At 62.3% G+C, this 57671-nt stretch carries 52 protein-coding genes, 3 tRNA genes and 1 pseudogene (2 of these 56 only partly in view); 28 read left to right on the forward strand and 28 right to left on the reverse strand.

The annotated features are described in order from the left end of the window. From HNQ71_RS08765 to HNQ71_RS08785, 5 genes are all read right to left on the reverse strand, one after another. A protein-coding gene (locus tag HNQ71_RS08765) for an aldo/keto reductase (RefSeq protein WP_184872121.1) crosses the window boundary here: on the reverse strand, positions 1-1884 show its 5' portion. It extends 144 nt beyond the left edge of the window; only the first 1884 of its 2028 coding nucleotides appear in the window; its start codon is at positions 1882-1884; its stop codon lies beyond the left edge, outside the window. A 43-nt stretch (positions 1885-1927) separates the two neighbouring features. Continuing rightward, positions 1928-3022: an ABC transporter ATP-binding protein gene (locus tag HNQ71_RS08770; RefSeq protein ID WP_184872122.1), complete on the reverse strand. Its 1095-nt coding sequence runs from the start codon at positions 3020-3022 to the stop codon at positions 1928-1930. An 8-nt stretch (positions 3023-3030) separates the two neighbouring features. Then, positions 3031-3867, reverse strand: a complete 837-nt coding sequence (locus tag HNQ71_RS08775; RefSeq protein WP_184872123.1) for a carbohydrate ABC transporter permease — start codon at positions 3865-3867, stop codon at positions 3031-3033. Further along, entirely contained in the window at positions 3864-4724 is an 861-nt protein-coding gene (locus HNQ71_RS08780) for a carbohydrate ABC transporter permease (protein ID WP_184872124.1), read from the reverse strand. Before HNQ71_RS08780 ends, HNQ71_RS08775 begins: the two co-directional genes overlap by 4 nt. A 106-nt stretch (positions 4725-4830) precedes the next feature. After that, the gene (locus HNQ71_RS08785; protein ID WP_184872125.1) at positions 4831-6102 is read right to left on the reverse strand and encodes an extracellular solute-binding protein; all 1272 of its coding nucleotides are present in this window, start codon (positions 6100-6102) and stop codon (positions 4831-4833) included. An 85-nt stretch (positions 6103-6187) separates the two neighbouring features. On the opposite strand from HNQ71_RS08785, the gene HNQ71_RS08790 reads away from it, so the two are divergent. Together HNQ71_RS08790 and HNQ71_RS08795 are read left to right on the forward strand one after the other, a co-directional pair. Next, positions 6188-7081 carry a helix-turn-helix domain-containing protein gene (locus HNQ71_RS08790; RefSeq protein ID WP_184872126.1) on the forward strand — a complete coding sequence of 298 codons (894 nt, stop codon included), beginning with the start codon at positions 6188-6190 and terminating at the stop codon, positions 7079-7081. 322 nt (positions 7082-7403) lie between these two features. Further along, positions 7404-7479 (forward strand) — tRNA-Phe (locus HNQ71_RS08795). Between the two features lie 292 nt (positions 7480-7771). Here the strand turns inward: HNQ71_RS08795 and HNQ71_RS08800 are convergent. Together HNQ71_RS08800 and HNQ71_RS08805 are read right to left on the reverse strand one after the other, a co-directional pair. Then, positions 7772-8413 (reverse strand): hypothetical protein, encoded by a 642-nt coding sequence (locus HNQ71_RS08800; protein WP_184872127.1) that lies wholly within the window; start codon positions 8411-8413, stop codon positions 7772-7774. 80 nt (positions 8414-8493) lie between these two features. Then, positions 8494-8820: a hypothetical protein gene (locus HNQ71_RS08805; RefSeq protein WP_184872128.1), complete on the reverse strand. Its 327-nt coding sequence runs from the start codon at positions 8818-8820 to the stop codon at positions 8494-8496. Between the two features lie 523 nt (positions 8821-9343). Between HNQ71_RS08805 and HNQ71_RS08810 the strand changes: the two genes are divergently transcribed. Further along, positions 9344-9568, forward strand: coding sequence for a hypothetical protein (locus HNQ71_RS08810; protein WP_184872129.1), 225 nt, complete (start codon positions 9344-9346; stop codon positions 9566-9568). Between the two features lie 26 nt (positions 9569-9594). Here the strand turns inward: HNQ71_RS08810 and HNQ71_RS08815 are convergent, their stop codons facing one another. Both HNQ71_RS08815 and HNQ71_RS35805 read right to left on the reverse strand, forming a co-directional pair. Then, positions 9595-9777, reverse strand: a complete 183-nt coding sequence (locus HNQ71_RS08815) for a hypothetical protein (RefSeq protein ID WP_246461284.1) — start codon at positions 9775-9777, stop codon at positions 9595-9597. 515 nt (positions 9778-10292) lie between these two features. Then, positions 10293-10376: a phage upper tail fiber protein gene (locus tag HNQ71_RS35805; RefSeq protein WP_425492192.1), complete on the reverse strand. Its 84-nt coding sequence runs from the start codon at positions 10374-10376 to the stop codon at positions 10293-10295. Between HNQ71_RS35805 and HNQ71_RS08820 the strand changes: the two genes are divergently transcribed. Both HNQ71_RS08820 and HNQ71_RS08825 read left to right on the forward strand, forming a co-directional pair. Beyond that, positions 10346-10420 (forward strand) — tRNA-Ile (locus tag HNQ71_RS08820). The genes HNQ71_RS35805 and HNQ71_RS08820 overlap by 31 nt on opposite strands. An 878-nt stretch (positions 10421-11298) precedes the next feature. Next, positions 11299-11736 (forward strand): hypothetical protein, encoded by a 438-nt coding sequence (locus tag HNQ71_RS08825; protein WP_095082202.1) that lies wholly within the window; start codon positions 11299-11301, stop codon positions 11734-11736. 46 nt (positions 11737-11782) lie between these two features. Here the strand turns inward: HNQ71_RS08825 and HNQ71_RS08830 are convergent, their stop codons facing one another. Next, positions 11783-12073, reverse strand: a complete 291-nt coding sequence (locus HNQ71_RS08830) for a hypothetical protein (protein WP_184872130.1) — start codon at positions 12071-12073, stop codon at positions 11783-11785. A 277-nt stretch (positions 12074-12350) separates the two neighbouring features. On the opposite strand from HNQ71_RS08830, the gene HNQ71_RS35640 reads away from it, so the two are divergent. Beyond that, the gene (locus HNQ71_RS35640) at positions 12351-12605 is read left to right on the forward strand and encodes a hypothetical protein (RefSeq protein WP_184872292.1); all 255 of its coding nucleotides are present in this window, start codon (positions 12351-12353) and stop codon (positions 12603-12605) included. 23 nt (positions 12606-12628) lie between these two features. Here the strand turns inward: HNQ71_RS35640 and ggt are convergent, their stop codons facing one another. The 3 genes from ggt to HNQ71_RS08850 all read right to left on the reverse strand — a co-directional run bounded on the left by ggt (position 12629) and on the right by HNQ71_RS08850 (position 17969). Continuing rightward, on the reverse strand, positions 12629-14368 hold the full coding sequence (ggt, locus tag HNQ71_RS08840; RefSeq protein WP_184872131.1) for a gamma-glutamyltransferase: 1740 nt from the start codon (positions 14366-14368) through the stop codon (positions 12629-12631). 92 nt (positions 14369-14460) lie between these two features. Next, positions 14461-15753, reverse strand: coding sequence for an L-rhamnose catabolism isomerase (gene rhaI, locus HNQ71_RS08845; RefSeq protein ID WP_343068100.1), 1293 nt, complete (start codon positions 15751-15753; stop codon positions 14461-14463). 113 nt (positions 15754-15866) lie between these two features. Beyond that, entirely contained in the window at positions 15867-17969 is a 2103-nt protein-coding gene (locus tag HNQ71_RS08850) for a bifunctional rhamnulose-1-phosphate aldolase/short-chain dehydrogenase (protein ID WP_184872133.1), read from the reverse strand. Positions 17970-18154: 185 nt separating this feature from the next. Here HNQ71_RS08850 and HNQ71_RS08855 point away from each other — a divergent pair, with 185 nt between their 5' ends. From HNQ71_RS08855 to HNQ71_RS08885, 7 genes are all read left to right on the forward strand, one after another. After that, positions 18155-18964: a DeoR/GlpR family DNA-binding transcription regulator gene (locus HNQ71_RS08855; RefSeq protein ID WP_184872134.1), complete on the forward strand. Its 810-nt coding sequence runs from the start codon at positions 18155-18157 to the stop codon at positions 18962-18964. Between the two features lie 55 nt (positions 18965-19019). Further along, complete coding sequence (rhaS, locus tag HNQ71_RS08860; protein ID WP_184872135.1) at positions 19020-20015, forward strand: rhamnose ABC transporter substrate-binding protein; 996 nt, start codon at positions 19020-19022, stop codon at positions 20013-20015. Positions 20016-20128: 113 nt separating this feature from the next. Beyond that, complete coding sequence (locus HNQ71_RS08865) at positions 20129-21685, forward strand: sugar ABC transporter ATP-binding protein (RefSeq protein ID WP_184872136.1); 1557 nt, start codon at positions 20129-20131, stop codon at positions 21683-21685. Further along, on the forward strand, positions 21682-22662 hold the full coding sequence (locus HNQ71_RS08870) for an ABC transporter permease (protein ID WP_184872137.1): 981 nt from the start codon (positions 21682-21684) through the stop codon (positions 22660-22662). Before HNQ71_RS08865 ends, HNQ71_RS08870 begins: the two co-directional genes overlap by 4 nt. Then, positions 22659-23654, forward strand: a complete 996-nt coding sequence (locus HNQ71_RS08875; RefSeq protein WP_184872138.1) for an ABC transporter permease — start codon at positions 22659-22661, stop codon at positions 23652-23654. The genes HNQ71_RS08870 and HNQ71_RS08875 overlap by 4 nt, the downstream gene beginning before the upstream one ends. Next, positions 23654-23971: an L-rhamnose mutarotase gene (gene rhaM, locus HNQ71_RS08880; protein WP_184872139.1), complete on the forward strand. Its 318-nt coding sequence runs from the start codon at positions 23654-23656 to the stop codon at positions 23969-23971. Before HNQ71_RS08875 ends, rhaM begins: the two co-directional genes overlap by 1 nt. Continuing rightward, complete coding sequence (locus HNQ71_RS08885) at positions 23968-25344, forward strand: FGGY-family carbohydrate kinase (RefSeq protein WP_184872140.1); 1377 nt, start codon at positions 23968-23970, stop codon at positions 25342-25344. The genes rhaM and HNQ71_RS08885 overlap by 4 nt, the downstream gene beginning before the upstream one ends. Here the strand turns inward: HNQ71_RS08885 and HNQ71_RS08890 are convergent, their stop codons facing one another. The 3 genes from HNQ71_RS08890 to galE form a co-directional block, all read right to left on the reverse strand. Further along, the gene (locus HNQ71_RS08890) at positions 25345-27171 is read right to left on the reverse strand and encodes an alanine racemase (protein WP_184872141.1); all 1827 of its coding nucleotides are present in this window, start codon (positions 27169-27171) and stop codon (positions 25345-25347) included. It lies immediately after the preceding gene. A gap of 2 nt (positions 27172-27173) precedes the next feature. After that, the gene (locus HNQ71_RS08895; RefSeq protein WP_184872142.1) at positions 27174-28424 is read right to left on the reverse strand and encodes a D-amino acid dehydrogenase; all 1251 of its coding nucleotides are present in this window, start codon (positions 28422-28424) and stop codon (positions 27174-27176) included. Between the two features lie 96 nt (positions 28425-28520). Beyond that, the gene (galE, locus tag HNQ71_RS08900) at positions 28521-29516 is read right to left on the reverse strand and encodes a UDP-glucose 4-epimerase GalE (RefSeq protein ID WP_184872143.1); all 996 of its coding nucleotides are present in this window, start codon (positions 29514-29516) and stop codon (positions 28521-28523) included. Positions 29517-29792: 276 nt separating this feature from the next. On the opposite strand from galE, the gene hemA reads away from it, so the two are divergent. Then, positions 29793-31070: a 5-aminolevulinate synthase gene (gene hemA, locus HNQ71_RS08905; protein WP_184872144.1), complete on the forward strand. Its 1278-nt coding sequence runs from the start codon at positions 29793-29795 to the stop codon at positions 31068-31070. A 154-nt stretch (positions 31071-31224) separates the two neighbouring features. Here hemA and HNQ71_RS08910 read toward each other — a convergent pair whose 3' ends face one another. Then, positions 31225-32391 carry a pyridoxal phosphate-dependent aminotransferase gene (locus tag HNQ71_RS08910; protein WP_184872145.1) on the reverse strand — a complete coding sequence of 389 codons (1167 nt, stop codon included), beginning with the start codon at positions 32389-32391 and terminating at the stop codon, positions 31225-31227. Between the two features lie 111 nt (positions 32392-32502). Further along, complete coding sequence (gene mscL, locus HNQ71_RS08915) at positions 32503-32925, reverse strand: large conductance mechanosensitive channel protein MscL (RefSeq protein ID WP_184872146.1); 423 nt, start codon at positions 32923-32925, stop codon at positions 32503-32505. Positions 32926-33192: 267 nt separating this feature from the next. Here mscL and HNQ71_RS08920 point away from each other — a divergent pair, with 267 nt between their 5' ends. Then, a complete protein-coding gene (locus HNQ71_RS08920; protein ID WP_184872147.1) occupies positions 33193-36681 on the forward strand; it encodes a NahK/ErcS family hybrid sensor histidine kinase/response regulator in 3489 nt (1162 codons plus the stop codon). A 22-nt stretch (positions 36682-36703) separates the two neighbouring features. Here the strand turns inward: HNQ71_RS08920 and HNQ71_RS08925 are convergent, their stop codons facing one another. Further along, positions 36704-37363, reverse strand: a complete 660-nt coding sequence (locus tag HNQ71_RS08925) for a response regulator transcription factor (RefSeq protein WP_184872148.1) — start codon at positions 37361-37363, stop codon at positions 36704-36706. Between the two features lie 124 nt (positions 37364-37487). Continuing rightward, the gene (locus tag HNQ71_RS08930) at positions 37488-37916 is read right to left on the reverse strand and encodes a hypothetical protein (RefSeq protein ID WP_184872149.1); all 429 of its coding nucleotides are present in this window, start codon (positions 37914-37916) and stop codon (positions 37488-37490) included. A 107-nt stretch (positions 37917-38023) separates the two neighbouring features. On the opposite strand from HNQ71_RS08930, the gene HNQ71_RS08935 reads away from it, so the two are divergent. Then, entirely contained in the window at positions 38024-38374 is a 351-nt protein-coding gene (locus HNQ71_RS08935) for a DUF952 domain-containing protein (RefSeq protein ID WP_184872150.1), read from the forward strand. After that, positions 38371-39450, forward strand: coding sequence for a quinone-dependent dihydroorotate dehydrogenase (locus HNQ71_RS08940; RefSeq protein ID WP_184872151.1), 1080 nt, complete (start codon positions 38371-38373; stop codon positions 39448-39450). The genes HNQ71_RS08935 and HNQ71_RS08940 overlap by 4 nt, the downstream gene beginning before the upstream one ends. Here HNQ71_RS08940 and HNQ71_RS08945 read toward each other — a convergent pair. Continuing rightward, a complete protein-coding gene (locus HNQ71_RS08945) occupies positions 39443-40783 on the reverse strand; it encodes an MATE family efflux transporter (protein WP_184872152.1) in 1341 nt (446 codons plus the stop codon). The two genes, HNQ71_RS08940 and HNQ71_RS08945, sit on opposite strands and share 8 nt — an antisense overlap. 132 nt (positions 40784-40915) lie before the next feature. On the opposite strand from HNQ71_RS08945, the gene HNQ71_RS08950 reads away from it, so the two are divergent. Next, complete coding sequence (locus HNQ71_RS08950; RefSeq protein ID WP_184872153.1) at positions 40916-41821, forward strand: histone deacetylase family protein; 906 nt, start codon at positions 40916-40918, stop codon at positions 41819-41821. Positions 41822-41876: 55 nt separating this feature from the next. Here the strand turns inward: HNQ71_RS08950 and HNQ71_RS08955 are convergent, their stop codons facing one another. Beyond that, the gene (locus HNQ71_RS08955; protein WP_184872154.1) at positions 41877-42140 is read right to left on the reverse strand and encodes a DUF6460 domain-containing protein; all 264 of its coding nucleotides are present in this window, start codon (positions 42138-42140) and stop codon (positions 41877-41879) included. Positions 42141-42617: 477 nt separating this feature from the next. On the opposite strand from HNQ71_RS08955, the gene HNQ71_RS08960 reads away from it, so the two are divergent. The 10 genes and pseudogenes from HNQ71_RS08960 (at position 42618) to HNQ71_RS09000 (ending at position 52009) form a co-directional block, all read left to right on the forward strand. Beyond that, positions 42618-43220, forward strand: a complete 603-nt coding sequence (locus HNQ71_RS08960) for an outer membrane protein (protein ID WP_184872155.1) — start codon at positions 42618-42620, stop codon at positions 43218-43220. 221 nt (positions 43221-43441) lie between these two features. Further along, positions 43442-43829 (forward strand): annotated as a pseudogene (locus HNQ71_RS34795) (hypothetical protein). A gap of 22 nt (positions 43830-43851) precedes the next feature. Then, complete coding sequence (locus HNQ71_RS08965) at positions 43852-44520, forward strand: response regulator (RefSeq protein ID WP_184872156.1); 669 nt, start codon at positions 43852-43854, stop codon at positions 44518-44520. Further along, positions 44517-45932, forward strand: coding sequence for a sensor histidine kinase (locus HNQ71_RS35645; protein ID WP_343068103.1), 1416 nt, complete (start codon positions 44517-44519; stop codon positions 45930-45932). Before HNQ71_RS08965 ends, HNQ71_RS35645 begins: the two co-directional genes overlap by 4 nt. Before the next feature lie 121 nt (positions 45933-46053). Next, entirely contained in the window at positions 46054-47073 is a 1020-nt protein-coding gene (locus tag HNQ71_RS08975) for a glycosyltransferase family 2 protein (RefSeq protein ID WP_184872157.1), read from the forward strand. Continuing rightward, positions 47066-47767 carry a methyltransferase domain-containing protein gene (locus HNQ71_RS08980; protein WP_184872158.1) on the forward strand — a complete coding sequence of 234 codons (702 nt, stop codon included), beginning with the start codon at positions 47066-47068 and terminating at the stop codon, positions 47765-47767. Before HNQ71_RS08975 ends, HNQ71_RS08980 begins: the two co-directional genes overlap by 8 nt. A 10-nt stretch (positions 47768-47777) precedes the next feature. Continuing rightward, positions 47778-48221, forward strand: a complete 444-nt coding sequence (locus HNQ71_RS08985; protein ID WP_281391362.1) for a GtrA family protein — start codon at positions 47778-47780, stop codon at positions 48219-48221. A gap of 38 nt (positions 48222-48259) precedes the next feature. Further along, on the forward strand, positions 48260-49741 hold the full coding sequence (locus tag HNQ71_RS08990) for a hypothetical protein (protein WP_184872159.1): 1482 nt from the start codon (positions 48260-48262) through the stop codon (positions 49739-49741). Between the two features lie 212 nt (positions 49742-49953). Further along, on the forward strand, positions 49954-51843 hold the full coding sequence (locus tag HNQ71_RS08995) for an acyltransferase family protein (protein ID WP_184872160.1): 1890 nt from the start codon (positions 49954-49956) through the stop codon (positions 51841-51843). Between the two features lie 92 nt (positions 51844-51935). Beyond that, positions 51936-52009, forward strand: a tRNA-Gly gene (locus tag HNQ71_RS09000). A 73-nt stretch (positions 52010-52082) separates the two neighbouring features. On the opposite strand, the gene HNQ71_RS09005 is transcribed toward HNQ71_RS09000, so the two are convergent. From HNQ71_RS09005 to HNQ71_RS09030, 6 genes are all read right to left on the reverse strand, one after another. Then, positions 52083-53108, reverse strand: a complete 1026-nt coding sequence (locus HNQ71_RS09005) for a tyrosine-type recombinase/integrase (RefSeq protein WP_184872161.1) — start codon at positions 53106-53108, stop codon at positions 52083-52085. Next, the gene (locus HNQ71_RS09010; RefSeq protein WP_184872162.1) at positions 53095-53403 is read right to left on the reverse strand and encodes a helix-turn-helix transcriptional regulator; all 309 of its coding nucleotides are present in this window, start codon (positions 53401-53403) and stop codon (positions 53095-53097) included. Before HNQ71_RS09010 ends, HNQ71_RS09005 begins: the two co-directional genes overlap by 14 nt. A gap of 257 nt (positions 53404-53660) precedes the next feature. Further along, complete coding sequence (locus tag HNQ71_RS09015; protein WP_184872163.1) at positions 53661-55541, reverse strand: D-apionate lactonase family protein; 1881 nt, start codon at positions 55539-55541, stop codon at positions 53661-53663. After that, a complete protein-coding gene (locus tag HNQ71_RS09020) occupies positions 55538-55909 on the reverse strand; it encodes a putative quinol monooxygenase (RefSeq protein WP_184872164.1) in 372 nt (123 codons plus the stop codon). Before HNQ71_RS09020 ends, HNQ71_RS09015 begins: the two co-directional genes overlap by 4 nt. Then, complete coding sequence (locus tag HNQ71_RS09025) at positions 55906-56985, reverse strand: Gfo/Idh/MocA family protein (protein ID WP_184872165.1); 1080 nt, start codon at positions 56983-56985, stop codon at positions 55906-55908. The genes HNQ71_RS09020 and HNQ71_RS09025 overlap by 4 nt, the downstream gene beginning before the upstream one ends. Positions 56986-56988: 3 nt before the next feature. Further along, positions 56989-57671, reverse strand: partial view of a fumarylacetoacetate hydrolase family protein gene (locus HNQ71_RS09030; protein WP_184872166.1) — the 3' portion only. Its footprint extends 172 nt past the window's final position; the window shows 683 of its 855 coding nt (coding positions 173-855); its start codon lies beyond the right edge, outside the window — the gene reads right to left on this strand; it ends in the stop codon at positions 56989-56991.

The following is a 57671-nucleotide window of genomic DNA, read 5'->3' on the forward strand; positions in this document are numbered from 1 at the left end:
ATAGGCCAGGGCAATATGGATCGGGCTCTTGCCCAGCCGCGCGGCAAGTTCGACCGCCCGGTCGCGGCGGCCGAAATTGCGCTCCGAGTACCAGACGCGCACCAGTTCCTCATTGTCGTGCCTGTCGCGCCCGGCGCGATCGGTGAAGAAGCCGCGCCCCTGGCTCGACCAGGCGAAATTCGGCATCTGGCGGGACGTCAGCCAGGCCTTCCATTCGTCGGTCGAGGAGGTCACGCAGCCGGCCCAGATCGGTTCCAGCATTTCGGCCAGTGAGAAGTTGTTGGACAATGCGCCGGGCTTCTGTTTGCCGGTCCGCTCGGCATAGGCAATAGCCTCGTCCATACGCTGCATCGTCCAGTTCGAGCCGCCGAACGGGCCGCGTATGCGGCCTGCCTTCGCCTCGCGATCCATCGCATCGACGAATTCGCCGACCGGCACATCGGGATTGTCGCGGTGCATGAAGTAGACATCGGCATGGTCGGTTTGCAGGCGGTCGAGTGACTGTTCAAGCTGCTTGCCGATCACATCGGGATAGCAGAGCGGCGAATGCGCGCCCTTGGCGATGACCACCGATTGCGCCCGCACGCCGCGGTTTTTCAGCCACTCGCCAAGCAGCGCCTCGGTGTAACCGCCGCCGTAGACATAGCCGGTGTCGAAGAGATTGCCGCCGGCCTCGAAAAAGGCATCGAGCAGGATCGACCCCGAGGAAAAGGTGCGAAAATCCTCGAAGCCGAGCGCCACCACCGACGCCGGCTTCGACAGGCCCGGAATGGTACGCTTGGAGATCGCCGTTCCGCTGGAGCGCAAGGGCCGGCCGGAGATGGTGTTGGTGCGCTGCGGGGCCTTCTCGATCCCGTATTCCAGGCCCGCCGCCGCCCGCCATCTGTCGAGGACGCGCAAGGTGCCGAGGCTGTCGGCCCAGTCCATGCCCGGCCAGGCGAATTCTTGGGCGCCGGCGAGGATGGCCTCACCGGCGGCGTCGACCTCGAACGAATAGACATGGCGCTTTTCGTCGACGCTGATGGTCTCGCGCGCGCCGTCGGATCCGATCACGTCGATCCGGCCGAGCCCGACGTCACGGTTGCCGCCGGCGAACCAGAAGTCCGGCACCTCGATGCGGCCCATGGTGCCGAAGATTCTGAGCACATTGTCCTGGTTGAGCGAGATGCTGCAGGAAACTTCAGCAATAATGCCGCCCGGGAAATGCAGCAGCGCCGAGGCCCATTCGTCGACGCCGGACTGGCCAAGGTGGGCAGTACCAACCACCTTGTCCGGCTCGGCGAAGGGGAGGCCCGCCGCCGCCCCGGCAATGAGCCGCGCCATCGAGACCGGATAGCCCCCGACATCCAGAATGCCGCCGCCGGCAAGATCGTTGGCATAGAGCCGGTGCTCCGGCATGAAGCCCGGCATGGCAAAGCCGAAACTCGACTTGATCATCCTGATATCGCCGATGACGCCCGACCTGATCAGTTCCACCAGCTTCAGCGTCTGCGGGTGCAACCGGTACATGAAGGCTTCGCCGAGAAAGGTGCCGGCCTTGCGCGCGGCATGGATCATGGCGTCGGCCTCGAAGGCGGTCAGCGCAAGCGGCTTTTCGCAAAGCACATGCTTGCCAGCTTCCGCCGCCCTGATCGCCCATTGCGCGTGGCCGGGATGCGGTATCGAAATGTAGATGGCGTCGATGTCGGGATCGGCGAGCAGAGCATCGTAGCCATCTAGGATGCGGGCGCCGGGGAAACTTTCGGCGAGACCCGGCTTAGCCGGGTTGCGGGCGCCGATGGCAACCAGCTTGCCAGTGCGCGAAGCGGCCGCGCCACCGGCAAAGGCCTGGGCGATGCTGCCTGGGCCGAGAATGCCCCAGCGAATGGGCGTTGTTGAAGTCATTGTCATTCTCCTTGAAGGCTGGCTCCTTGAAGGCTGGAAACCGTCAGCGCAGCCGCAGCCCTTTTTCATCGAACAGGTAGGATTTACCGATGGAAACGGTGATCTCGGACACATCGGGAACCTTTGCCGCGTCGCGCTGGATCACCACGTCTTCACCGTTCGCCGTTCTGGCATAGAGAAAACTTGTGCCGCCCAGATGCTCGACCACGTCGATGCGTACCACAAGGTCGGTGTCGCCCTCCCCGGCGCTGCCGAAATGTTCGGGACGCACGCCCACCATGACCTTGCTCCCGATTTTGGGGCTTCCTGCTTCGGGTGCAGCACCCGTCAGCGGTTGCGCGACACGGGTCTTCTCCTGACCCGCCAGTTCGACCACCACACCATGTGCATCGCGCCCGACAATGCGGCCGCTGATGAAGTTCATCTTCGGCGAGCCGACAAAGCCCGCCACGAACTGATTGTCGGGATTGTCATAAAGATCGAGCGGCCGGCCGATCTGCTCGATATGGCCGGCGCGCATCACGACGATCCTGTCGGCGAGTGTCATCGCCTCGGTTTGGTCGTGGGTGACATAGATCATGGTGGTGCCGAGTTCCTTGTGCAGGCGCGATATCTCGACCCGCATCTGAACACGCAATTCGGCGTCGAGATTGGAAAGCGGCTCGTCGAACAGGAACACCTGCGGTTCGCGCACGATGGCACGGCCGATGGCAACGCGCTGGCGCTGGCCGCCCGACAATTGCTTGGGACGCCGCTTCATCAGCTCGTTTATGCGCAGGATTTCGGCGGCTCGCTTGACGCGCCGGTCGGTGTCGGCGTTCGGATTGCCGGTCATCCTGAGCCCGAAACTCAGATTCTGTTCGACGCTCATGTGCGGATAGAGCGCGTAGGACTGGAAGACCATGGCGATGCCGCGGTCGGCCGGCTCGACATCGTTGACGAGCTTGCCGCCGATGGCGATCTCGCCGCCGCTGATGTCCTCGAGCCCGGCGATCATCCTGAGCAGCGTCGATTTTCCGCAGCCGGAGGGACCGACGAAGACGACGAACTCGCCGTCCTTGACGTCGATGTTGGCGCCGTGGACGACCTCGAAGACCCCGAAGCGTTTGATGACATTGTTGAGCGTGACTGTTGCCATGCTGTTCCTTACTTGATCGCGCCGGCGGCGATGCCGGCGATGAAATGGCGCTGCAGCAGCACGAAGACGACAAGCATCGGCACCGTCAGCATCACCGCGCCCGCCATGATGCCGCCCCACGACACCTTGGTGAGGCCGATCAGCGTGCCGAGCGCCACCGGCGCCGTCATCGAACCGGGCTGGCTGTTGATCAGGAGCGGCCACAAATAGTTGTTCCAGGACGCGAGGAACAGGATGATGGCGAGCGCCGCCAGCATCGGCCGCGCCAGCGGCAGCGCGACGAACAGGAAGATGCGCCATTCCTTCACCCCCTCGACGCGCGCCGCATCGAAAAGGTCGTCCGGCATCATCGAGAAGCTCTGCCGCATGAACAGCACGCCGAGCGAATTGAACAGCGGCGGCACGATCAGCGCCACCCAGGTGTTGGCGAGCTTGAAATCGCGCGCCACCATGATGAATTGCGGGATCAGCACCACAGCATAGGGCAGCGTGATGGTGCCGAGGATGATGGCGACAACCAGGCCCTTGCCGACGAACCGGTAGCGGGCCAGCGCCCAGCCGGCCATCGACGTCAGCATCACCGACAGGAACGTGTAGGTCACCGCCACGGAGACAGAAATGCCGATGGCGCCGACGAAGTCGGTGTCGCGCTGCAGATTGTTGAAATTGTCCAAGAAATTGCCGTGCGGCAAAAGCTCGATGCCGGGGCTGAAGATGCCGTTGTCCGGCATGGTCGAGAACACCACCATCATCCACAGCGGAAACAGCCAGATCAGCGCCAGCGGCGTCAGGAACAGATGCAGTGCGATGCTGCGTCCCAACCTGGCGGAGGAGAGTGAACTCATTTCGGTTCCCTCGTCAGCCACAGCTGCACCAGCGTGATCGCGATCGCCAGCCCAGCCATGGTGTAGGCGACGGCCGACGCGTAGCCGAAATTGAGCGATCGAAAGCCCTGGCGGTAAAGCAACAGGCCAAGCGTCTCGGTGCCGCCGCCGGGCCCGCCGCGCTCGGTGATCAGGAAGGGCTCGGTGAACAACTGCATGGTGCCAATGATCGACAGCACGAGGCAGAACACGATGACGGGTTTCAGGAGAGGCAGCGTGATGAAGAAGAACTGCTTGAGCTTGCTGACGCGATCGAGCGTCGCCGCCTCGTAGACATCTTCGGGAATGGACTGCATGCCGGCGAGCAGGATGATGGCGTTGTAGCCGGCCCAGCGCCAGGTGACCGCGATCATGATCAGCGCCATCGCCGGCGTGACGTTGGAAAACCAGTCGACGCTGGGTAGGCCGACGCTGTTCAAGAGCTTGTTGATGATGCCGAAGTTGAGGTTGAACATCAGCCGGAAGACCGCCGAGTAAGCAACTTCGCCGACCACGACCGGGGCGAAGAAAGCAAAGCGATAGAGGCCCCTCGCCTTGAGCAGCGGCGAGTTCAACAGCACCGCCATCACCAGCGCCAGCGTGATCATCACCGGCACCTGGATGACAAGGATGAGCAGCGTGTTCTTCAGCGCGTTGAAGAAAGCGGGGTCGCCGATCAATCGGCCCCAGTTGAAGGTGGGCGCGAACCGCCAAGGCACGGTGCGCGTCGCTTGGAAGGAGATCATGAAGGAATCGATGATCGGCCACACCCAGAAGATTGCAAAGATCAGCAGATAGGGCGCGAGGAAGCGATACGCCGTGGCATTCTGATAGCGCATTGTTGCCTCCTTTCCGCGTTCAAGGGGGTGACGCGCCCATGCTGAAACACGTGGCGCGTTCGGCCCCGGACAGCATCAATGCCGTCCGGGACCGTCTCGGTCCAGATCAAGATTTGACGGGCAATCCGGTCGCCGCGGCGATCTGGCTTGCGGCATCGTCGAGCGCTGCCTTGGCGTCGGGGTAGCCGCCGGCCAGATATTTGGTCTGCACGGCGCGGACGATGATTTCGGCGTCGCTCTGGAATTGCGTGCCGCGGCTGGGAACGACCTTGGGCAAGGTGCCGAGGATGTCCTTCCACACCGCCTGGCCGCCCCAGTAGGGCAGGCCTTGCGCGACATAGGGGTCATCGAGCGCCGACACCAGCGAGGGCACCAGGCCGAAGTCCTTCAGCATGGTGATCTGGCCTTCGTTCGTTCCGAGCGTATATTTCAGATAGGCGTAGGCGGCCTCCTTGTTCTTGGACGCCGAGGTGATGGCCAGCGAGGAGCCGCCGAGATTGGCGGCACGCGGGCCGTCGGCGGTGAGGCTTGGCATCAGATAGACGCCCCATTTGCCGTTTTCACCGGCCGATTCGGTGCGAATGGTGCCTTCGTACCAGCCGCCATAGACGTGGGTGGCGACGGTGCCGGCTGTGTTGTTGGTGATCTTGGTGCCCCAGTCGGCGGAGGAGACGATACCGGCGTCCTTCATCTCCTTGACCTTGGTCATGGCATCGACGCATTTGGGTTGGTTGATCGTGATCGACTGGCCATCCTCGGCGAAATAGGCGCAGCCCTGTTCGTTGGAGATCATGCGGAAGAATTCGCTGTCGCCGTTGAAATCGGCATTGGTCATCGAGACGCCCGGGTTGGCGGCCTGAATCTTCTTGCCGGCGGCGATGAAATCGTCCCAGGTTTTGATCGATGCCGGATCGACGCCGGCCTTTTCGTAGAAGTCGCGGCGGTAAAAGGCCGCCACCGGACCCGAATCCCACGGCATCGCATACGCCTTGTCGCCGACTTCGAGCTCGGTGCGCTTGAAGTCGGGAAATTTCTTCTGGTCCTCGGCGGTGTAGCCCAACGTATGCAGGTCGACGAAGCAGTCGGGGAACTGGCTCCAGTAATTCTCGGCCTCGCCGTTCTCGATGGTGACGATATCAGGCAGGCCGACGCCGCCGGCGGCGCAGCCGGCGATCGACTTGTCGTAGGTCGGCTGGTTGCCGAGATCCTGGACCGTCACCTTGACGTCGGGAAATTGCTTGTTGAAGCCGGCAACGGTCGCCTTCAGCGATGAAGCCGCGACATTCCAGCTCCAGATCGTTATTTCGCCGGACTGCGCAAAGGCCGGGGCAGAGCCCAGGGCGAGCGCGAGCGCGGCGCAGGTCATTGTGATGCGCATTGAAATCCTCCCATTCCATTTGCTCTCTCACTGTGAGCGTGGCTAGACTATGCAGTGGGCAGGGGCTGTCGCCGTCAAAGGGAATATGAAATTGGCGGAAAGTAAGATGCCGGAACGACCGTTTTACCAGCCTGGTGCCAGCAGCGTGGAAGGCTTGCCGCTGCTGCTGCAAATGTTTCACACCAGTCCTCTGGTGATGCTCAAACCGCATTGGCATGCCCAGGTCGAAGTGAATTTCATCGTGCGCGGCAGCGTTCATTACCGCATGAACGACCACGAGATTTCGCTGTCTGCCGGCGAGATGTGCCTGTTCTGGGGCGGCCTGCCGCACCAGATGGACGATTTGTCCGACGACGCCCTCTATGCCGGAGCGCATCTGCCGCTGGTGCATTTCTTCCGGCTGCACCTGCCCACGGATATCCGGCATCGGCTGATGACGGGTGCGACGCTGGTGACCGGCGCCACCGACCAGTCCGACAACCACAATTTCGAACGCTGGAACCGCTACGCCCGGTCCGGCGACCAGGCCAAGGCGGAACACGCCGTCAACGAATTGCTGCTGCGGCTGGAGCGGGTGCGGTTCGAACCCTACCGGCTGGTATCCGCAACCCCGATCGGCCAGGAAACCGGCAGCGCCTTCGACCAGCAGTCATCGCGCAATGTCGGGCGCATGTGCGATTTCATCGCCGAGAATTTCCTCTACGACATCGATTGCGTAAACATCGCGGCGGCAGCCGACATCCATCCCAAATACGCCATGAGCCTGTTCAAGAAATCGACCGGCATGACGCTCAACGAGTACGTCAACCTTTTGCGGCTAAGCTATGCGCAGGCGCTTTTGATGCACCAGGACGCCAATGTGCTGCGCGTCGCCATGGATTCGGGCTTCGGCTCGCTCAGCGCCTTCAACAAATCGTTCCGCAAGCTGGCCGGCATGTCGCCCTCCGATTTTCGCAGGGGCATGCCCGGCGCCAGATAGAACGCGGCGACCAGGCGACGCTTGCCCGGCGCCGCCAATGCCGAGCATCTCGATCGTCGGCTAAAAGACGGGCCACGCCTTTGCGGCCCGTGACGGCGACGCGGACAAGGTGCCTCCGGCCGAAATGGAGCAGCGCCGCACGCCGTTCCGGCCATCGACACCGCACCGGAACCGGGCCATCGCACGGCGTCTCATTTCCTGTCTGAAATCGCCATCTGGGCGCTGGACAGGCCGGATTCCCGTGCTATAACCCACGCGCTTTCAAGGGGCGCCCATGGCGCTTCATGAGATCCGGTGTACGAGATTTCGTTTGCCGGAACAGGCCCAGATAGCTCAGTTGGTAGAGCAGCGGACTGAAAATCCGCGTGTCGGTGGTTCGAATCCGCCTCTGGGCACCATCCCTTTCCCAAGTAAGTTCAAAGCCTTATGCAAACTAAACGTTTGTGTTTCCAGGCATTCCATGTCGCGCCATGTTGCAAACCACTACCGTTGATTTCCAAAGGGTTTCCTCCGGCTATCGGCAGGTCCGTGCGACATGGACGCGACATGGGGAGGGCCTATGCGGCTCATTAGGGGATTGGTGCGTTTGGCTTGGGAATGGACCCTACTGCAACTGGCGAAGGCCAGAAAGCGATAAGCCCGCCACCATGTGGCAGCGGGCTCTTGACGCAAATTGCAGGTCTTGGAGACTCAGCGGCGGGTGATCAGCATGCACAACTGACGCAGATCCCGGTCATAGGAACCGGAATTGCCCAGTATATCAACGCAACGCCTTTTCATGCGTACCACTTGGCTGTCAGACATGTCGGCGACAACGCTGGGCAGATTGCGCACAGGATTGCTTCGCTTCGAGAGATTACTCGGGTTGGTTGGATTTGAGAGGTTGCTCGGATTTGATGGGTCGCTCGGATTGGTTCCGCCGCCAATGCCGACGCCGACGCCGACGCCGACCCCACTGGTGCCACCTATATTTGCGCCTAAGCCAGCAGTCACTCCGCCCGCGCCGCCAACATTGGCACCTGCACCGGCATTGACGCCATCGGCTCCGCCGACAGAAGCTCCAAGCCCGGCGCTGACGCCGCTCGACCCGCCAACATTAGCGCCAGCGCCAGCGTTCACGCCGCCCGCGCCGCCGACGGTTGCGCCGGCTCCGACACCGATACCACCTGCCCCGCCGATTGATGCGCCAGCCCCGGCATGCACGCCGCCGCTACCACCTATGGAAGCGCCGGCACCAACTCCAATGCCACCTGCCGTAGCGGGTAGCGACAGGGCAATAATGAATGCGCCGCTAGCCAGCCTCCCAGCGAAGGTTTTCACGAAATTATTCATGACACTCTCCTGTTTTGCGTTGCCTCACCAGCCACCGATTGGCTGCGTGATAATAACGACAGGCCGAGCTTCTCAGGTCCTTAACAGCGGGGGCTTTCCTGCAAAGAAGGCTTCCGATTGATATAAGCAATCGCTAAATTAGTAATCAATGCTAGCGGTGCAGGCCCGCCACCATGAGGCAGCGGGCCATAAATACGCCACGGTGGCGGATTCAGCCGGCGGTTGCGGGCTGTTTGGCCGCGATTTCCATCGTGGCGTTCATCGCCCGCCGATAGGGCCACGATTGTGAGGAACGCGACCTCGACAGGCGACAGGTCGCGTGGCATGTCCTGAACGATCCATGGAAGAAGCATAGGACCGCCGCTGTCGCGGTTCCCTGCCTCATAGGCCAGATATTCGAACGCCATCTTGTAGCCGATGGCCTCGTTCCTGCACAAGGTCGCCAGTCGGCACTACACGCCAGAAATGGCGCTGGCGTCCTTTGCTATTGACGAAGGAGAGCTTGCGGATGTCAACGTTCATGACTGCACCTCGAAATAGGCAATGGCAGCGGCAAGCAGCGGGCCGACGAGGGGGCTCACCTCGTATGCGCTATTCTTCGGCGACCAGTCTGAGCGCTTCCAGGGCCCCCTGTGCCTAAGTTGCTCATGCTTCCTCGCTCCCCGACCGGCGCGCCGTTGGGCAAGGTGTTGGGATGTAGGGACGCCGGCCGCTCTGCCTAAGCTAGAGGCATATTAGCGATAGCTCAATTACGACTGAAGTCCAAAGACCGGTCGTCTCAGATCAAAGTCACCTTCGGATCGACATAGAACGATTGACTCGCTAACGGATTGTCAGAAGCGTACAGTTCCTTTGTCGCTCGATCTAGCAAGGCAACGAGCGCTTGAAAGAGTCGATCACGCTTTCGCCCTTATCAGGGAGTTACGCGCGATGACCTATCGTGGCATAGCTGACGACGTACAGTTGGCGACACTCACCAGAATTCTTGACGAGTATTGCGAGCAAACCGGCATCGAGGGCTCGCACCCGGCGCGGGAGCATTTGGCGCGGCGCCTGATCGCTCTTTTCAGCGGCGGGATCGACAGTCCAGACGATATCAGGATGGCTCTCGACGGCATCGCAAAGGACTGGAAACCAAACGGCACCCATCCGTAGGGGATTACCCCCGGCGCCTGGACGCCCTACCGTTTACCGGCGGTCAGAATCTGCGCTTCCCGCAATAGCGACGCCCAGCTAAGCGCCCCCAGGAGTGCGATTAGCTCGCGGGCCTGCATTTGCGTGATGCCGGTTTCATTGACGAGACGACGCACGACAGGATCATCCGGGTTGCTAGGGGCTTTGCCCTGTTCGTCAGTCATCATCATGAACCCTTTGGCCCACAACGACAGCGACAGGGCATGGTTCCTTGTCAGGCCGCCCGCTTCTCGCCTTCGCTATTCCTCACCTTCCGCATCTTGCCACGGTCGGCCGCTTTGAACGCGACCGGCGCCGACCTGAGTTGACGAGCATAGATCATCCCAGCCAGGGCGTGCCGCTGGTGGACCACGCCACGGAGTTCGTTGACAGTGGCCATGATCGGACCCAGGGGAAGCGCGTAGAACCCAGCAGTGCCGACGTCTTTCCCTCGACCAGATCGGGACATGCCCGCAACAGGTCGCTGATGGCCCACAGCGACGTTTCGTCAATCAGGGCGTTGGTTGCCCCGGCCTTCAGCCAGGATGCACAGCACGAGCCGCGCATGCTCGACGCCATGCCGATCGATGATCGGCCGGATGGTGCCCACGGGTTTCGCCCGGTTGGGGATAAAGATGCGGGCCGACGATCCGCACGTCGAACTCTTGGCAAAGCCCTTTTACGCGAGGATCTGAGACGGCATCCATCAGTCGACGATCAAATAGAGGGTTGCAGGGTCGGCCGATGACAGCGCGTTATGCTCAGCCTGCGTCAGATACGACTGGCGGATAAATAATCCGCGTGTCGGCGGTTCGAATCCGCCTCTGGGCACCATTATCCATCTGAAATCGCTTAATAATTTGCCGCACTGCGCCCTCGGCCTCCCTATGCAGTCGTTTGCCTTGACGCGCTCATGAATGAGACGTTCTTCGTGGGCAGAGATTCACGTCGGCACGCACCAACTGAAATGCCAAGCGGGGCGCCTGATCCCATGAAATTCCTCGCCGCTTTTTGAATTTAACGCGATGATCGCCGCATTGGTGGATATGGTACCGATTTGCCAGCCATGGCCTGCTAAGAGTACGCGAAAACAGGTCAAGAAATCTCTACCCCCCACTACTACCTTTAGACATGATGTACCACCTCCAAATATCCGTTAAATTCAAGTACGCCGCAGCGTTGCTTGGCATTCAAGCTACCGCTGGACTAAAGGGGGTGCGTTATGCACCAAGTCAAAGTCGTGCGCCCTAACTGCCAGGTGCCGGGCGCTGGACCACTGAGGATGAACTGCACAAAGTGCAGTGGAACCGGCTTTGTCTACGAGTCGAGAATGGATCCCGGTCCAGCTAGGGGCTTCCTCCGGCTGGTTGTTATCGTTGCCGCTATCATGCTGACCTATTGGTACGTTACCGGCATCACCTACAATGGCTATTGAACCGCTAAACGCCTTCCGCCTCTGCACTACCGCCCTTGATGGTCGGGGTGCATTTTCGCGTGTCGGTGGTTCGAATCCGCCTCTGGGCACAATTTTTTCCGGGTTCATTCTGAACACCGGTTACGGTTTATACCGGAGACGCGGAAGCCCGCCCGTGCCGTCATAGAACATCGCCCGGTGAAACAACTTTGCGCTCGTTGGGCCACCAGCGGATTTGATTTGCTTGGTGATCCCCCAACCTTAGGGCAAACTGCCTGCCGGGGCTCCAGGAGGAGAAATGAGAGCACGCGCTGCAACGCTCGGGGATCTCGAGGATGTCTTTCGCGGCCTGTCGAAGCGGATGTCGGATGAATACGTCGCTGCCGGCAAGGACAGCAAGATCGCGTACGACAATCTGATGATGAACTTGAAAGAAGGCCGTGCGCACGCACTTGTCGAGGGCGACAAGACCGTGGCGATCATCGCCTGGCATGAGAACAGCGACGCTGCCAATACGCTGTTCGCCGCACAGGAGGATTTCTTCCGTGCCGCGACCATTCGCTTCTGCAAGCGGCATATCAGGCACATCCAGGCACTCGCCGGCAACCTGCCCATCCACTCGCGCAGCTGGCTGCAGGGGTCGGATGTCGCAAGATGGTTTCACCTGATCGGCTATGTCGAACGCGGCCAGGAGAACGGCGCCACTGTGTTCGAGCTGCCGCCTGCTCGCGGATAGAAATCACCGTGTCGGGCACAGGTTTGACGGCCGCATGCCTTGGTCATCAATGGATATTTTCACGCTTCGTCATCCTGGGCGGCATAGCAAGGGGCGAAGCGACGTCGCAGACCGTCCGCGGCTTGAAACGCGGCACATGCAACTGTGACGATGCGACGCGTCCCTGGGCGATCAGGCGTGTGGCCTCGCAACCCTGTCGGCGGGCGGCGGCAAGGCGATTCGGCCACGCCACGCCCAGTGCGACGTCACGCCCCACCGAAAATCGCCGCCTGGATGACCAATCCATGTTCGGCATCATTTTTCGTCCACGAATCCGTTCCATGATGGCGTGATCCACGGCAGCCTTCGGGCAAGTGTGCCCAGGATTATCCGAGATCGAAAACGGCCAGGGCACGAATCAAAAAAGTCGGCGGCAAGCTGCGGCGGAAGGTGTAGAAGTCCGTGCCGAACGCATCGAGGGCAGCGCGATCGGGTTGCGCTCGGCAAGGCTTGATGATTTGTTGCCGCTATACGGAGAACGAGTAATGCGAGAGCCTGCCGGTCAAGACGAATATGGGTCGAGCAATCCCTTCGACCCGGATGATCTGCCGACGTTGAACGCGATAGGTCCAAGCATGGGAAGCGGCAACGACTTCGAGAAATATGCGGTTGCCGTGATCATCGTATTCGGCGCGCTGATCATTGGTGGGCTGATGGCCGCGTCGATGACCTTCGGCCACCGCAATGGGTTCCTCTTTGCACTTGGCGGCGCCACATCGGCCTGGGTATCGGGAAACGCGCTGCTGCTCGACCGACCGCGCATTTACGCGCTGTTTGTCGGCATCGCCGCGTTGTTGCTGATAGCATCGACCGTCACGCTGATTTCGTGACGACCGGCTTGTGAGTTAAGACATCAGTATCCGAGCGCTTCGCCCGATGCGGCACGGCTGTCGATAGCGCCATTGTAGCGCGCGCCGCCGCCCTTCTCAATCTCCGCCAGGCTCTTGCCACCGACCAGGATGCCCGCAGCCTGGCCCCAGGTCTTATCACCGAGATCGAGGTGGTAGCCCATGCCGGCCAGCAGTTTTTCGGTGTCTGGCGACAGGCCGAACGGCTCGATGTAAACCGTGTCGGGGAGCCACTGGTGGTGGATGCGCGGCGCGTCGATCGCCTCCTGGATGTTCATGCCATGGTCGACGACGTTGACGATGGCTTCCAGCGTGATGGTGATGATGCGTGAACCGCCCGGGCTGCCGATGACCATGAACGGCTTGCCGTCCTTGGCCACGACGGTCGGGCTCATCGACGACAGCGGCGTCTTCTTCGGCTGGATGGCGTTGGCCTCGCCCTGGACCAGACCGTAGAGGTTGGGCACGCCAGGTTTCTGAGTGAAATCGTCCATCTCGTTGTTGAGCAGGATGCCGGTGCCGTCAGCGACGACGCCGGCGCCGAACGAGCCATTCAGCGTGTAGGTAACGGCGACCGCATTGCCGTCATTGTCGATGATCGAATAATGCGTCGTCTGCTTGCTCTCGCCAAAGCCCTTCGGCATCAGGTCCCGCGACACGCCGGCCCGGAACGGATCGATCTTGTCGCGGATGTCCTTGGCATAGGCCTTGTCCAGCAGTTTCGAGACCGGATTGTCGACGAAATCGGGGTCGCCGAGCGCTGAATTGCGGTCGACATAGGCATGGCGCATCGCCTCGACCATGACATGGACCGTCTCGGCGGAACCGGCGCCAAGGTAATTCAACGGATAACCTTCCAGCACGTTGAGGATTTCGCAGATGATGACGCCGCCGGAGCTTGGCGGCGGCGAGGATGTGATCTCGTAGCCGCGATAGGTGCAGGTCACCGGTTTGAGTTCGCGAACCGCATATTGCTCGAAGTCCGGCTTGGCCAGGATGCCGCCCTTGGCGCCGCTCGCCTTGACGATGGCGTCGGCAATGGCGCCTTTGTAGAAGGCATCAGCGCCTTTCTCGGAAATGGCGGCGAGCGAGGCGGCAAGGTCCGGCTGGATCAGGCGCTCGCGGATACCATAGGGCTTGCCATCGGGTTTCAGGAAGATGGCGGCAGCCGCGAGGTCTTTCGCCAGCCGGTCGGCGCTGCCGGCAAAGGAGGCGGCGTCGCCCTGATTGAGGACGAATCCGTCCTTGGCATAGCCGATTGCCGGCGCCATCAGGTCCTGTCTGGACAAGGTGCCGTATTTTTCGCGCGCCATCTCGAAGCCGGCGACGGAACCAGGCACCCCGACCGCGAGATAGCCATCGAGGCTGGCGCCCTTCACCGGGTTGCCGTCCTTGTCGAGATACATGGTCTTGGTCGCCGCCAGCGGCGCGCGCTCGCGAAAGTCGAGGAAGGTCGACTTGCCGTCCTTGAACCGGATGGTCATGAAGCCGCCGCCGCCGATGTTGCCGGCATTGGGGTAGACGACGGCGAGCGCATAGCCGACGGCGACTGCCGCATCGACGGCATTGCCGCCCTTCTTCAGGATCTCGACGCCGACTTCCGACGCCAGATGCTGGGCTGTCACCACCATGCCGTGCTCGCCCTTGGCTGGCGCGGGTGACGCGGCGAAGGCGCTCGTCAATGGCGCCAGGACGAAGGTGATGGAAAGACTGGCGGCGATCAGTGTCCGACGGGTGAGAGGCATGGCGGTTCTCCAGGCGGGGGGACGCCTAGAAGAACCCGTCGGGATCACCGTGTCCACCCGTCAATGATGGACCAGACGGATCAATTCAGATGTCAGACAATGCCGCCCGAGCCGCCGGCGACCGCAGGACGTTCCGCCGCCACCTTGGCGCGGTAGCCTGCGGCCCGGTAGGCGGCGACCGGATCGATGGCGCCACCGGTCTTCAGCCGCGCCATGGCGAGGATGGGCTCGACATCGGTTCGATAGGCGGCCTTCAGCGTCTGCGTTGCCATCAGCGCGTCATTGCTGTCCTGATAGGCTTCTAGCGCCTTGCGGTCGACCAGCAGCGCCTGCGCATAGGCGCGCTGTACCTCGACCGCCGACAGCATCAGGCTTTCGATCGGATCGGTGACGTTGTGGCTCTGGTCGAGCATGTGGGCCGGGTCAAAACCCTCGGCGCCTGAAAGCTCGGCATCGACCAGTTCGTTGAAGACCAGGAACAGCCGGTAGGGATCGATCGAACCGGCATCGAGGTCGTCGTCACCATATTTCGAATCGTTGAAATGGAAGCCGCCGAGCTTCTTGAACTGGATCAGCCGCGACACGATCATCTCGATGTTGACGTTGGGCGCATGGTGGCCAAGGTCGACGAGGCAGAACGCCTTGTCGCCCAGTTCCTGCGCGATCATGTAGTTGGTGCCCCAATCCTGCACGACGGTGGAATAGAAGGCCGGTTCGTACATCTTGTGTTCGGTGAACAGTTTCCAACCGTCCGGCAGTCCGGCATAGACCTCCTTCATGGCGTCGAGATAGCGCTCGAAGGCTCTGGCGAAATTGACCTGGCCGGGGAAGTTCGAACCGTCGCCGATCCACACCGTCAGCGCCCTGGAGCCAAGCGTCTTGCCGATCTCGATGCATTCGAGATTGTGCTCGACCGCTTGCCGGCGCGTGCCGGCATCGGCATGCGACAGCGAGCCGAATTTGTAGGAAAGCGTCTGGTCCTTCGCATCGGAGAAGGTGTTGGAATTCATGGCGTCAAAGCCGAGGCCGAAGCGCGAGGCCGCCTGTTTCAGCCGGTTCGGGTCGGCCTTGTCCCATGGAATGTGCAGGGACACCGTCGGCGTCGCCTGCGTCAATTGCCTGATGACGGCGCAGTCCTCGATCTTGTCGAAAATATCACGCGGCTCGCCGGCACTGGGGAAACGAGCAAAGCGGGTGCCGCCAGTGCCGACGCCCCAGGACGGGATCGCCACGGCGAATTTCTCGACCTTGTCGCGGATGGCGTCGATGGCGATGCCGCGACGGTCGAGGCGCTCGCCGAGCGAGGCGTAGTCACGCTCGAGATCGGCCTTGCGCGCCGCATTGTCCTTGTCGACGAGGTCGGCGGAGATGATGGATTCGGACACTGTTTTTCCTCCCAGATGCGTTCGGTCGGCGCTGCCCCTCATCCGCCTGCCGGCACCTTCTCCCCGTATAGAGACGGGGAGAAGGGAAGCGCTCCGGCATCGCCTTCAAACGATTATCGCGTAAAACTCTGCGCGTTGCCCGCGTCGACATTGATGATGTTGCCGGTGGACTTGGCCGACATGTCGGAGGCGAAGAAATAGATCGCTTCGGCGATGTCCTCGGGAAACACCGAACGCTTCAGCATCGAGCGCGAGCGGTAATGCTCCTCCAGATCGTCGGTCGACATCTTGTAGGCGGCGGCGCGCTGTTCCTTCCACTCGCCGGTCCAGATCTTCGAGCCGCGCAGCACGGCGTCCGGGTTGACGACATTGACCCTGATCTGCGCTTCCGCGCCTTCCAGCGCCAGGCAGCGCGCCAGATGGATCTCGGCGGCCTTGGCGGTGCAGTAGGCTGCGGCATTGGGCGAGGCGGCGAGGCCGTTCTTGGACGCGACGAAGACGACGTTGCCGCCGATCTTCTGCACCCTGAACAGCCGGAATGCTTCCCGCGAGACCAGGAAATAGCCGGTCGACAGGATGTCCATGTTCTTGTTCCACAGTGCCAGCGTGGTCTCCTCGATCGGTGCCGAGGACGCGAGACCTGCATTCGACACCAGAATGTCGATGCCGCCAAATTCGACCGCGGTTTCGGCGAAGCCCGCGATCACTTGATCTTCCGAGGTGACGTTGATCAGCACCGGCCGGACGAAATCCTTGCCGTAGGCGTTGGCCAGTTCGTCATTGGCGCTGGCAAGTGCTGTCTGGTCGATGTCCGCCAGCACGACGCAGGCGCCTTCGCGCAGCAGCCGGTTGGCGGTGGCGCGGCCGATGCCGCCGGCGCCGCCGGTGACCAGCACGATCTGGCCGGCAAGCGTCTTCGGCTTCGGCATGCGCTGCAGCTTCAGATCCTCCAGCAGCCAGTATTCGATGTCGAAGGCTTCCTGTGCCGGCAGGCCGACATAGGAAGAGACCGTCGAGGCGCCGCGCATGACATTGATGGCGTTGACATAGAATTCGCCCGAAATGCGGGCCGTCGCCTTGTCGCCGGCGAAGGTGAACATGCCGACGCCAGGCATCAGATAGACCACCGCATTGGGATCGCGGATCGCGGGGGAATCCGGATGCTTGCAGCTGTCGTAGTAGGCCTGGTAGCCGACGCGGTAGGCGGCGACGTCGTCGGCGAGACGCGCAATGACGGCATCGACATCGGGCTTGGCCGGATCGAATTCGATCACCAGCGGGCGTATCTTGGTGCGCAGGAAATGGTCCGGGCACGAGGTGCCTAGTGCCGCGAGCGGCCGCAAATCCCTGGAGTTGACGAATTCGAGCACGGCGGGCTGGTCGTCGAAATGACCGAGTTTGTGGCTCTTTTCCGAGATCAGGCCGCGGATCCTCGGCATCAGCTTCGCGGCGATGGCGCGGCGTTCGGCGGCGTCGAGCGACTTGACGGCTTCGCCGCCGAAGATGGCGAGGCCTTCGGAGCGGCGCTCGAACCATTCGATCGCCTGATTGATGACCGAAATCGTCGTCTCGTAGCATTCCCGAGGGGTGTCGCCCCAGGTGAACAGGCCATGGCTTTCCAGGATGACGCCCTTGGCGGCGGGATGTTCGAGGCAGAACTTCCCCAGCCACAAGCCGAGTTCGAAGCCCGGCCGCTTCCACGGCAGCCAGCCGATCGCATCGCCGAAGATCTCCCTGGTCAGCGCCTTCGAATCCTTTGCGGCGGCGATGGCGATGATCGCGTCGGGATGCATGTGATCGACGAAAGGCTTCGGCACGAAGGCATGCAGCGGCGTGTCGATCGAGGCCGCGCGTGGGTTCAGATTGAACGTGCAGTGGGGCAGGAAGCCAACCATCTCGTCTTCATGCGCGAGGCCACGATAGAGCCCCTTCAGCGCGCGCAGCTTGTCCATATAGAGGGTGGCGAAACCGTCAAGCTTGATCGAGGCGCTGTCGCCGCCCGAGCCCTTGACCCAAAGCACTTCGACGTCCGCGCCGGTGAGCGGGTCCTTCTGCCAGATCTTGGAGGAGGTGTTGCCGCCGCCATAGTTGGTGACACGCTTGTCGGAACCGAGCGTGTTCGAGCGATAGACCAGAAGTTCCGGCTCGCTCATCGATTGGGCCTTGGCCTCGTCCCACAGATTGGCGAGGCGCGCGCCGGTGCGCTTGTCGAGCATGGATGATCCTCCCGAAGGCACGCAAACGGTGCGGCCCATTTGGTCCGAATTTCCACGGAAGCGCCCGACTTGTCAATCACAAACGATCAATATCGATCATATTGCACTGCACAATGAAATTATATGATTGGAAATGATTGACACTGCGCGCTTTGGGTGCCTAGATGTTTGGGCAGGGAGGAACCATGCACGAAAAAGAGCGCCACAGGATCATTCTGTCCGCCGTCCAGGAAAAACCTGTGGTGACGGTTCAGGAAATGGTCGACCTGACGGAGTCCTCCGAGGCGACGATCCGGCGCGACATCGCGGCACTCCACGTGCAGAAACGCCTGCGCCGGGTGCGCGGCGGCGCCGAGGCGATCTCGCCGCCGCAGTTCATCGGCCTTGCCGGCCGGCCCTTTTCCGTCAACGAAACGCTCAACGCCGCGCAGAAACGGGCAATCGCCCGCGAAGCGGTCGAGCTTTGCAAGGACGGCGAACCGATCATCATCAATGGCGGCACCACCACCTTCCAGATGGTGCATTTCCTGACCGGCCGCCGCATGCCGATTTTCACCAATTCGTTCCCGATCGCCGAGCATCTGCTCAAGCATTCGAAGAACACGGTCATGCTGTCGGGCGGCACCATCTACCGCGAACAGAACATCATCCTGTCGCCCTTCGACAATGACGTGACCCGCAACTTCTACGCACGCCGCATGTTCATGGGCGCGCAGGGGCTGGGGCCGCTCGGACTGATGGAAGGCGACCCGCTGTTGATCCAGGCGGAGCAGAAGCTGATCGACCAGGCCGACGAGTTGGTGGTGCTGGTCGATTCCTCGAAATTCCGCAAACGCTCCAGCCTGATCCTGTGCGGCCTGTCGCGCATCGCCACCGTCATCACCGACGACGGCATCGAGGATCGCGAGGCCAAAATGCTCGAGACCGCCGGGGTGACACTGATCGTCGCCCGCGGGTCGGCAACCAACAAGGAAGAATCTTCACTGCAGGCCTGAGAACAACTCACGCCCGCAGCGGCGATGGAATGCAACGCTCAAGGGAGGATATTCGATGAGCTTTTTGAAGAAATTGATGGTGACGGCGGCGTTCTCGGCCGCCATGTTCGTGAATGCAGCCTACGCGGAAAACGTCAAGATCGCGCTGGTGGTGAAGTCGCTCGGCAACGGCTTCTTCGATGCCGCCAACAAGGGCGCCGAAGAGGCGGCCAAGGAACTCGGCGATGTCGACATCATCTACACCGGCCCGACCAAGGCGACCGCCGAGGCGCAGATCGAAGTGGTCAATTCGCTGATCGCCCAGAAGGTCAACGCCATCGCCATTTCGGCCAATGACGCCGATGCGCTGGTTCCGGTCCTGAAGAAGGCCATGGAGCGCGGCATCACCGTCATCTCCTGGGATTCGGGCGTCGCCAAGGAAGGCCGCCAGCTTCACCTCAACCCGTCCGACACCGGACTGATCGGCGAGACCATCATCAAACTTGCCGCCGACTATCTGCCGGAAGGCGGCGACGTCGCCATCCTGTCGGCGTCTTCCACCGCGACCAACCAGAACGCCTGGATCGACGCGGCCAAGAAGATCCTGCCGGAGAAATTCCCCAAGATCAAACTCGTCGCCACCGTCTATGGCGATGACGATTCGGCCAAGAGCACGGATGAAGCCAAGGGCCTGCTGAAGTCCTACCCGAACCTCAAGGCGATCATCGCGCCGACCACTGTCGGCGTCGTTGCCGCGGCACAGGTGGTGACCGACGAGAAGCTGATCGGCAAGGTCAACGTCACCGGTCTCGCGCTGCCGTCCGAGTTCAAGAAGTTCATCGACAACGGCGCCTCGCAGGCAGTTGCGCTGTGGAACCCGATCGACCTCGGCTACTCCGCAGTCTACCTCGCCCATGATCTGGCGGTGAAGAAGGAAGAGGCCAAGCCGGGCGCCACACTGTCGATCGGCCGCGTCGGCAAGGTCACGCTCGACGACACCAACTCGGCTGCGATGGCTCCGCCCTTCCAGTTCGACAAGAGCAACATCGAGAAGTTCTCCAAGATCTATTGATCTCGGACGCTTGCACCCTCCCCCTTGCGGGGAGGGTCGGCGAGCCGGCTTTGCGCAGCAAGATCGGCGACACGGGGTGGGGTGGCGACATCTCCACACACCAGGACCTTGATATGCTAGACAACACCCACCCCGCTCACATTGTTCGCGACCCTCCCCACAAGGGGGAGGGTAATGCAGCCCCACGCCTGACGCTGTCCGGCGTCTCCAAGAGCTTTCCCGGCGTGCGCGCGCTGCACGATGTCAGCCTGTCGCTCTATCCGGGCCAGGTGACAGCCCTTATCGGCGAAAACGGCGCCGGCAAGTCGACGCTGGTCAAGATCATGACCGGCATCTACCAGCCCGATACGGGGACCATCAGCATAGACGGCCAAGCCGTCACTCTGCCCAGCGCGCACGCCGCTTTCGGCTATGGCGTTACCGCCATCCATCAGGAAACCGTGCTGTTCGACGACCTGACGGTGGCTGAAAACATCTTTCTCGGCCACGCGCCGCGCACGCGCTTCGGCACCATCGACTGGCGCACGATGCGCAAAAATGCGCGCGAAGTGCTCGATGCCATGCACGCCGGCCATATCGACGCCGACACAAGGCTGAAGGACCTGGGCATCGCCAACAAGCATCTCGTCGCAGTCGCCCGCGCGATGTCGATCGACGCCCAGATCGTCATCATGGACGAGCCGACGGCCGCGCTTTCGATGAAGGAGATCGAGGAGCTTTTCCTGCTCATCGAATTCCTCAAGAGCGAAGGCAAGGCGATCCTGTTCATCAGCCACAAGTTCGACGAGATCTACCGCATTGCAGACCGCTACACGGTGTTCCGCGATGGCGAGATGGTCGGCGAAGGCCTGATCAAGGATGCCGGCCAGAGCCAGATTGTGCGCATGATGGTCGGCCGCTCCGTCGACCACATCTTTCCGCAGCGCAAGGCCGAGATCGGCGCGCCGGTGCTTTCCGTTTCCGGCCTGTCGCACCCGACCGAGTTCAACGACATCGGCTTCGAATTGCATAAGGGCGAGATCCTCGGCTTCTACGGCCTTGTCGGTGCCGGGCGCAGCGAGGTGATGCAAGCGATCTCGGGCATCACCCGCTCCACTGGCGGCACGATCACGCTGGAAGGCAAGACGATCGCACCGAAATCGGCGGCGGATTCGATCGATGCCGGCATCGTCTACGTGCCGGAGGAGCGCGGCAAGCAAGGCGTGGTGATCGGCCTGCCGATCTTCCAGAACGTCTCGCTGCCTTCGCTCAAGCGCACCTCCAGATCCGGCCTGCTGCGGCTGTCGGAAGAGTTCGCGCTCGCCCGCTCCTACACCGAGCGGCTCGACCTGCGCGCTTCCTCGCTCAGCCAGGATGTCGGCACGCTGTCGGGCGGCAACCAGCAGAAGATCGTCATCGCCAAATGGCTGGCGACCGCGCCCAAGGTGATCATCCTCGACGAGCCGACCAAAGGCATCGACATCGGCTCGAAGGCCGCCGTGCACGGCTTCATGGCCGAGCTGGTAGCGCAAGGCCTTTCGGTGATCATGGTGTCGTCCGAATTGCCCGAAATCCTCGGCATGTCCGACCGCGTCGTCGTCATGCGCGAGGGTCTCGTTGCGGCGGTCTACGACAACAAGGAACTGGACGCCGAGACGCTGGTCAGGTCGGCAGCGGGGATCGCGGCATGAAAGCCTTGCTCAAATACCGCGAAATCTGGCTGCTTGCGGCAATCGCCGTGCTGGTCGGACTGATCTCGACCCGTTTCCCGGCCTTTGCCGATCCCGGCAATCTGCGCCAGGTGTTCAACGACACCTCGATCCTGATGATCCTGGCGCTCGGCCAGATGGTCGTCATCCTGACCCGGTCGATCGACCTGTCGATGGCGTCCAACCTGTGCTTCACCGGCATGGTGGTGGCGATGCTGAACGCCGCGCACCCGGCAATCCCGATCCCGCTGCTGATCGTCATTGCACTGGTCGTTGGCCTGGTGCTCGGCGCCATCAACGGCCTGCTGGTCTGGCGGCTAAACATGCCCTCGATCGTGGTGACATTGGGCACGCTGACCATCTATCGCGGCGCCACTTTCGTCCTGTCGGGCGGTGCCTGGGTCAATGCCGACAAGATGAGCCCCGACTTCATCGGCTTTCAGCGTGCCGCCTTCCTCGGTATTCCGGTGCTGTCGTGGATCGCCATTCTGGTGATCGCGCTGTTCTTCGTCCTGATGACGCGCACAGCACTCGGCCGCTCGATCTACGCGATCGGCGTCAACCCGACGGCATCGGTCTATGCCGGCATCGATGTCGGCCGGACGAAATTCATTGTCTTTTGCATCTCCGGCATGATCGGCGGCCTTTCCGGTTACCTCTGGATATCGCGCTATGTGATCGCCTCGGTCGAGGTCGCCAATGGCTATGAGCTCAACATCATTGCCGCCTGCGTCATCGGCGGCATTTCGATCGCCGGCGGCATCGGCTCGGTCGGCGGCGCGGTGCTCGGCGCGTTGTTCCTCGGCATCATCTCCAACGCGCTGCCGGTCATCAACATCTCGCCCTTCTGGCAAATGGCGATTTCGGGCAGCGCCATCATCCTTGCCGTCGTGCTCAACGCGCGCGGCGAACGCCAGCAGGGTCGCATCATCCTCAAAAAGGTGGAGGCGGTGACATGACCGACATCCCTGCCCCGCGCCACATTCCCGACCGGCTCGACAAACCGCTGAGTTCGGCGATCTTCTCCTGGGAAGCACTGCTGGTCGTGGTGGCTGTCGCCATCTTCGCCATCAACAGCTTCGCCTCGCCCTATTTTCTCGATCCCTATTCGTTGTCGGATCTCACCTTCAACTTCACCGAGAAGGGTCTGATCGCCTTCGCCATGGCGCTGCTGATCATTTCCGGCGAGATTGATCTCTCGGTCGCCGCCATCATCGCGCTGGCGTCGACGATGATGGGCATGGCCGTGCAGGCGGGCGCCGGCACGCCGGTGCTGGTGCTGATCGGTATCGTCGTCGGGCTCGGCTGCGGCGCTTTCAACGGTTTGCTGGTCACACGGCTGGGATTGCCGTCGATCGTCGTTACCATTGGCACGATGAGCCTGTTTCGCGGTATTGCCTTCATCATCCTCGGCGACCAGGCCTACAAGGGTTACCCCGAGAGCTTCGCCTTCTTCGGCCAGGGCTATGTGTGGTGGGTGGTATCGTTCGAACTGGTGCTGTTCCTCGTCGCGGCTATTGTCTACTGGCTCGTGCTGCACCGGACGAGCTTCGGCCGCCGCGTCTTTGCCATCGGCAACAATCCGGTCGCGGCGCAGTTTTCCGGCGTGCGCGTCGGCCGCATCAAGTTCATCCTGTTTTGCCTGACCGGGTTGATGTCGGGCATCGCCTCGGTGCTGATCACCTCGCGGCTCGGCTCGACGCGGCCGTCGATCGCTCAGGGCTATGAGCTCGAAGTCATCACCATGGTGGTGCTTGGCGGGGTCAGCATCCTCGGCGGCGCCGGCAGCATTTTGGGCGTCGTGCTTGCCGCGTTCATCATGGGGCTGGTGACCTTCGGGCTTGGCCTGCTCAACGTGCCCGGCATCGTCATGTCGATCTTCATCGGCCTGCTGTTGATCATCGTCATCGCGCTGCCGATCGTCTGGCGGCGGCTGCGCGGAGGACGGTGATGCCCGAGAAATACGCGTTCAAGATGAAGCTCAAGCCGGGCATGAAGGCTGAGTACAAGAAGCGCCACGACGAGATCTGGCCGTCACTGGTCGCTCTCCTGAAGCAGGCCGGCGTTTCCGATTACTCGATCCACCTCGACGAAGAGACCAACATCCTGTTTGGCGTGCTGTGGCGGCGAGACGGCCATGGCATGGACGATCTACCGAAGCATCCGGTAATGCAGCGCTGGTGGGCTCACATGGCCGATATCATGGAGACCAAGCCGGACAACGAGCCGGTGGCCGTGCCGCTGGAAACCGTGTTCCATATGGCATGAGCGCACTCCGCCACGTCGCCGTCATCGATATCGGCAAGACCAATGCCAAGGTGGCGCTGGTCGACTTGGCCACATTGAGCGAGGTCGCGCTGCGCCGCATGGCCAATGCGCCGGTGCAGCAGGCGCCCTACCCGCATCACGATATCGAGGCGTTGTGGACGTTCATCCTCGACAGCCTTGCTAGCCTCAACCGCGAACACCGTATCGACGCGATATCGATCACCACCCATGGTGCGACGGGCGTGCTGGTCGACGCCGCGGGCGAACTGGTGCTGCCAGTGCTTGACTATGAATTCGACGGCCCCGACAGGATGGCAGCGGACTATGACGCGATCCGCCCACCCTTTGCCGAGACCGGCACGCCGCGGCTGTGTCTCGGCCTCAATCTCGGTGCGCAATTCTTCTGGCAGCAGAAAAGCTTCCCGGCGGAGTTCGCCAAGGCCGCCGCCATGCTGATGTATCCGCAATACTGGGCGCTGCGCCTGACCGGCGTCGCCGCCAACGAGGTGACCTCACTCGGCTGCCACACCGATCTGTGGAGCCCGTGGACAGCGGATTTTTCGTCGCTGGTCGATCGCCTGGGTTGGCACGAGCTGATGGCGCCTGTGCGGCCAGCCAAAGACCGCCTCGGCCCGATCCTGCCTGCGCTCGCAGCGCGAACCGGGCTCGCTCCGCAGACGCCGGTGTTCTGCGGCCTGCACGATTCCAACGCGTCACTGCTGCCGCATCTTCTGTCCGACGCGCCACCCTTCTCCGTGGTCTCGACCGGCACCTGGGTGGTGTCGATGGCGGTCGGCGGCAAACAGATCGTGCTGGACGCGGCGCGCGACACGCTGGTCAACGTTAGCGCGTTGGGCGATCCCGTTCCCTCGGCGCGGTTCATGGGCGGCCGCGAGTTTTCCGTTCTGACGGAAGGCCAGCCGGACAACTGGACCGAAGATGATGTCGGCGCCGTGCTGGCGCGAAAAACATTGCTGCTGCCTTCGACCCAGCAAGGGTCGGGGCCGTTCCCGCATCATGCCGCGACATGGCTCAACACTGACGGCATGAGCAACGGCCAGCGCTTTGCCGCCATCTCGTTCTATCTGGCGCTGATGACGGCGACCTGCCTCGACCTGATCGGCGCCGACGGCCCGACCACGGTCGAGGGGCCCTTTGCCCGCAACCGGCTCTTCGTCGGCATGTTGGCGGCAAGCACGGCGCGCGCCGTTGTCGCGTCGGAGGCCGCCACCGGCACCAGCATCGGCGCCGCATTGCTGGCAACGGACCGGGCAACGGCCCAGGGCCAAGGCGAAAGAATGGAGCCGCCGACCGATCCAGCCTGGGTCGACTACGTCAGCGCATGGCGCGCGGCAGTCGAAGCGCAATGCTGATCACAATATCCGCTTGCCGAAGGCCGACATGACGAAGTTGACCGTGTCGGTGCCGATCCGAGGCTCAAGATCCGCGGTCAGGCCCGAAACATCCATCGACAACAGCCCGCCGGAGAGCGCGATCGCCTCCATCGCCTGATGGGTTTCGCGCACGGTGAGGCCTCCGGAACCTGCCGCCCAGCCCGCGAATTCGGTGACATCGGGCGAATAGCTGACATGAAACCCCTGCGTGCCTGATGTGGCGATGCGGATCGCTTCGTGCATCAGGTCGCGCATGCCCATGGCGTCGATGTCGGTCATGGTGAAGGCCGAGACGCGCGAATCCTTGAGCACCCGCACTTCCGCCGGATCGGCGTGACGCAGGCCGATGATGACGACATTTTCCGGTGACAGCTGCGGCTGCAGTGCGCCCGCCTTGTGGTCGAGGCCGAGCGCGCGCGCCAGCACCGAGCCTTCCGGCAGGTCGATGCCGTCCTCGTCCTCCGGCATCAGGGCGGCGATGGAATCGATCCAGATCAGGCCGAAGGAGTGCGTCGCGCGCGCCGTTGCGGTCAGCGCCTTGTGCGCGATGCGGCGGTCGACGCCGGCGGCCAGCCGGATCAGCCCCGATGGCGGCCGCTCGATATCGGCCAGTTCGACGACATCGAAATTCATCGCTTCCAGCCGCGCGCCGGTACCCTCCCGGGCCAGGATGCCGGCAGCGCCCTGTTCCGCCAATATCGACACCATCTTGCGGCCGGAAAAGTCCTCGACATCGTGCATCGGGGCCTTTTCGACATATTCCGAGGTCATCGCCAGCAGCATGGCGCCATAGCTCATGCGGAAGGCGACGCGGTCGCCAACGGCGGGCGGCGGATCGGCGTCGGCCACATCCAACAGCAGATGGTCGCTCGAGGCGCCTAGCACCCGCACCCCCTTGGCGATCGGCGTCAGTCCTTCGACCAGCACATCCTCACGGCCAATATTGGCGATGGCGCGCAGCCTGTCGCCCTCGTCGGGGAAGACCGGCTGGTTGCCGAAGGCGTCGTAGCCGGATTGCCCGATCGGCCGCGATGGTTTGAGCTTGACCTCGATGATGTCGCTGGTCAGGCGGCAGGCGTCGGGTTCGAGTTCAGCCCACGGCACATCGCGGAAGGTTTCGACTCCGCCTTGCAGGATCGCTTCGCCGACGCGCAGATTGTTGATGCCGGCCGGCAGCTTGCCTTCGAGCAGCAGCGGCAGCGACGACGAGGCGCCGCCCGAGATCCAGTCGAGGCTTTTGCCGGACAAGCGCTCGGTCTTGTAGGCGTGGGCGACGAGCTGGCCGAGATTTTCCTCGGTCGGCATAATGGCGCCGAAACAGCCGAGATTGGTGCCGATGCCTGCGATGCGCACGCCCTTGAATTGCAGGATCTGTTCGACTGTGGGAATAAGATCGTTCGGCCAGATGCCTTCGCGGAGATCGCCGAGGTCGATCATCAGCATGATGTCGTGGACGCGGCCCATGCGCTCGGCGATGCGTGAAATCTCGCGGATGATTGTCAGTTCCGACTGCAGGCTGATGTCGACGGTGCGCACCACTTCCTCGACGCGCGCCATCGGCGGACTGCGCAGAAGCATGATCGGCGCGTTGATGCCGCTGTCACGCAGCCGGCGGATGTTTTCGAAACGCGACTCGGCGATGCCTGCGACGCCGCCGCGCAGCATGGCGCGCGCCACTTGCGGCATGCCGCAGGTGCCCTTGGTGACGCCGAACACCTTGATGCCCGACAGTGCGCAGCGCTCGACGATCGTGCGCGTGTTGCGCTCGATGCGGCCAAGGTCGATGGCGACTTGCGGTCCGGACATTCCTAGCCTCCGTAGACCAGTCCCTGCGGGTCGATCTCCGGCTTACGGCCGGCGACCAGGTCGGCAAGGAATTTCCCCGAGCCGCAAGCCATGGTCCAGCCGACATGACCGTGGCCGGTGTCGAGATAGAGGTTCTTGTAGCGCGCCTGGCCGATGACCGGCACTGAGTTCGGCATCATCGGCCGCAGCCCAGCCCAGAGTTCGGCTTTCTTCTCGTCGAATGCACCGGGGAAGAGATCCTTGCCCGTCCTGAACATGGCGGCGAAGTCGCTTGGCCTGTGGGTGCGGTCGAAGCCGGTGAATTCGGCGGTTGAGGCGAGCCGCAGCCGGTTGCCCAACCTGGAATAGGCAATCAGCTGGTCCTCGTCGGCACCGCCCATGGTCGGACCCTTGCTCTCGTCCTCCAAGGGAATCGTCGCGGTATAACCCTTCACCGGATAGACTGGCAGGTCGATGCCGTAGCGGCGGCCAAGCAAGCCGCTCTCCGGTCCCATCGAGATGACCACGGCATCGCCGACAATCGGACCGGCCGAGGTCATCACCGCACGCACCCGGTCACCATCGATGTCCAGGCCTTCGACCGTCGTGCCGTAGAGAAATTTCACATCGAGCTTCTCGGCGGCGTAGGCGGCGAGCTTTTCCACGAACTGCCGGGAATCGCCGGTCTGATCGATCGGCGAATAGACGCCGCCGGCGATCTTTTCCTTCACACCGGCAAGACCTGGTTCAAGCTCGATCAGCCGGTCGCGGCCAACGATCTCGATCGGCAGGCCATGCTCGGCCAGATAGCGGTAATTGTCGGTGCCTGTGTCGAGACTGTGCTGCGAGCGAAAGAAATAGAGGATGCCCTTCTTGCGCTCGTCATAGCCGATCCCGGTATCGGCGGAGATAGCGTTGATGCAGTCGCGGGAATAGAGCGCCAGGCGCAGCTTGACCCGGCTGTTGGCGCGCAAGCGCTCTTTCGTGCACTGGCGCAGGAAGCGCAGGCTCCAGGCGAGGAAATAGGGATCGAAGCGCAGCCGCACCTTGATGCCGAGATCATGGTTGTAGAGCGCGCGCAGAAAGGTCTTCAGCGCCGCCGGAGAGGCCCAGGCGGTGGCGTCGCCCGGCGATACCAGGCCGGCATTCGACTGGCTGGTGCCGCGCGCCGGCGCCGGATGGCGCTCGATGACGGTGACCTCGTGGCCGTCGCTGGCCAGATAATAGGCGGCCGCCGTACCGACAACGCCGGCCCCAAGCACCGTTATTTTCATGCCATCCCCCAAAGCTCTTCGCGGCGCAGCGCCCTCCCGCGAATGCCTTCAATAGCGCTTTGCTGGGCGCCTTGCGAGCCCTGGGGAGAGCCCGGCTCAGCCCCGTGCGGAGTTCTTGCCGGTCAGAATGCGCTCCCAGGCGAGAGCGTCGGCGACGATCTGGTCGAGATCGTCGCGTTGCGGGGTCCAGCCGAGTTCGGCGCGGGCGAGATCCGAATTGGCGACCACCGCCGCGGCGTCGCCGGGACGGCGAGCGCCCATCTTCACCTCGAAATCATGGCCGAAGGCGCGGCGCACGCTGTCGATGACCTCGAGCACCGAATAGCCATGGCTGTAGCCGCAATTGGCGACGAGGCTTGCGCCGCCGTCGCGCAGCCGCTGCAGGGCGAGGCGATGCGCCGCCGCCAGATCGCTGACATGGATATAGTCGCGCATGCAGGTGCCGTCCGGCGTCGGGTAGTCGGTGCCGAACACCTGCATGAAGGGGCGTTTGCCGAGCGCCGTTTCGCAAGCGACCTTGATCAGATGGGTAGCGCCCGGCGTCGACTGGCCGGTGCGGCCCTTCGGGTCGGCGCCGGCGACGTTGAAGTAGCGCAGCGCGGTGTAGCGGAGCCCATGCGCGATTGCCGCATCGCGCAGCATCCATTCGCTCATCAGCTTGGACAGGCCATAGGGCGATTCCGGCGCCAGGCGGGCATCTTCGCGCACCGGCTCCAGTCCAGCGCCGCCATAGACGGCGGCGGTCGAGGAGAAGATGAAATTGGGCACGCCCTCGCGCACCGCGGTTTCGATCAGCGTGCGCGTCTTGCAGGTGTTGTTCTCGTAATAGGCTAGCGGGTCGGCGACCGATTCCGGGACCACGATGGAACCGGCGAAATGGATGATCGCGTCGACCTTGTTGTCCCTGATGATCGAGCCGACCAATTCCTTGTCGGCGACATCGCCAACGACCAGCTTTGCCTCGGGCGCCACCGCCCATTCGAAGCCGGTCGAAAGGCGGTCGAGAACGACCACGCTCTCGCCGGCATCCAGCAACTCCCAGACCATATGGCTGCCGATATAACCGGCACCGCCTGTCACCAAAACCGTCATCCGCATCCTCGCATCTCAAGATTTATCGGAAACTGTCTCAAAAGCCGCCTTATTGGAAAGCTTGCCGCAGGGCCATACAAGACCAGAATGTTAAATCAGTAACAGTCTCTCCGGCTCAAGGCATCGTCCTGAAACAAAGTTGATCCACATCAAGGGAATAGGCCACGATCCGTGGTCGTTAGGAACAGGTCCGGGGCGTGGCATTTTGACCAAATTGGCCCGGTGGACGACCAATAGGGCAATGATTATGATCCCGCGCAAAATTGGGAAGTCGACATGAACTATCAGCGGTTCTTCGAGGAAGCGATCGATCAGCTCCATGCCGAGCGTCGCTACCGCGTCTTCGCCGACCTCGAGCGTATTGCAGGCAAGTTTCCGCGCGCCATCTGGCGTTCCAATGGCCGCGCCGAGGAAATCACCGTCTGGTGCTCCAACGACTATCTCGGCATGGGCCAGCATCCCGATGTCATCGCGGCGTTCCAGAATGCGGCGGGCAAGATGGGCTCTGGCGCCGGCGGCACCCGCAACATTTCCGGCACCAGCAACCCGCTGGTCGAGCTCGAGCTGGAGCTTGCCGACCTGCACGACAAGGAAGCGGCCCTCGTCTTCACCTCCGGCTTCGTCTCCAACGAAGCGTCGATCTCGACCATCGCACGGCTTTTGCCCAATTGCCTGATCATCTCGGATGAGCTTAACCACGCTTCGATGATCGAAGGCGTACGGCGCTCGGGTGCGGAAAAGAAGATCTTCCGTCACAATGACGTCGCGCATCTGGAAAGCCTGCTGCAGGCGGCGGGCCGCGAACGCGCCAAGCTGATCGTCTTCGAAAGCGTCTATTCGATGGATGGCGACATCGCGCCGATCAAGCAGATCGTCGAGCTCGCCGAGCGCCACAACGCCATGACCTATATCGACGAGGTCCATGCCGTCGGCATGTATGGATCGCGCGGCGGCGGCATCACCGAGCGCGAAGGCCTGGCCGATCGCATCGACATCATCGAAGGCACGCTGGCCAAGGCGTTCGGCACGCTGGGCGGCTACATAACCGGCACCAGTGCTGTCATCGACGCCGTGCGCTCCTATGCGCCGGGCTTCATCTTCACCACGGCACTGCCGCCGGCGATCGCCGCCGCCGCGACCACCTCGATCCGCCATCTCAAGCGCTCGCAGGCCGAGCGCGACGCGCAGCAGCGGCAGGCGACGCGAACCAAGCAGATCCTCTCGGCCGCCGGCCTGCCGGTGATGGAGTCGCCGACGCATATCGTGCCGCTGCTGGTCGGCGATCCGGAACTCTGCAAGATGGCGAGCGACCGCCTGCTTGGCGTGCACGGCATCTACATCCAGCCGATCAACTATCCGACCGTGCCGCGCGGCACGGAGCGGCTGCGCATCACGCCGACGCCGTTCCATTCCGACGCGCTGATCGCCGAACTGCAGGACGCGCTGGTCGAGACCTGGGATGCGCTGGGCATACCGTACGGATCCGCCGGCCGCCCCTCCGTCGCCAAGAGCGACCGGGTCATTCCGCTGCTGGTGCCCAAGTCAGGCGGCTGAAGTCCGTTTAAAACTCTACTCTGACGGCCATCTAACGCGAGTTTCTTCGCTTCCGATGCTCACGGACCCAAATGTCCGCTGCGCTCCGGTTCTCGAAACCCACGCCAGCTGACTCGCCGGAGCGATTTTCAAATCGGGCTTCGTCGGCAGCGGCTCAAACAGTCTTCATCCACTTCGCCAGCCGGTGCGCCGCTTCTTCGACCTGGTCGAGGCGGCGGTGGAAGCACAGTCTGAGGAAGGCTTCGCCGCCGGGGCCGAAGGCCGTGCCGGGCGCCAGGCCGACATTGGCCTTGTCGACGATGTCGAAAGCAGCGGTGCGTGAATCGGTGATGCCGTCGACCGTGAAGAACAGATAGAACGCGCCTTGCGGCACGGTGAACCGGGCGCGGTCGGTGGCACCCAGAATGTCGCAGACCAGGTCCCGGGCCTTCCTCGCCCGCTCGACCTGTTCGGCAATGAAACCGTCACCCTCATCAAGGGCGGCGACCGCGCCGCGCTGCATAAACTGGGCGACGCCCGAGTTGGAATACTGGATCAGGTTCTCGAACACCTGCTGCAAGGCCGGATGGGTCTTGATCCAGCCGACGCGCCAGCCGGTCATCGCCCAGTTCTTGGAAAAACTGTTGACGAACAGGATGCGGTCTTCAGCCGTCGCGATGTCGAGGAAGGAGGGCGCACGGCCATGGCCGTAGTGGAACAGCGCATAGATCTCGTCGGCGATGATCCAGAGATTTTTGGCACGGGCGAGATCGAGGATCGCCTGCAAGGTCTCGTGGTCGGCGGTCCAGCCGGTCGGGTTCGACGGCGTGTTGATGAACAGCGCCTTGGTGCGCGGCGTGATCGCCGCCGCGATCTTCTCGACGTCGCAAGACCAGCCATTGCCGGAGTGATCGAGCGTGACCGGCACCGGAACGGCTCCCGAAATCGCCGCGGCAGCGTCGAAATTCGGCCAGGCCGGCGACAGATAGACAACCTCGTCGCCGGCGCCGGCGAGCGCGTCGAGAGCCAGCTGAATGGCATGCATGCCGGACCCGGTGACGATGAACTGTTCCTCGGGGAAGGTCTTGCCGAAATGCCTGGCATAGTAGCGGGAAAGCGCCTGCCTGAGATCGGGGATGCCTCTTTGCCAGGTGTAGAACGTTTCGCCGCCGGCCAGCGCCTTTGACGCGGCATCGGTGATGAAAGCGGGCGTCGGCAGGTCGCCCTCACCGGCCCAGAGCGGGATCATGCCCTCGCGCAGGCGGCCGTAATTGACGACGGCGACAATGCCGCTTTCCGGCGCGGCACGGGCTTCCGCGCGCAAGCTGTCGATCAAGGTCATGGCGGGTTCGTTCCAATCTCGAGCGTCAATCAGCGCTCCATACCAGATGCGAAAACAGAAAACCCGGCCGCAAACGACCGGGGTTTTGGTCCAGCAAAGCTGCCCGAGAGGTTAGCGCTTGGCGAGCAGGTCGCGAATTTCGGTCAGGAGTGCAACGTCGGCGGGCGGCGGCGCGGCAGGTGCCGCAGGCTTCTCGGCCTCAAGCCGCCTGCGCAGGTTGTTCACCGCCTTGACCATGAGGAAGATGATGAAAGCAAGGATGAGGAAGTTCAGTACCGCGGTGATGAAGCTGCCATAGGCGAAGACAGCGCCTTGCTTTTTGGCGTCCGCCAGCGCGGTGGCGTTGACTGCCGAGGACAGTCCAAAGAAATAGTTGTTGAAGTCCAGTCCGCCGAAGATCGCACCGACGATCGGCATGATGACGTCGTCGACCAGCGAAGTGACGATCTTTCCGAAGGCCGCGCCGATGATGACGCCGACCGCAAGGTCTATCACATTGCCTTTGGAAATGAATTCCTGGAATTCCTTCAGCATTCGACCCTCCTTGTCATGACCGGCCGCTCTGCCGTTCCGTCCTTGCGGCATCGACCTGAGGGCAACATAACAAAAACCTGGGGTTGCAACATGGGCAAAAGAGAGAAAGCAACCGGTTTCTCCCTACCTGGCGGAACCTCGGGCGTCAGCTTGGTTGTTGTCTGAATGTCGCTACCATGCTTCCAAAGCCGCGATGGACTCGGACGCGAAGCTGTGGTTGCGTTCGGACAAGCAGGATAAAAAGACGGCAAGGAGGAAATTCCAAGCGTGCAGGGCTTGTTCATCGTCATCATCGCGATCGCCTATGTGACGCTGCTGTTCGCCATCGCCAGCCTGGGCGACCGCCGCTCGGCGATATCCGGGCCGAGCCGGGCGCGGCCGTTCATCTACGCGCTCAGCCTTGCCATCTACTGCACGTCCTGGACCTTCTTCGGCTCGGTCGGCCTCTCCTCCGAGCGCGGCCTCGAATTCCTCGGCATCTATACCGGCCCAGTGCTGGTGTTCGTGTTCGGGTTTCCGCTGCTCAACCGCATCGTGCGGCTGGCCAAGACTGAGAAGATCACCTCGATCGCCGACTTCCTCGGCGCCCGCTATGGCAAGAGCTTCACGGTCTCGGCGATCGCGACGCTGATCGCGACCATCGGCGCGGTGCCCTATATCGCACTGCAGTTGAAGGCGATCTCCGGTTCGGTCAGCCTGATGGTCGAGCATTACACCGGCTCGCCACCCTCTTTCGATCCGTTCGTCAGCGACATCTCGCTGGTCGTCGCCATGCTGCTGGCGCTGTTTGCGGTGCTGTTCGGCACCCGCCATGCCGATGCCACCGAACACCAGGATGGGCTGGTGCTGGCAGTTGCAGTCGAGACCGTGGTCAAGCTCGCCGCTTTCCTGGCGATCGGCCTGATGGTCACCTTCCTGATTTTCGGCGGGCCGGGCGACATGTTCGACAAGTTGGCGCAGAACGCACAGGTGCGGCAGGCAATGGGCTACAACACCTCGCTTGCCACATGGCTGGTGCTGACTTGCCTGAGCGGCTTTGCCATCATCATGCTGCCGCGACAATTCTACGTCACCATCGTCGAGAACCGCGGCGAGGCCGAGTTACGCACCGCGACATGGGTGTTTCCGCTCTATCTGGTGGCAATCAATTTGTTCGTGCTGCCGATCGCCTTTGCCGGCCTATCGCTGGTCGGCACCGGGACCAGCAGCGATCTCTATGTGCTGTCGCTGCCTTTGTTCAGCGGCCATGACCTGCTGGCGATGGCAGCCTTCATCGGCGGCCTTTCGGCGGCAACGGCCATGGTGATCGTCGAAAGCGTGGCGCTGTCGATCATGATCTCCAACGACCTCGTCATTCCGCTGTTCGTGCGTCGCCTGCTCAAGACCTCGACCTCCGAAAACGAAGACTGGTCGACGCTGATCCTCAATGTGCGGCGCGGGGCGATCTTCATCCTGCTGTTCATCGCCTTCCTCTACTACCGCGAGAGCACCAACAGCGCGCGCCTGTCGTCGATCGGCCTGATGTCGTTCGCGGCCATTGCCCAGTTCGCGCCCGCACTGATCGGCGGGTTGATCTGGCGTGGCGCCAATGGACGGGGTGCTGCACTCGGCATGGTCGCCGGCATCCTCGTCTGGGGCTACACGCTGCTGCTTCCATCGCTTGCCGCACCCGACACCGACATCATCGCGCACGGGCTGTTCGGTTTCGAGGCGCTGCGGCCACAGGCGCTGTTCGGCACAGTCGCCGAACCGCTGAACCACGGTGTGTTGTGGAGCCTGTCGATCAACGCGGTGTTCTTCGTGCTCGGCTCCCTGTCGCGCGCGTCGGTGCCATTGGAACGCATCCAGGCCTCGATCTTCGTGCCCCGCGATGCCGGGCCGATGCCCAGCCTACGCCGCTTCCGCACCGCCATCACCGTCAACGACCTCAAGGACACGATCTCGCGCTATCTCGGCGTCGAGCGCACCGAGCGCTCCTTCCAGTCGTTCGAAAAGACCAACGGCGCCTCGCTGCACGGCAAGGAGCAGGCGAGCATGGACGTCATCCGCTTTTCCGAACAGTTGCTGGCCAGCGCCGTCGGCTCATCCTCGGCGCGGCTGATCCTGTCGCTGCTGTTTCGGCGCCACGACCGCGAATCCAGGGATGCCTTCCGGCTGCTCGACGACGCCACCGAGGCGCTGCAGCACAATCGCGACCTCTTGCAGATCGCGCTCGACCAGATGGAGCAAGGCATCACCGTCTTCGACCGCGATTTCCGCCTGATCTGCTGGAACCGCCAGTACCGGGCGCTGTTCGACCTGCCCGACGAGATGGGCCAGGTCGGCGTCTCGCTCGACCGCATCCTGCGCCATCTTGCCGAGCGCGGCGACATTCCAGCCGACCAGCGTGTGGCCATGCTCAACCGGCTGACCAGCTTCGTCAGCCCGTGGCAGATGGAATTGAAGACCAGCGGCCGCATCCTGGAGCTGCGTTCCAACCCGATGCCAGACGGCGGCATCGTCGCCACTTATGCCGACATTTCCGGACGCGTCGAACAGGACCTAGCGCTGAAGCGCGCGAATGAATCGCTGGAGCAGCGCGTCAAGACCCGCACCATCGAGCTGACCCGCGTCAACGAGGAGCTGGCGCAGGCGCAGATGCTGGCCGAAGAGGCCAATCTCGGTAAGACGCGCTTCCTAGCCGCCGCCGGCCACGACATCCTGCAGCCGCTGAACGCCGCCCGGCTCTATTGCTCGTCGCTGATCGAGAAGGCCGGCAAGGGGCCCGCCGGCAAGGCAGCGGTCAACATCGAATCCGCGCTGGAATCGGTCGAGACCATTCTTGGCGCCGTGCTCGACATCTCCCGCCTCGATGCCGGTGCCATGAAGCCGGACGACACCGCCTTCAACCTCGACGGATTGCTGCGCCAGATCGGCAATGATTTTCGACCGTTGGCCGCCGAAAAGAAACTCGGCCTGACGATCATGCCGTCGTCGCTGACCGTGATGACGGACCGCAACCTGCTGCGCCGCCTGATCCAGAATCTCGTCTCCAACGCCATCAAATACACGCGCCACGGCCGTGTGCTGGTTGGCGTTCGCCGGCGCGGCGACCTGGCAGAAATCCAGGTGATCGACACCGGCATCGGCATTGCCGGCGACGAACTGAATACCGTCTTTCACGAATTCACCCGGCTGGACGAAGGCGCGCGCGAAGCAGAGGGACTGGGTCTCGGCCTTTCGATCGTCGATCGTATCGCCCGGGTGTTGCGCCTGGAGATCCGGATCTTTTCCAATCCCGGCAAGGGTACGCGCTTCTCCGTCATCCTGCCGGTCGCCGCCGTGCAGGAGCCGCGACGCGAGATCGAAACCAGGGCCCCTGCCCGCGCGACAGCTTCGCTGGCCGGGCTGCATGTGCTCTGCATCGACAACGATGCCCGCATCCTCGAAGGCATGCGGCTCCTGCTCGAGGGCTGGGGCTGCAATGTCGACACTGTGTCCGGCTCGCGGGATCTGGCGAGCGCCACGATGCACCGCCCGGACATCGTCCTTGCCGACTACCATCTCGACGGTGAAACCGGCCTCGACATCATCGTCAGGTTGCGCGCGATCCATGGCGACGCCCTGCCGGCCGTGCTGGTCACCGCCGACCGCTCCAACGAGGTGCGCACGGCCGCGGGCGAGCTCGAGATTCCGGTGATCAACAAGCCGCTGAAACCGGCTGTGCTGCGTTCGATGATGGCAAGGGTCAGGCCGCTGGCATCGGCCGCCGAATGACGATTCCGACGAGACCCGCGTGTCAGCCGGCCGGCTGCAGCGGGTCGCTGCCGATCTTGGACAGCAGGATCACTGCCTGGGTGCGGCTGTCGACGCCGAGCTTCTGCAGGATGGCCGAGACATGCGCCTTGATCGTCGCCTCGGAGACCCCGAGCTCATAGGCGATCTGCTTGTTGAGCAGGCCCTCGGCCAGCATGCCGAGCACGCGGGTCTGCTGCGGGGTCAGCGCTTGCAGGCGCTTGATCAGGTCGGAAATCTCGGGATCGCGCTCGACGCCGAGATCGATGCCGACGGGCGCGGCGATGTCGCCGGCAAGCACCAACTGCACGGCGTCGCGGATCTCCTCCATACTGGCCGACTTGGAGATGAAGCCGGAAGCGCCGAGATCGAGCGCCCGCCTGATGGTTGCCGGATCGTCATGCGCCGAGACCACGACCAGCGGCACCGCCGGATGGATGCCACGCAGCGAGATAAGGCCGGAAAGGCCGCTGGCGCCCGGCATCGACAGATCGAGCAGCACCAGATCGACATCCTCGTTGGCCACGACCAGCGCCTTGGCGCTCTCGAAATCACCGGCCTCGTGGATTGCCGCGACATTGCCGATGCCGGCAAGCGCTTCGCGCAGCGCACCGCGAAACAGCGGGTGATCGTCGGCGATGACGAAAGAATAGCCTGACGGCAAATATCCCTCCCCGAATCCCGATGATTTTTTAGCTCTTTGCGGGACCAGTTGGACGATTATGAGGGGCTGCGCGCTGTTTTCAAGCGGCAAAGCCAGCGCGCCGCGTTTTCCCTGTTTCGAGCGCTCAGGTTTTCTGCGAGTTGAGCTGGGCGCCGTTGTCCTTGTCCATATCCTTGACGATGCCCATGAAACTGCGCAGGAAACGCTCCATGTAGCTCATCGTCTTGTTGAAATCCTCCTCACTCGGCAATTGCGATTCGAGGCGGGCGGAGAGCGAATTCTCGAGCTTGGTGACGCGCTCGTCCATCGCCTTCATCGAGGTCTGGAGGCGGTCGACCTCATCCTGGAAAGCGGCGCGCTCGTCGGCCGCCATCTTGCAGACAAGCTGGCCGGAGCGTTCCTCGCAGATCGACATCGCACCGGTCTGCGTATCCATGCGGACAAAGCCGTTGTCAGATTTTTCCAGCCGGTAGCGGTCGGTTTCTTCCGAATAAGCTGAAGCCGCGACCAGCGAAACGAGCGCGGCGGGGATCAAGATGTGCTGCAGACGCATGTTGTCCTCCATGGCCAAAGCCTGACTTATCGCATGTTTGCGCCGGAAATGGGGAAGACCCTTGGCGCGGTCTTTCCCGATTGGCTGGTTCGGACTATAGCGCAACCATGTCTCAGTTTATCTACAAGATAACCCCGGAAGCGTCTTGGCGCGAGGCCGAAGCCAAGGGCCGCTTCACCGGCGCGCCGATCGATGTCGCCGACGGCTTCATCCATTTCTCCACGGCAGGGCAGGTCAAGGAAACGGCGGCGAAGCATTTTGCCGGCCAGGCCGGCCTTCTGCTGGTCGCCATCGACGGCTCGCGTCTGGGCGCCGCGCTGAAATACGAAGTCTCGCGGGGCGGCGCGCTGTTTCCGCATCTCTACGGCGCGCTGGACCTGGAGGCCGTGCTATGGGTTCGACCGCTGCCGCTTGGCGCCGACGGTACCCACCAGTTCCCGGCACTGGAGGCGGAATGAGCGTGCTCGACAGGCTCGGCCAGAAGCTGCTTTTCACATTCGATCCGGAAACCGCGCATGGCATGTCGATCGCGGCGCTGCGATGCGGCCTGCCTGTCGGCGCGCGGACAACGCACAATGCGCGGCTAAGGGTGACGGTCTGCGGCCTCGATTTCCCCAACCCGCTCGGCATGGCCGCCGGCTATGACAAGAACGCCGAGGTGCCCGATGCGCTGCTTGGGCTCGGCTTCGGCTTTGCCGAGGTCGGCACGGTCACGCCGCTGCCGCAGGCGGGCAACCCGAAGCCGCGCATCTTCCGGCTGACGGCGGATGAAGCGGTGATCAACCGGCTGGGCTTCAACAATGAAGGCCACGCAGCCGCCGAAAGGCGCCTCGCTGCCCGCAAGAGCCGGAGCGGCATCGTCGGCGTCAACATCGGTGCCAACAAGGAAAGTGCCGATCGCATCGGCGACTATGAGCGCGGCGTCACCCGCTTTGCGCCCTACGCCAACTATTTGACCGTCAACATCTCCTCGCCGAACACGCCGGGCCTGCGCAACATGCAGGCGCGCGAGCAGCTCGGCGAGCTTTTGTCACGCGTCATGGCCGCGCGCGCCGCCGCAACGGCGCAGCCGCCGGTCTTCCTCAAGATCGCGCCGGACCTGGTCGAGGCCGAGCTGGAAGACATCGCCGCAGAGGTCACCGAGAAGCGGATCGACGGTGTCATCGTCTCCAACACCACCATCTCCCGGCCAGGGCTGCGCAGCGGTGACGCCGCGCGCGAGACCGGCGGGCTCTCCGGCAGGCCGCTGTTCGAACGATCGACCATCGTGCTGGCCAGGATGCGCAAACTGCTCGGGCCAGAGCTTGCCTTCATCGGCGTCGGCGGCGTCGATTCCACCGACGCGGCGCTGGAAAAGATCCGCGCCGGAGCCGATCTCGTTCAGCTCTACACCAGCATGATCTATGCCGGCCCCGCACTGCCGGGCCGGATCGTCGCCGGGATGGCACGCTTTGCCGAAACGGGGCGCCTCAGATCCATTCGCGAGTTGCGCGACAGCCATCTCGATCAATGGGCGTCGAAACCGCTCAGCTGAACGCCGTCCGCAGTCGCAGCCGCAAGATCGTCAGCAGGCTGAAGCCCCGCGCCAGCAGGAAGATGTGCAGGGCCGCCCACAGGCCATGATTGCCGAAGGCAGGCGCCAAGGTGAGCAACGCGACTGCAAAGACCAGAAACGACAGCAGCATCATGTTGCGCATGTCACGCGACCAGGTCGCACCGATGAAGACGCCATCCATCTGGAAAGCCAGCACGCCGCTCAACGCAGTGAACGCTGCCCACGGCAGGTAGGTATCGGCCACTGAACGGACCTCTTCCGAGGTCGTCACGAGAGCGACCAAATTGGCGCCGGCCAGCAGCAGCACCAGGGTCGCCGCACCCGCCAGCCCGAATCCCCAAAACAAGGTCAGCCGCACGGCCTGCCGGAACGGTGTTGCGGCACGCGCGCCGACGGCACGGCCCGCAAGCTGTTCGGCGGCGGTGGCAAAGCCATCGAGGAAATAACCGGCAACGAGAAAGAAATTCATCAGCACGGCGTTGGCGGCCAGCGTCACCGTGCCGAACTGCGCACCCTGCCGGGTGAACAGCGCGAAGGCGGCGAGCAACGAGAACGAACGGATCATGATGTCGCGGTTGAGCGACAGCATGCGCAGGAAGGCGGCCATGTCGAGCAGGCGATGGCGTGGCAAGGAGGGGGTCGCCCGGAACCGGCGGACCACGATCGCCAGGCCGAGCAGCATGGCGAGGAACTCCCCGGTGACGGTTGCCCAGGCGACGCCGGCGACACCCCAGCCAAGCTTCAATCCAAGCAGGAAGCAGAGCGCGATGTTGATGCCGTTCAGCACCAATTGCAGCATCAGCCCGAGCCCGCCCTCGCCGCGCCCCAGGACATAGCCGAGGATTGCATAGTTGATCAGCGAGAAGGGGGCCGCGAGCATCCTGATGTGGATATAGACGGCCATCGCCTCGCTGACGCGCGGTTCGGCGCCCATGAATTTTTGCCCGGCGATGGCAACCAGTGGCGCAAGTGCCGCGAGTACGATGCCGGCGACAATCGCGATCAGCACGGCGCGCCAGAACACCGCCTGTTCCTCCATTTCGTCGCCGCGCCCGAAGGCCTGGGCGACGAGGCCGGTGGTGCCCGAGCGCAGGAAATTGAAGGTGGTGAAGACAACGTCGAAGATCAGCGAGCCGGCGGCAAGGCCGCCGAGCAAGGCAGCGTCGCCGAACTGGCCGACAACCGCTGTATCGACCAAGCCGAGCATCGGCGTCGTCAGATAGGCAAGCGTCATCGGCACCGCGATGGCGAGCACGGAACGATTGGTGACGACGAAGTATCTGGCGTCGGCTGGGGTTGCACCCTTGTCCAAAGGATTGCTGCCTTGCTGATTGCGGCTTGATCGAACAGCCGGTGTGCCCCATTTTCCCGGCATCGCGCAATCACCCATCCTGTGACGGCCAACCGAATCCCCGGTCTGGCGCGAGCCCGCCGGATCCAGTTCATGCCCCTGCAGATCGTCCACCATCCCGACTACGACGCCGGCTTCTCCGTCAACCATCGCTTTCCGATGAGCAAATATCCGCTGCTGATGGACGCCTTGCGCGCACGCTGTCTGGCCGGGCCCGGCGCGCTCAACACCACCGAACCGGCGCCGGCATCATGGCTCAAGCTTGCCCATGCGGCGGACTATGTCGACCAGGTCATCAGCTGCTCGGTGCCTGAAAAAATCGAGCGCGAGATCGGTTTTCCGGTTGGCCCACGTGTCTCGCTGCGCGCGCAGCTTGCCACTGGCGGCACGGTGCTGGCGGCGCGGCTCGCCTTGCGCTACGGCATCGCCTGCAACACCGCCGGCGGCAGCCATCATGCGCGGCGCGCGCAAGGCGCCGGCTTCTGTACCTTCAACGATGTCGCTGTCGCCGCGCTGGTCCTGCTTGCCGAGGGCGCCGCACAAAACATCCTGGTCGTCGACCTCGACGTGCATCAGGGCGACGGTACGGCGGACATTCTCGCGGGCGATCCGCGCGTGTTCACCTTTTCCATGCATGGTGACCGCAACTACCCCGCGCGCAAGATCGCCTCCGACCTCGATGTCGCGTTGCCTGACGGCACGGGGGACGCTGCCTATGTCGGAAGGCTCGCCGCCATTCTGCCGGAACTGTCGGCCCAAGCGCATTGGGACATCGTCTTCTACAATGCCGGCGTCGACGTCCACGCCGAGGACAGGCTTGGACGGCTGTCGCTATCGGATGACGGCCTGCGCGCCCGCGACGACATGGTGATCCGCCACTTTCGCACGCTCGGCATTCCCGTCTGCGGCGTCATCGGTGGCGGTTATTCAACCGATGTGGCAACGCTCGCCGCGCGCCACGCCATCCTGTTCGAGGTGGCGTCAAGCTATATCAGATAATCCTTTTACGCATGATCTTGTCCGAAAACCGGTTCCCACTTTTCGGGATCATGCTCTACTTCCGGTAGCTGGCGATCCTGAGCAGGATGAAGGCGGGCACGACAATCGCCGCACCCAGCAGGATATAGCCGAGAAAGCGATCGATGGCGTGGAAGCCGAGATTCCAGAGATCGGTGAAGAACTTCCGGATGCCATAGAACACATCCATCGGCGACCAGCCGAAGGCATTCATGACCAGGCCGACGAGGAACGACACCACAACCAGCTTCAGGATCACCCTGAGCGGCGAGTCGCCGAGAAAGCGCGTCAATGCGGACAAGGCCCGTCTCCCCGATTGTGGTGCCCAGACTCGAGGGCGTCGGCCCAGACATACGCACTTGGCTTCCCGGCTTCAAGCCGACAGGTTTGCCTGGATAGCCGAGGCCGCGGGCGAGTCAGAGCGCAACACTGTGGTGCGAATGATACCGATCGAACCCATGCCGATTTGCTAAGAATGAGTAAACAGAACTGCTTTAATTTATTGAAAATAAAGCAAAAAATCTTCACTTTTCGATTTCCTGCAATGTGCGTGCAATTTTCGCCTGCGAGATAATCCACGTCTTTCAGGCAGAGGTTGCGCGAAAGATCCGGTCACCCACCACGACTGCCTTGCGTCAGTTCCCGTGACCAGCGCGACCGCTCCCGGCAAGACAAGTGAGCCGGAGCGCGACCGTCCCAACGGTCAGGCTCCCAAGCGATTAACCTGCGTGTCGTCGGATGCGCGTGCGTGTTGGAGTAATGCAATGTCCCCCCAGCAATGATGCGGCTGACGGCAAGTGCGCTTGCCATGTGCCTGAACGGCTCGGCATTGGCTGCCGATCTTTCGCCTGCCTACAACGATCCTCCTGCCTTTCAATGGAGCGGCGCCTATGTCGGCGTGCATGGCGGCACGGCGTTCACAGGGATGCCGAACCCGTTTGCCGGCAGAAACGGCCTCAGCGGCGGCGTCCAGGCCGGCTACAATCAGCAAGTAGGCCCGGGAGCCGTGGGGGCCGAGATCGAAGGCTCCTACCTGGGCGGCGCCGAGCACGACGTCGAGGGCGGCAAGATCAAGGAAAAGTGGCGCGGTGCCGCCAAGGCTAGGGCCCGCGTGAGCTTCGACCAGACGCTGCTGTTCGGAACCGGGGGCGTTGCGATGACCAAATTCGACAAGGGCGACAAGGTCAGCAGCACCGACGGATGGAAACTCGGCTATCTCTTGGGCGCCGGTATCGAGCAGGGTCTCGCCGGCGGCCTCTCGGCCAAGGTCGAATATGACTATGTCCGCACACCCGGCGTCGAAACGACGTCGGCCTTCGGCAAATCCAAGGCGACGATCGGCAGCCATGAGCTGAAGGCGGGCCTCAACTACCGGTTCTAGGGTAGGCCCCCGGCTCGGTTGAACCCGGCCATCTTGCAGTCCGTTCGAACAGGCCTTGCGCGGTGCCCTGAGGCAAAGGGTGCCGCGCAATTGCGTGCCCTCGATCGGAGCCTACATCGACACCCCCAAAGCAGACAGCACCCCGGCCAGCTCCTGCGTAATGTCGATGCAATCTTCACACCCTAGGTGCCGCGGATGACCTTGATGAGGGGAATCAGATAATGCCCAAGCGCAGCGCAAACCATCTTGTGTGGATCACAAAGGCGGTCTTTGTCGCAATCGTTCTGGCGCTGACGGGGTGCGCCTCCGACATCATGAAGAACTACATCGGGCAACCGGTCGAATCGGTCGTTCTGGACTACGGTCCGCCAACCGCCGTCGTTGACCTCGGCCGGGGCGAACGAGCCTATCAGTGGCGAAAAATATCCACCAATGCGGTTTCCGGGACCTCCAGCGGCGAGGTTCGGCACACAAAACACGGAATACGACGAGACCGAAACGCCGGGCTATATCGAACGTCAGGAATGCTTCTATACGTTCTACGCCCGCTCTTCGGGCGGCCGATGGTTCATCACCAATTTTCGCCAACCGCAGCTGGAATGCGAATGAATTGCCTTGAAGGAAAATGCGCATGCGCATCCTGCTGATCGAGGACGAACCGGAAATGGCCTCGGTGCTGAAGACGGCGCTCGAGCGTCAGGACATCATCGTCGACCATGCCGCGACACTGGCCGAGGCCATGGCCCGGCTCGGATATCACGACGCCGTGGTGCTGGACCGCCGCCTGCCGGATGGCGACGGCCTCACCCTGATACCGCGCCTGCGGGCCCTGCATCTGGATGTGCCTGTCATCGCGCTGACCGCATTGAGCGTCCTCGACGATCGGGTCGCCGGGCTCGACGCCGGCGCCGACGACTACATGGTCAAGCCGTTCGCCACGGTGGAACTGGTTGCCAGGCTGAATGCCTTGCACAGGCGCTCGTTCACCACGCGCGCCAACCAGACGGTAGTCGGCCGCCTCACCTATGATTTCCGCCATCGCGAGGCGCTTGTCGAGGACCAGGCGCTGGAGCTGCCGCGGCGCCAACGGCTGGTGCTCGAAACGCTCATCCACAGGCCGGGCCGGACCATCATGCGTAGCACCCTGGAAGAAGCCGTCTATGCGCTTGACGACGAGATCGGCTCCAATGCACTGGATGCGCACATTTCGCGGCTGCGGCGCAAGCTCGACGATGTCGCTGCCGGCATCGAGATCAGGGCCATCCGCAACCTCGGTTATCTCCTGCGGGCGGCTTCGTGAAAAAACCACGCATGCGCTCGCTGCAATGGGTGCTGGTGCGGCGTCTGATTCTGCTGCAGGCGGCGACGCTTCTCATCTTCATCGTGCTGTGCGCAGCCGCGCTGTGGATCGCCAATCCGCAGCTGCTGATCGACAATGAGGCTGCAGTCGCCACCATCAAGGACGCCGTCGACCGAGACGGGAACGGCAAGCTGATCGTCCATCAGACCGACGGGCTTGCCACCTTTCGCAGGGGCTTCCCCAATGTCTGGTACATCGTCCGCGACGGCAGCGGCCAAAGCGTCCGTTTCGGCAACGTGCCAGACGTGTACGCCAGGAATTTCGGCGATCTGCTTGGCGAGGCCGACCATGCCACCATCGGATTTTCCGAAGATGATCGGAGGCCGGAAGCCTATCTCGAAAGGGTTTCGACCAAGGCCGGCACGGTGCAGATCATCGCCGCGACACGGTCATCGCGCGACGAAACCGAAGGGCTCGAAGTCAACATTTCGGCAACGATCGACGTCGCCAGGAATCCGGACGGCAGCAGGAACTGGGAGAAAGCGCTCCCGGCCCTCGCGGTCATCATCGTCATCCTGCTGTTGCCGATCGTCCTTGTCATGGGAACCACGACCCTGGTGACCACGCCCGCGGCGGTGCGCCGGTCCTTTGCCGGCCTTGTCGAAACCGTCCAGCAGGCCGCTCGCATCGATATCGGTACGCGCGCGATGCAGCTGCCGGTCAAGAATGTGCCGCAGGAAATCGCGCCCTTGGTGCTGGCGTTCAACCAGACGCTGGCGCGCCTAGCCCAAGGCTATGACCGGTACAACCGCTTCCTCACCGATGCGGCCCATGAACTGCGCACGCCGATCGCCATCTTGCGCACACGCGCCGAGTTGCTGAGACAGGAGCCGCAAAGCGCGCGCCTGCTGCATGACATCGAGCGACTGTCGCATCTTGCCCAACAGCTGCTCGACCACCAATTGCTCGACCGCCCGACGGACCAGCGCCAGGTCATCGATCTCCGAGACCTTGTCAGCCGTGTCCGCTTGCCATCGAGGCCGGCTATGACCTTGCCTTCGAGCCCTCGCCCGACGAGGCCCATGTCGAGGTCAACGTTTTTGCAAATCGAGCGGGCGCTGGCAAATCTCGTGCGCAATGCCATCGAGCATGGCGGCGGCAGCGGCACGATCACCCTAGCCATCGACGAGACCGGCGGCGTCGAAGTGCGCGATGAAGGCCCGGGCATTCCGGCGGAAGAGCACGAGAACGTCTTCGAGCCCTTCTACCGCCTGCAGCCGCAGTCGCACGGGGCGGGTCTGGGTTTGAACCTTGCCCGGCAGATCGCGTTGCTGCACAATGGCACCATTCGGGTATTGACCGGGCCCTGGCGGGGCGCCCGCATTCGCATGGAACTGCAGGTTCGGCCGTGATTTTAGCGGCTGTTGGCAGAAGGGCAGGCCGACCAAAGGCTGTGGCCGCTGGTTTATCTGTTTTCTAACCAATTCCCGCTATTGCCATTCCAATAGCGGGAGCAAGGGGCTTTTGGTGGAGATGGAGAAAAACACCGCGCGAAGCGCTGTCATGTTGTCGGTGGTCGTCCCATGCTACAATGAGCTGGATGGGGTGGCCGAACTTCATCGACGGGTAACGGATACATGCCTGGAACAGGGCTCCTCGTATGAGATCGTCCTTGTCATCGACGGCGCGACTGACGGCACGCGAGAGGCCATTTTTCAGTTGGCTGAAAAGGACGACCATGTCGTCGCCATCGACCTTGCCCGCAACTACGGCCACCAGATCGCGTTGAGTGCGGGGCTCGAATTCTGCCGCGGCCAGCGCATTCTCATTCTCGATGCCGACCTGCAGGATCCGCCTGAGCTGCTCGGCGCTATGATGACGAAGATGAATGAAGGCTTCGACGTCGTTTACGGCCAGCGGCAGAGCCGCGACGGGGAAAGCTGGTTCAAGCTCGCCTCTGCCTCGATGTTCTACCGCTTGCTGCGCCGCATGGTCGATGTCGAGATCGCGGCGAATTCGGGGGATTTCCGGTTGATGAGCCGCCGCGCGCTCGACCATCTGAACGCGATGCCCGAACGCTACAGGTTCATTCGCGGCATGGTGAGTTGGATCGGGCTGAAACAGGTGGCCTTCCCCTATGAAAGACACCGGCGCTTTGCCGGCACCACCCACTATCCCCTGAAGAAGATGGTTCTTCTGGCGGTCGACGCGATGACCAGCTTTTCCATCGCGCCGCTACGGTTCGCCTCGCTGCTCGGAATGTTGTTCGGGCTTCTGGGGCTGGTTGTGCTCTGCTACACCCTCATCGAATGGTCGGTCGGAAACGTGTTGCCCGGCTGGACCAGCCTTGCCGCGATCGTGCTGATCCTGGGCAGCGTCCAGCTTATGGTGCTTGGTATTTTCGGTGAGTATCTCGGACGCATGTACATGGAGACAAAGCGGCGGCCGCTTTACTTCGTCAACGAGATCGTTTCGCGCAGCCGGGCTGTCAGCGACAAGGATCTGCCTGTCCATCGCCTGCAGAAGATGGCAAAGAGGGCCGCACGTGCTTGAGGCGGAGTTCGACCAGTTTGCGCGGGAATACCAGGAACAGCATGCCGCGAGCATAAGGCTGAGCGGTGAAACGCCTGACTTCTTCGCCAGATACAAGATCGACGACATCGCCGCGACGCTGCGGCGGGCTGGTGTGACACCACGACGGATACTCGATTTCGGCGCCGGTGTCGGCAATTCGCTCGGCCATATGCGCAACGCCTTTCCCGACAGCGAGATCACCTTGCTCGATCCTTCGCGGGAATCGCTCGACATCGCCAGCAAGCGCTTTCCCGGCCAGGGCGCCTTCACGCATTTCGACGGCGAGACAATTCCCTTTGCCGACGGCAGCTTCGACCTGGCCTTCGCGGCTTGCGTCTTCCACCACATTCCCGAGGATCTGCAGATTGGACTGCTCGCGGAGATCGGCAGGGTGCTGGCCGAAGGCGGCAGCTTCTTTGTTTTCGAGCACAATCCGTGGAACCCGCTGACCACGCACGCGGTGCGAAATTGCGCCTTCGACGAGAATGCGGTCTTGATAAATGCGCGCGAGATGCGCAGGCGCATGGCCGCGGCGGGTCTAGCCAACACCCGGATCGTGTATCGGATTTTCTTTCCCCGGCTGCTAGCGAGGCTGAGGCCATTCGAGTGTTTCCTCACCAAGATTCCTGTCGGAGCCCAATATTTTGCGCATGCGGTCAAACCTGCCATTTGACTATCCGAGGATGCTGCGATTTGGCGCTGTTGGCCTGTTGAACACGGCGCTGGGATACGCGGTCATTCTGGCCGGGCTTGCACTGGGTCTTGGCGACATCCTCGCCAACGCCACGGGCTACGCCGCCGGCCTAGTGCTCGGCTTCTTCCTCAACCGCCAATGGACCTTCACACGAGTCGATGGCTTCCGGTCAGGAACCCTGTTGCGATATGGCGGCGTCTTCCTGGTCGCGTACAGCATCAATCTGGCAGTCGTGATCGCCGCCCGTTCAGCAGGCATCACCGAAAGCCCTCTGGTTCACCTCGCGGGAATCTGCGTCTATTCAATCATCTTCTACCTCGGTTCGGCTCACTTCGTGTTTGTGGGGCGCGGAGGTCGCGGAGACGACACAGCCGACGGCAACCTTCCGGTGACCGATGGGCCTCGGCGGATGCCGACCAGTCGAATTCCTTGAACCAAACTGTCATCGCAAACGATTAAAGGCGGCGCACCATGGACAACGCCCAGGCCAGTGTGGAGGCCGCAACGGACGACGAGCGGATCCGCCTGACATTCTGCCTGTTCACGGCTTGTGTCGCGGCGGCGTTGATGGTTGCCTTTGCCAATTCCGTCCTGCAGGATCCCGACAGTTGGTGGCAGGTAAAGGTCGGGCTGGATTTCCTGGCAAACCGAACATTTCCGACGACCGACCCTTACTCCTATACTTTTGCCGGCCAGCCATGGATCGCCAAGGAGTGGCTGGGGCAGGTCCTGCTGGCTCTTGCCTACCGGGCTGGAGGCTGGAACGGCGTGGTCACGCTGATCATCGCCACGATTTCCCTGACGGTTTTCCTGATGGGGTGGTTTCTAAGCACATGGCTGAAGCCGATCCTGGCGGTTACGGTGGCCTTTGTCGCGGCGGTCGCGATCGGCCCGATCTATACCGGGCGCCCACATATTTTCACCCTGCCGATCATCGTCATCTGGACGGCAGTGCTCTTTCGTGCGGCAAGGGAAGAACGGGGGCCGCCCTGGTGGCTGCTTGTGCTGGTTGTGTTGTGGGCGAACCTGCACGCGACCTTCACGCTGGGCTTCGTCATCGCAGCTTTCGCCGGTCTTGATCTGCTGACGCGCACAGGTTTCTCGAAACCGACCCTCGTGGTGAAATGGATCGCATTCGGTCTGCTTTGTCCGCTCGTCAGCCTGATCCACCCCTACGGTGTCCACGCTATCCTGGCGACCTTCGCCGTGGCCTATGGCAATGAGGCGGTGTCGCTGATCGTGGAATGGCGACCGTTCAATGTGCAGGATTCACCTCTCCAGGAAGTTGTGATGCTGCTGGCGCTGTTCGGGCTGCTGGTGTCGCGGGTGCGAATTGGCTGGGCCAAAGCGTTGTTCATCGTCTTCACCTTGCATATCTTTCTCGCCCATCTGCGGTTCATGTATTTGTTCTTCCTCCTGGTCCCGTTGGTGACCGTGATGGAGGTCGCACAGCAGTGTCCCTCACTGTCGGTCACCGCATGGCTGTCTGAAAAGCGCGACGGACTGGAAAATTTCGTCGCCAGGCAGTTCTACGCGATTTGCGGCGTGGCAGCTGTTTTTCTGATCGGCGCGGCTGCCGTGTTAGGCAGCGTCTATCAGGTCGCACCCAGCCCGAATACGTCGGCCAGCGGGGCGCTGGCATTCGCCGAAAGCCATCATCTGTCCGGCAACGTGCTGAATTCCTACAATTTCGGCGGCACGCTGATCTTCCACGGGATCAAGACCTATATCGACGGTCGGACGGACCAGCTGTTCCTCGGTGGTTTCACAAAAGCCGATGACGAGACGGGACACAGCAACGGCAAGCCGCTTCTCGAAGCCCAGCTGAAGAAATACGCGATAGGCTGGGCGCTGATTGCAGCCGACGACAATCGCATTCCCTTCTTCGACCAACTGGGCTGGAGGCGGGCCTATTCGGACGATCATGCGGTGATCTACCTGCCCGGCGCCTGATCCCGCCGCGCCGGCGCGGACCGGCCTCGCCAGCATTCCAACGGGCACATGCCTTGACACTCATGTTGCGGTGCAGCAAAATTGCACCGCAGAGGATAGGCATGTGAGACCGACGAGCCGGAATTTTTTGCACGAGCGGGACATCGCCGTATGAGCGGCGTCTTGAGCTCGCAGAACCCAAGCCTCCGGCCGCGGCGCGCGAGCCTGCCCGGATGAACTACAGGCGCGACATCGATGGCCTTCGGGCCGTGGCGGTGTTGCCCGTCCTGCTTTTCCACTTCGGCGTCTCCGCCATTCCCGGCGGCTTCACCGGCGTCGACATCTTCTTCGTCATATCGGGCTATCTGATCAGCGGCAGCCTGCTCGACGATCTCGAGCGCGGCCAGTTTTCGATCGGTCGCTTCTATTGGCGCCGTGCACGGCGCATCCTGCCGGCGCTGACCTTCGTCATCCTGCTCGCCAGCACTGCCGCCTGGTTCATCCTGCTGCCGTCGGACCTGCACGAATTCAGCTTGAGCGTGATCGCCGCCTCGACCTTCTGGTCCAACATCTATTTTTGGAAGACGACGAACTATTTCTCCATCGACGCCGAACTGCGGCCCCTGCTTCACACCTGGTCGCTTTCGGTCGAAGAGCAGTATTATATCTTCGCGCCAATCCTGCTCTATTTGATCTACCGATATGTCTCGAAGCGCTGGCTGACGGTACTGCTGCCGATCGCCATCGGCAGCTTTGCCGTGGCGGTCATGGCAACCTCGCTGGCGCCGACCGCCGGCTTTTATCTGTTGCCGACGCGCCTCTGGGAACTGGCGCTTGGCGCCATGCTGATGCTGAAGAAGCCACCTGCGCTTGCCAGCCGGTTGGCGATGGAACTGATCGGCCTCGCCGGCTTTGCCCTGATCGCCTTTGGCTTTCTAACGATTTCGGAGAGCGACCCATTTCCGGGCTACAATGCCTTGTTCCCCTGCATCGGAACGGCCCTGCTCATCTATGCGGGCCACGATCATACCGGTGCCGACAGGCCGGCACCTGTTGCCACCCGCGTCCTTCGGTTCGCGCCGCTGGTCTGGGTCGGTCTCATTTCCTATTCGCTCTACCTCATTCACTGGCCGATCAATTCCTTCGTCCACTATCTTTCGCTGAAGGCCATCGGCGTGCCGACGGTCATCGCGATGATGGTGGCCAGTTTCGCCCTGGCGACATTTTCCTGGAAATATGTCGAGCAGCCGTTTCGCCGGAAACGGGCGTTCACCGCCCCATTGCCGATCTTCGCCTTTTCGGCGACGGCGATCGTCCTGCTCTGTGTCGGCGGCTTGGCCGGCGCACTCGGCGGTGGTTTTCCGCAACGGTTCCCGGACTTCTCGACCGAGCCGATCCGGGTCGGCGACTGGCGCAACGGCGTCTGTTTTAACGAAGGGGCCCGCATCGACACCTGGAACCTCGCCGACTGCACCCGCACCCAAGGCTTTGCCACCAACGTGCTTCTGTGGGGTGATTCGTTCGCCGCCCACTATGTTTCAGGACTCGACGCCAACGCCCAGAAAATCCAGGCCAATGTCATCCAGTACACCTATGCTGGCTGCCCGCCCGACCTCACCTATTTTTCCTATGCCCGGCCAAGCTGCACCCTTTTCAACGAACGGGCCCTGTCGATTATCCGCGACGCCAACATTCGGGCGGTGATCCTGAGCGGTCGATGGACCGACTACCAGGTCAGGGGCTTCGATGGCCTGCAAAAGACGATCGATCGGCTTCGCGACATGGGCGTCAAGGTCTATGTCATCGGCCAGTCACCGGAATTCATCGCCGACGTCCAGAAGATCGCTTTCTTTGCCAGACGGGAGCATGTCGGGAACACGTCCTGGCCGACGGCCATGGATCCGGGCATCAACAAGCGGGTGCTGCCGTTCGCCAAAGGGGCGACTTTCATAGATCCGCTGGCATATCTGTGCGATGCGGCCGGCTGTTCGTACGCCGATGCCGACAGCAGGCAATTTCTCTACTTCGATTATGGTCACTTCTCTTCCGCCGGCGCGACATTGGCCATCTCGAAGTACTGGCCAAGTTTTGCCGCCGGCAACAAGTTCGCCAGGGCAAGATAGCAATCGCAGGCCGAAACTCATCGCCGCAACCTGCGTTGTAAAGCCGCTTTGCGATTGCCCGAACACCGACCCGCGTGTTAACGAGGGCTCGCGCGGGTATGATGTAATGGTAGCTTGTCAGCTTCCCAAGCTGAACGCGCGGGTTCGATTCCCGCTACCCGCTCCAGCTTACCCTACAAGGGATCGAGGTTGATCCGGCACCCTTGGCCGAGAGGCAGTTTTACAGCAGGTTTTACAGGCTATGTTCTCTTTCTGGCCCCGTCGAGCTTGCGGATGCGTTCCTTGATCGCTGCCTGCCTACCGACGTAACGTCGGATAATTCGCGCCACGTGCTCCTCCTCCCATGCCATCAACTCGGCAATCTCACGCTCTGTTAGGCCGTCGACGTAGAACTTGGTCGCAGCTGTGCCTCTGAGATCGTGGAAGTGCAGGTCATCACCTTTCGGCCATGCGATTTTCTTCGCGTCGGAGAACGAACTGGCCAGACCGTTGACAGTCCACGGGCGCTTCTTGCTACTGGTCAGAATGACAGGTGAGCGCTTCGGTATTCTTCCGAGGACGTCGCGCAGTTCCTGATACAGCGGAATGATGGCTTCGCGCTGATGTCTGCTTTTGCCGGTGGTGATGATTATGGCATCCTCGCCGACATGGGACCAGGATAGGCGAATGAGATCGCCGACGCGAAGGCCGGTATGTGCAGCCAGGTCGACGGCGTGGGCAATCTCAGCCGAGCACGTCTTCTTCAGGTCCATGATGTTCCCGTCTGTCCAGATAATTTCCGAGCGAGAGCCGCTGTAAAGCTGTTTGATCCCTTCGCAAGGGTTCGAGGCAATCTTGCCGAGTGGGTCGACAGCGTATGAGAGCACGCGCGAGAGCACCTGCATCCCGTAGTCGGCTGACCTGGGCGTCTCGGCGAATGCGGCTCGCCACCGACGGATGACCGGCCTGATCTTGTCCGGCCGATCGAACTGGGCGATGCGCAACTCCCCGAAATGGCCAGCGATCCGGTCGAGCCAGGGACCCCAGTTACGTCGCGTCGACTCGGCAAGCTTTCTGTAGTCAGCGCTCGCCTTGTATTGCGTGACCAACGATCGAAAGCGGTTGTTGTCAGGTGTCGTGCGACTGGCAATCGCATCATTGTAGGAGGCGAGGAATTCCGGTGTGCCTGGCATCCCAGCAAGGCGCGGACCGCCGCGCCAGGCATACCAATAGATCCTACCCTTGGCCGTGACCCGGTGTAGGCCCTTCAATTCAAGCGTGACCATGATGCTTCGCCTCGAACGCTGCCAATTCACCGTCGAGATGATCCTCGTCGCTGACCTGAGAACGTGCTGCAAGCGTCTCGATGCCCGACAGGGCGTCAACGGCACGATCAAGTGTCTGGACGTCCCAAACCTTCCGACCGAGAAGTTCGAACGGCCTTGGAAAGATGCCGTTGCTGACGAGCTTGTCAAAATGGGTCGGACTGACACCTACATAGGATGCGGCTTCCCTTCGGTTATAGCCACGGCGGGCTTCGAACGGCAAGGCGTGTATAAGCCCGCAGGTGATCATCGTCATGCAGAAAACTCCTTCTACGTGACGTTATAGCGCTATCGCCGTCAGTTTGAGAAAAAAGCTCGGTGGGCGCGCTCGCGAGAGGCCTGCAATGTAATGGACCAGTCGCCACTAACCAGTAATTTGAAAGGGGTTCGGATGGTGCTGCGAGAGTGGTTTGAACTCTAGATGACATTATGATTTCAATGACTTACCGATCATTTTGTAACACTGTGACGACCCTCGGGATGAGCGAAGAAACCATCCGCGAATATGCCTGTTCAGCCAACCTGCGTCGGCTTACCGGTTGGTTGGCATTGGACCACCACTGACCGGTATGGTTCCAGTGTTGGTTGGTTGTGAAGTGGCTTCATCAGGTTAGCACTCTTGTCAATGACGCCTACCAACTGCGTCCCGGGGGGGACCGAAACGTTGACGGCTGCCGGTGTGAGATTTGCAACCATGACGCGGATGTATTCGCCGAAACGATAAGCAATGGCGGCAATACCCGGATGATCGACCAAAACCTCGTAGCGCTCGGCACCAGCCGCTGTCGCAAGCTCAGCGTGGACCGCCTGGAGAGGATGACGAATTCCGGTCGGGCCGAGCAAGCCGAACGAACCGGTTGGGGACGCGATTATGAGACGATCAACGCCCGCTGCAGCAGCCTGTGCCGCGACACCCACCGTGAAAGCCGCCCCGAACAATGCACCATGGCGGGGGTCCTCGCTTGCAGCGGGTATTCGCGCTCGGGCAGGATTTGCTGCCACACTCTGCCCGTAGGGATTGTGGCGCATGCCGATCGTGCATGGTCCAAGCCAGATCGGTTTTTGTGGACTTAGCCGTCGCGCCGTGGCGATGACGGACGGATAGACGCTCAACGTTTCCATCACCGATAGATCGTCGGCCGCATGAACGATGGCTGCGTTGCTGAAGAAGACGAAATCTGGATCACCGGCCGGCGGGTTGCGATTGAATTCCGTGAAGAAGGAAGGCGTCCCGGCTCCGATGGCAGCCTCGGTGGCCGTGTCCTTAAGCGCAGCCTCCACATCGCCGACCGGCCGTTCGCCTGTAGGCACCATGTTTGACGCCCGTGTCTTGAATTCGCGCCTTGGTGAAACCAGGATGGCGCTCGGATCGACACCGGACAAACGGATTGCATCGACGACGGACTTCGCCTCGGCCCCAGGGTCGATGGTATCAAAGATCGCCTCGATTGCTAGCCGCGCACCGATCGAAGCGGAAAAGCCGGCCGCTTTGCGCAGCATGTGCTCATCATGCCCGCGCCCACTGTCAAAGCGGACAATGACTTCCTGTGCCGGGCCAAGCTGGGATGCTGCGGCCACGGCTGCGGGCAGATCATCTGGATCGAGAAAGAGGGCCATGGACGGCATCCGTCCAGCAGGTCCACCTAGCGTCAGTGTCGCCCTGTCGGCGGCTCGGGGTCGAGACGCCGATGACTTGGCCTCGATGGAGACAACGACCCGCTGGGTGTCCTTCGAACCCTTGGCGATAACATAAGGGCGGGGTTTCGTCAGCGGGCGGACATATGTCTTGAACGACGCGTCGGTCCAGTTGCGCTGGTCCTCCATCTCGAAAGCGTCGCCTTGCATGGCGACGGTGCAGATCATTCCAGGCTCCGGCTCGTGGGTGAGCGCGGATATGTCAAAGGCCGGCTGGTCCGGGCTGATCGTCTCGGGGAAAGTCGTCTCCTCGATCTCGCCGCCGCTGTGTCGGATGGTTAGCCGTGCGCCCGCAGCTTCCGATGGATGCAGGACGACGAATCCCGTGCGATTGGTCGGGAAGTCGGCGAGGGCAACGCCTTCCGCCTCAAGGATCAGCATGCCGGAGGCTTTGCCGACAATTTTCATCCGGTAGGAAAAGCTCACCTGCGGACCAACGCAAAGTCCTTCATAGCTGACCTCGAATGCAGCCTCGCCTTCCCAAATCTGAAGGTTTGAAAGCTCGGCCTTGTAGGTTCCCCAGGACGCGTCGCGCGCCAGATAGTTGATCGCGCGCACCGCTTCCACACCGGCGAAGCGAATGGTGCGCAGGTTGCCGTCTTCGAGGATGGCCGACAGCGGTCCCGCGGTGAGGATCCGGCGCTCGGCAACCGCCTGGTCCGTGCCGAACAGATCGAAATCGCTGACGTTGCCGGTCAAGTCGATTCCCTAATCTTCGCGTTCTCTTGGACCGCATAGGCGAGAACCGTCTTGCTGATGACAAGGTCGCGCGAACGCTGGTCGAATTGCAGGAAATGCTCCGAGGCGAGGTGCAGGTCGAAGGCAGCGCGATCCGTGTAGATCTCGTAGAGGAAGACATGAGTGGCAGTTGCCGGGTCCGCCGGCGTCAGCACGTCGAAGCGAAGGCAATCCGCCTCGAGTTTGACGGAGAGCGCCGCATTCTCAGCAACCAGCCGATGGAATTCCGGAAATGCGCCCTCAAGAAGTTCGAATGCCACGGTGATCGCAAAGGCAGCGCCCGCCCTTCCCTTCCCGCGTCCTGGCGTCTTTTCCCGCCCCGTCGTCATTGCGCCCTCCGGCCCTTTGAGGCGACGCTGGGACTTCCTTCCCACAGCGTCGGAACGATCGCCCGGTGTTCCTCCGCCGCGCGGTATGCGGCGTCAACCAGAGCGTAAGTCCTGAGGTTGTCGCTTCCCGACGTCTCGGCGGGCACGCCGCGCTGGAGACAATCGAGAAAATGGCGGCAGGCAACGAACGCGCCCTCTTGCGCGACGTGCCAGCGATCGCTGGTCCACGAGCGCAGCGGTGAGCCAATGTCTTCCTCGGTCGTCGTCCCATTGCTGGTAACCCGCATGCGCGAACCCGGGAGAACGATGATTGACCCGTTATCGCCCTCGATCTCGACCAGCGTTTCGGGGAACGGATCGGGGTCGCGTCGCGCCTCGTATGTGCATTCGACGACGCTGACGGCGCCACTGCGATGACGCAGGAGCATCGTCGCCGTGTCCTCGGCCCGCACCTTGGGATTGCGCCGCTGAGTCTCGCATGAGATGCGCCCGACCTCGCCCAGAAAGAAGCGTGCGAGGTCGAGCACGTGGATGCCGACATCGGCAATCGCCAAGCGTTCCTCGTCATAGAAATAGGGCTGCGTGCGATAGACATCGAAGCCGGTGCGAAACATTATCCGAGCCCAGCTCGGCGTGCCGATTGCGCCGCTGTCGATGACGCGGCGGACATGCCGCATCGGCGTCTGGAAGCGAAAGTTCTCGTGAACCGCTAGCCAAACGCCTGCCTTGTCGGCCGCCTCGACGATGGCAACGCAGTCTTCCCAGCTCAGAGCGAACGGTTTTTGCACGATGGTGGCGACGCCTTTCGCTATCGCCAATTCGCAGAGCGCCCTATGCGTGTCGTGGCGGGTGACGATATCGACCGCATCAAGCCTTTCGACCGCAAGCAAGGCGGCGGCCTCCGTGTAGAACGGGACGTCGAAAGCACGGCCGGCCGCTTCGGCCTTGCCGGCATCGACATCGCAGACGGCGGCAAGCATTACGCCTTCGCTCGCAAGATCCTTCCACGAATGCAGATGGTTCTGCGCGTAGAAGCCACAGCCGATTACTCCAATGCGGATCGCACCCGACGCCATTTCCTACCCCGCAACGATCGGGGTTCTGAGGATGCCGATGCCCTCGGCTTCGATCTCGACGACATCACCAGCCTTCATGAAGATCGGCGGCTTCTGGAAAATGCCGACGCCGGCCGGCGTTCCCGTCGATACCATGTCGCCGGGTTCGAGCGGAATATATTGCGACAGGAAGGAAATCAACACTGGCAGCGAAAACAGCCAGTCCGAGGTGCTGCCATCCTGCAGCGTCTTGCCATTTAGCCGCGTCTTCAGTGCGACATTGTCGGGATGCGGCATCGCGTCAGCCGTCACGATGCAGGGACCGATCGGAGAGAAGCCGGCAAAGTTCTTGCCGATGGTGATCTGATTGTCCTTGAACTGCACATCGCGCGCCGAAATGTCGTTGAGCAGCGTGTAGCCGAAGATCGCCGGCATCACGTCGGCTTCCTTGGCCCTGTGCAGCTTTCGTCCTATGACGGCGGAGAACTCCACCTCGTAATCCATCTGCTCGGTTCTATCAGGCTTTTCGACCGGCACGTCGGGCCCAACCACTGACGTTGGCAGCTTGGTGAAAAAGAATGGCTCGGTCGGCATTTTCGCGTTGGGGTTTTCCTCGGCGTGGCCCTTGTAGTTGATACCGGAGCAGAGAACCTTGCTCGGCCGGATCGGCGCTTCGAGCGTCACCTCGGTCAACGCATAGCGCGGCG

Source organism: Mesorhizobium sangaii (genome assembly GCF_014207355.1).
GTDB classification, from domain to species: Bacteria; Pseudomonadota; Alphaproteobacteria; order Rhizobiales; family Rhizobiaceae; genus Mesorhizobium; species Mesorhizobium sangaii.

Coding starts and splice junctions, on each gene's coding strand:
- HNQ71_RS08770 (WP_184872122.1), bottom strand. CDS start 3,022: ATGGCAACAGTCACGCTCAACAATGTCATCAAACGCTTCGGGGTCTTC.
- HNQ71_RS08775 (WP_184872123.1), bottom strand. CDS start 3,867: ATGAGTTCACTCTCCTCCGCCAGGTTGGGACGCAGCATCGCACTGCAT.
- HNQ71_RS08780 (WP_184872124.1), bottom strand. CDS start 4,724: ATGCGCTATCAGAATGCCACGGCGTATCGCTTCCTCGCGCCCTATCTG.
- HNQ71_RS08785 (WP_184872125.1), bottom strand. CDS start 6,102: ATGCGCATCACAATGACCTGCGCCGCGCTCGCGCTCGCCCTGGGCTCT.
- HNQ71_RS08790 (WP_184872126.1), top strand. CDS start 6,188: ATGAAATTGGCGGAAAGTAAGATGCCGGAACGACCGTTTTACCAGCCT.
- HNQ71_RS08800 (WP_184872127.1), bottom strand. CDS start 8,413: ATGAATAATTTCGTGAAAACCTTCGCTGGGAGGCTGGCTAGCGGCGCA.
- HNQ71_RS08805 (WP_184872128.1), bottom strand. CDS start 8,820: ATGGCGTTCGAATATCTGGCCTATGAGGCAGGGAACCGCGACAGCGGC.
- HNQ71_RS08810 (WP_184872129.1), top strand. CDS start 9,344: ATGACCTATCGTGGCATAGCTGACGACGTACAGTTGGCGACACTCACC.
- HNQ71_RS08815 (WP_246461284.1), bottom strand. CDS start 9,777: ATGATGATGACTGACGAACAGGGCAAAGCCCCTAGCAACCCGGATGAT.
- HNQ71_RS08825 (WP_095082202.1), top strand. CDS start 11,299: ATGAGAGCACGCGCTGCAACGCTCGGGGATCTCGAGGATGTCTTTCGC.
- HNQ71_RS35640 (WP_184872292.1), top strand. CDS start 12,351: ATGGGAAGCGGCAACGACTTCGAGAAATATGCGGTTGCCGTGATCATC.
- ggt (WP_184872131.1), bottom strand. CDS start 14,368: ATGCCTCTCACCCGTCGGACACTGATCGCCGCCAGTCTTTCCATCACC.
- HNQ71_RS08850 (WP_184872133.1), bottom strand. CDS start 17,969: ATGCTCGACAAGCGCACCGGCGCGCGCCTCGCCAATCTGTGGGACGAG.
- HNQ71_RS08855 (WP_184872134.1), top strand. CDS start 18,155: ATGCACGAAAAAGAGCGCCACAGGATCATTCTGTCCGCCGTCCAGGAA.
- rhaS (WP_184872135.1), top strand. CDS start 19,020: ATGAGCTTTTTGAAGAAATTGATGGTGACGGCGGCGTTCTCGGCCGCC.
- HNQ71_RS08865 (WP_184872136.1), top strand. CDS start 20,129: ATGCTAGACAACACCCACCCCGCTCACATTGTTCGCGACCCTCCCCAC.
- HNQ71_RS08870 (WP_184872137.1), top strand. CDS start 21,682: ATGAAAGCCTTGCTCAAATACCGCGAAATCTGGCTGCTTGCGGCAATC.
- HNQ71_RS08875 (WP_184872138.1), top strand. CDS start 22,659: ATGACCGACATCCCTGCCCCGCGCCACATTCCCGACCGGCTCGACAAA.
- rhaM (WP_184872139.1), top strand. CDS start 23,654: ATGCCCGAGAAATACGCGTTCAAGATGAAGCTCAAGCCGGGCATGAAG.
- HNQ71_RS08885 (WP_184872140.1), top strand. CDS start 23,968: ATGAGCGCACTCCGCCACGTCGCCGTCATCGATATCGGCAAGACCAAT.
- HNQ71_RS08890 (WP_184872141.1), bottom strand. CDS start 27,171: ATGTCCGGACCGCAAGTCGCCATCGACCTTGGCCGCATCGAGCGCAAC.
- HNQ71_RS08895 (WP_184872142.1), bottom strand. CDS start 28,424: ATGAAAATAACGGTGCTTGGGGCCGGCGTTGTCGGTACGGCGGCCGCC.
- galE (WP_184872143.1), bottom strand. CDS start 29,516: ATGACGGTTTTGGTGACAGGCGGTGCCGGTTATATCGGCAGCCATATG.
- hemA (WP_184872144.1), top strand. CDS start 29,793: ATGAACTATCAGCGGTTCTTCGAGGAAGCGATCGATCAGCTCCATGCC.
- HNQ71_RS08910 (WP_184872145.1), bottom strand. CDS start 32,391: ATGACCTTGATCGACAGCTTGCGCGCGGAAGCCCGTGCCGCGCCGGAA.
- mscL (WP_184872146.1), bottom strand. CDS start 32,925: ATGCTGAAGGAATTCCAGGAATTCATTTCCAAAGGCAATGTGATAGAC.
- HNQ71_RS08930 (WP_184872149.1), bottom strand. CDS start 37,916: ATGCGTCTGCAGCACATCTTGATCCCCGCCGCGCTCGTTTCGCTGGTC.
- HNQ71_RS08935 (WP_184872150.1), top strand. CDS start 38,024: ATGTCTCAGTTTATCTACAAGATAACCCCGGAAGCGTCTTGGCGCGAG.
- HNQ71_RS08940 (WP_184872151.1), top strand. CDS start 38,371: ATGAGCGTGCTCGACAGGCTCGGCCAGAAGCTGCTTTTCACATTCGAT.
- HNQ71_RS08950 (WP_184872153.1), top strand. CDS start 40,916: ATGCCCCTGCAGATCGTCCACCATCCCGACTACGACGCCGGCTTCTCC.
- HNQ71_RS08960 (WP_184872155.1), top strand. CDS start 42,618: ATGATGCGGCTGACGGCAAGTGCGCTTGCCATGTGCCTGAACGGCTCG.
- HNQ71_RS08965 (WP_184872156.1), top strand. CDS start 43,852: ATGCGCATCCTGCTGATCGAGGACGAACCGGAAATGGCCTCGGTGCTG.
- HNQ71_RS08975 (WP_184872157.1), top strand. CDS start 46,054: ATGGAGAAAAACACCGCGCGAAGCGCTGTCATGTTGTCGGTGGTCGTC.
- HNQ71_RS08985 (WP_281391362.1), top strand. CDS start 47,778: ATGCTGCGATTTGGCGCTGTTGGCCTGTTGAACACGGCGCTGGGATAC.
- HNQ71_RS08990 (WP_184872159.1), top strand. CDS start 48,260: ATGGACAACGCCCAGGCCAGTGTGGAGGCCGCAACGGACGACGAGCGG.
- HNQ71_RS08995 (WP_184872160.1), top strand. CDS start 49,954: ATGAACTACAGGCGCGACATCGATGGCCTTCGGGCCGTGGCGGTGTTG.
- HNQ71_RS09005 (WP_184872161.1), bottom strand. CDS start 53,108: ATGGTCACGCTTGAATTGAAGGGCCTACACCGGGTCACGGCCAAGGGT.
- HNQ71_RS09010 (WP_184872162.1), bottom strand. CDS start 53,403: ATGACGATGATCACCTGCGGGCTTATACACGCCTTGCCGTTCGAAGCC.
- HNQ71_RS09020 (WP_184872164.1), bottom strand. CDS start 55,909: ATGACGACGGGGCGGGAAAAGACGCCAGGACGCGGGAAGGGAAGGGCG.
- HNQ71_RS09025 (WP_184872165.1), bottom strand. CDS start 56,985: ATGGCGTCGGGTGCGATCCGCATTGGAGTAATCGGCTGTGGCTTCTAC.